This window comes from Prosthecochloris marina, assembly GCF_003182595.1.
Lineage (GTDB): Bacteria > Bacteroidota > Chlorobiia > Chlorobiales > Chlorobiaceae > Prosthecochloris > Prosthecochloris marina.
This window is the reverse complement of the sequence record NZ_PDNZ01000009.1, coordinates 1-57671: the sequence shown is the minus strand read 5'-3', so window position 1 is coordinate 57671 and position 57671 is coordinate 1. Positions and strand designations below refer to the sequence as shown.

The window sequence follows — 57671 nt, the reverse complement described above, 5'->3', positions numbered from 1 at the left end:
TGCATTTTTTCGGCGATTGAAAGTGCTATTGGAAAAATAAGGGCTGCTGCTGCGTTGTTGGTGATGATTTCGGTATAAATGCTGGTTATGAAAAAGATGCTGGCAATAATACCGATGATTCCCCATTGTGATACCGCATTGATCATGTGGGTTGCAAGCAGTTCCGCAACCCCTGAATTTTCAATGCCCTTTCCTATGCCGAAAGCGCAGGCAATGATCAACAGGACATCGAAGTCGATGGCTTTTTGTGCATCTCCTGCGCTGATGATGTTTGTGAAAATCATGATGCCTGCAGTGATTGAGGCGGCAAGCAGCATCGATGAGGTCAGGCCGAATGTGACTGAACCGATCATTGCGAGCATCAGGAGCAGGGCAAGGTTGCCCTGCTTTTTTGGTTTGGAGTACCTGCTGATACTGTTGCTGACCAATGAAAAGTCGGTGGATGCGTACCATTTCTGACTGAAATCCCTTTTTGCGAGAATAAAAAGAGTGTCGTTCGGTTTTAACTCGATATCTCCTACTTTTTTGATGATCCGGTGGCCATTGCGGTGAATGCCTAAAATGACCGCATCATATTTTGTTCTGAAGTTGCACTCTTTGACTGTCTGACCGATAAGTGGCGACGAGTTTGAAAGCACCGCTTCGAAGGTGCCGTGCTTGTCAGAATCAAGGTTTTTGATGTCGTATTCCGAGTCTTCTATGAGGCGCAGGCCCGGGGTGTGCAGGAGATCGTAGATTGTTTCAGGGAGCCCGGTAAAGAACAGCTTGTCTCCCAAAAGTATTCTTTCATCTGGCGATACAGGAGTGATTTCCTTGTTTTCTCTCATGATCTGAAAAAGGAACAGGCCTTTCAGATGACGCAGGTTGGCATCATGTACTGTTTTGCTCAGGTAGGGATAATCCTTTTGCACACTGACCTCTATGACGAACTCGCGTAAGGATTCCGTGAATTGCGATAAGGAGTCTTTTCTTTCCGGCAGGAACCGGTGTCCGATCAAGGCAAAGTATGCGATGGTGACAAGTGCCAGCGGCAGTGCGGCTTTGCTCAGTTCGAAAAAAGAAAAACCGTTCAGACCGTGATCGAGCATCATGCCGTGCACGACAAGGTTTGTACTTGTTCCGATAAGAGTACAGGTTCCTCCGATGATGGTGGCGTAGGAAAGAGGAATGAGGAACTTGGATGCAGAGAGACCGTGTTTTTTACACCAGCGTTTTATGACGGGAAGCAGCGATGCAACCAGCGGGGTGTTGTTGAGAAAGCCTGAAGCGCATGCGATGGGAAGCATGAAGCGAAAATAAATGGTATTGTCGGCTTTTTTCCCGAGTATTTTTTCAATTGAAGAGTCCAGCGCGGTTGAGCTCTGCAAGGCATAAGCAACGATAAACAACGCTCCGACCGCCAGCATTCCCTGATTCGAGAAGCCTGAAAAAGCTTCTTTAAGGGTGATGATGCCGCCGAGATGGAGGGCTAACAAAGTTGTTATGAGGATCAGAGAGGGTTTTTGTATTTCCTTGACCAGCGCGATGGTCATGAAAAGGATAATGGCTGAAGTGTAATAAATGTCAAACATGGGAATGAAGACTTACGGTAACCATCATAAGTTAGTGTCTAAAATCATGTTTTTTTTCGAAAAACAAAAGGTTCTGCACAAAAGACTTTTTGCACGAGAGAGGGTTTGCCGGGATTTTTAGCGGAAATCAGGTTTTATTTTCTTTTTAAAAAAGAGCTTAATGTTTTTTCTGTAGCTCAATATTTTATTGAACATGCTGATTTTACACAAAATTCTTCCTGTATTTTTTCTCCCCTTGGGGTTGGCCATTGTTATTGTCGGTATCGGAGCTCTGCTTAGAAAATGGGCTGTAGTCTGGATTGGGGTGGCTTTGCTCTGGGTATTCAGTATGCCGGTTACGGGCGACTGGTTGATACGGCAAGTAGAGGGCGTTGATCGAAGAGTTGCGGTCAAGTCACTTGAACAGGCCGATGCTGTTGTTGTGCTTGGGGGAATGGTTGAGCAGGTGCCCGGTGTTCATTATGGGGAATGGCGGGATGCAGCTGATCGGTTCGAAGGTGGACTGGAAGTGTTTCTGGCTGGAAAAGCTCCATTGTTGATATTCATGGGTGCCAAAGTACCCTGGACGCCTGAGGCCAGGCCTGAGGGGGAAATTCTGGCGGAACGGGCGATACGGCTTGGAATTTCCGGGGATGCTGTTCGAGTGACAGGGAGGGTTGGGAATACGGCAGATGAAGCTAAAGCTGTAAAAGAGCTGCTTGCCGGGACTGAACGGCCGGAGGTTGTGCTGGTAACGAGCGCATTTCATATGAAGCGTGCCTCAATGCTTTTCAGGAGCACCGGTATGGAGGTGCAACCTTTTCCTGTGGATTTTCGAACGAGCTATTACAGCGAAAAGACGTTGGTTGATTTTCTTCCCAGTGCAGGGGGAATCGAGAATGTGGAAATCGCGATACGGGAGATTTTAGGGTTGTTCTATTACAAAATACGGCTGGATCTATTATTCTTGTCTTCATAATTCGTCAAAATTATTGTAATTAGTGGTTAAGATGTTTGGGTAGTTTTAATTAGATATCTTTGCTATGCATTTAGATAAAGAACTGGCATTGGCGGTGAATGCGGCGATCGAGGCTGGCCGGGTGATCATGGACGTGTATGACTCGGAGGATTTTGAGGTTGAAAAGAAGGGTGACAACTCGCCGCTGACAAAAGCTGACCGGGCAGCGCATGAAGTTATTATGCATGAACTGAAAAGTTCCGGGCTGCCGGTTTTGAGCGAAGAAGGACGATCGATTACCTATGATGAACGGAAAAAATGGAAACGGTTCTGGCTGGTAGACCCTCTTGACGGTACGAAAGAATTTATCTCACGCAATGGCGAGTTTACCGTGAATATCGCCCTGATCGAAGAGGGGGTACCGGTGCTGGGTGCAGTGTATGTTCCTGTTCTGGACGAACTGTTTTACGGGGCAAGTGAGCAAGGGGGGTATTATATCAGCGGTATCAGCAACTGGTTCGGCAGTGGTGCGCAGTTTGAGGAAAGCGCTTATCGTTTGCCTCTGCAAACCGAGGAGCGGGCGTATAGGGTTGTCGGGAGCCGTTCTCACATGAATGAGCTTACAGTGGCATTTATCGACTCGGTAAAAGACGAATACCCAGACCTTGAAATTGTGCAGCGAGGCAGTTCGCTGAAGATTTGCATGGTAGCGGCAGGCGATGCCGATATTTATCCCCGTTTCGGACCGACTATGGAGTGGGATACAGCAGCCGGGCATGCGGTGGCGAAGGCTGCCGGTAAGAGTATGATCGAGGCAGAAAGTGGGAAGGAATTGCGTTACAACAAGGAGGAGTTGCTGAACCCGTATTTTATCGTATGGTAACGGAGCAAAACGCCGCCATGTATGGTTGATCGTGAAGTCCATGGATTTTCGCAGAGAGGAGTGATGTGTCCACGAATTATCACGAATTCATCGGGTTAGTGATTCTTTGAAATCTTATACTGGTATTAACTGTGGGTGCCGCATCGAGTGTGGCATGGCTTCTTACACCCAGTCATCCTCGGGCCTGACCCGGGGATCCACTCCTGCCTTTTGCCTTCTCGCTTATAACTTGCTTTGGCTTGACCCGTGGAGCCATCTTCATTCTTTGTGTTTTTGAGTTACGGAAACCGAATTGATATGGTTTCCTTTTTTCTCTTCGTTCGTGCAAAATCCTGGACTACCGTATATTGGAAAAGGGTTTACATATGAATGCGATACGTTATGGATACTCAGATCAAGCAAATAAAGGATATTTTGGGGAAAAGAGGAGATGTGCTCTGTGCCGTGGTTTTCGGATCGTTTGCAAAAGGTGACGTTCGCTCTGAGAGTGATATAGATATTGCTCTCCTTGCTAACCACAGCCTGGATGTCTCTGAAAGGATGGATTTGATCGGTCAGATTGCGTCGGTCACAGGACGTTCGGTAGATCTTGTGGATTTGTCCAGTGCCGGTGAGCCGTTGCTTGGTGAGATTTTATCCGGGGGAGTGAGAATCCTTGGGGCTGATTCCGTTTTTGCCCGCCTCCTAAGCAAACATGTTTTCAATAACTCCGATTTTGTTCCGTATCAACAGCGAATTTTGCATGAAAGAAGAAAAAAATGGATTGGTTGTTGATCGATCAAAAGCTGGAATCACTGCGAAGAGCTCTTCGCCGGGTCAAGGAGCGTTGTCCTGATGATGTCGAGATTTTATTGATCGACATGGATGCTCAGGATATTGTGACACTGAATCTTACCAGAGCGGTCCAGCTTTGTGTCGATATCGGAGCACATCTCGTAACTGCTACTGAATGTCCTCCTCCGTCTACGATGGGCGGAATTTTTGATGCATTGTTCTCTGCTGGTGTTATCGGCGAGGGCGTGGCAGAACGAATGAAAAAAGCTGTCGGGTTTCGCAATGTAGCCGTGCATGATTACGAGGCGATAAACTGGCACATTGTTTTTACCATAGCGCGTAATCATATCAGTGATTTCGAAGACTACGCACGTGATATTCTTGCCTGGAGAGAAAAATAGCAATACAAAACTGTCCACGAATTAACACGAATTTTTCGGGTTAGTGATTCTTTGCCATCTTATACTGATATTAACTGTGGGTGCCGCATCGAGTGCGGCATGACTCCTTACAACCAGTCATCCTCGGGCTTGACCCGGGGATCCATCTTTTCCTGTTTATCACTATGGATGCCGCATCACGTGCGGCATGACTTCAGAGGGATCGTGCATCGCATCCATGTGAAATCCGAACATCTATTACACAGGGCGTATGATAGGAGTGCTCTCTTTCGGCGCCTGTGAAAGTTTGTTGATAGTTGTGAGGCTGTCTCAGTTTTGATTCTGAGACAGCCTCTTTTTTTATGCAATTGGTGGCTGAGAAAGGGGAATCTGAATGTTGTCGGGAATTATGTCGCCGACGTTGTTTGCAGGTATGATGAATTTGTTGTAATCGGTGTGCTCCGTTTCGTTATGGAGAATTCCCCTGGCGGTACCGGCGGTCATTATTGCAAAGTGGCTGGCCAAGCCTTTGGGCAGGACGAATACTTGTTCTTCCTCGTTTTCCAGAATCTTCCAGCTTTCAGGATCGAGAACAAAGATGCAGCTGACGATAAGCTCGATAAATGGTTGGGCTTCATTTTGGTCTTCCGAGTTTTCTTCTCTATGTACGAAGTTATGATTGAACAGGGTTTTTACCAGCCGTTTCTGTTTATCGACGCCGAAATTGACTCCTGCCTGAACCGTTACCGGTTGGCCGTCGTTAAAAGCATCGGGATGAATGTCCATCTTTTCGGTTTTGATGTTGACAAGTGCGAAGTTTATCCGATGCTGTTTGTTGTTCTCGTCGGTCATTCTTTATTTGATTTGTTTGTTATGATATAATTACCATGCTCGGGTTCAATGTAAGAAAACTATTGCTGAATGAGGAACATGGAGCGGTTAGGTATAAGGGGCATGGTTCAAGGATGGGAGCGGAAGCTGGGAGACGGAGGATAGAAAACAGGAAAATATTCGACAATCGCTAACAATGATATTTTAAATCAGTCATTCATGAACATTCTTGTTACGGGGAGTAACGGACAGCTTGGGTCGGAGCTGCGGGAATTAGCGGATCGTATGGAGAGTATGAGGTTCTTCTTTTATGATCTTCCCGGCCTCGATATTACCGATAATGAAGGTGTTGGGCGGATTTGCCATGAACATGATATAACGGCGGTTGTGAATTGTGCAGCCTATACTGCTGTTGACAGAGCCGAAGAAGATGCAGAAGCGGCATTTCGGGTAAACCGTGACGGGCCGGCTGTACTTGCGAAGGCTGCAAAAGAGCGAGGTGCTTTACTGGTGCATGTTTCGACAGATTATGTGTTCAACGGCGAGTCGTTTTTGCCTTATCGTGAAGAAGACCCGGTGAGTCCGCTTGGCGTCTATGGCAGGTCGAAATGGGAAGGGGAAGAACAGCTCCGTCAGATAGCGCCGTCTTATATGATAGTGCGCACATCCTGGCTGTATTCCTCCCATGGACAAAATTTCGTGAAAACGATGGTACGTCTGGGCAGTGAACGGCGGCAGCTGAACGTTGTTTTCGACCAGGTTGGCACGCCTACCCTGGCTACCGACCTGGCTCATGCCATCGTCTCGATTCTCGGGCGGCATGACAAGGGGCGTACCTATGCAGAAACCTATCATTATTCGAATGAAGGGGTATGCTCATGGTATGATTTTGCGGTGGCTGTCATGAGAGCAAAAGGGTTGTCTTGCCGTGTGCTGCCGGTAGGGAGCGAGGAATATCCGACAAAAGCCAAACGCCCGCACTATAGTGTTCTGCATAAAGGAAAAATCAAGGATCACTGGGAGCTGGAAATTCCCCACTGGCAGGATTCTCTGGAAAAGGTGCTCGCTGAAGGATTTTAGGTGGTGGGTAATAGGATGGTGGGGATTAGGTAATAGTTAATTGGTAATGGGGAAAAGAGTGGGGGGAGGGATGCCGGATCGCCCTGTGTAGTAGACAAAGAGTATTACTCAGGGCGGTGTAACTTTGAGTGATTGCCTGTATGATTTTGTGAGCATAGGAAGCTATCTTCCACTATTCACTATTCACTATTCACTATTCACTATTCACTATTCACTATTCACTATTCACTATTCACTATTCACTATTCACTATTCACTATTCACTATTCACTATTCACTATTCACTATTCACTGATTCATGATAATCCCAGTCATATTGAGTGGCGGTTCGGGAACCCGCCTCTGGCCGTTGTCGCGGGTGCAGTATCCCAAGCAGTTGCTCGCACTTGCAGGAGAAAAGACCATGCTGCAGGAAACCGTTGCGCGGCTTGAAAAAATTGCTGATACAGGGCCTGTGTACTGTGTCTGCAATGAAGATCACCGGTTCATGGTTGCCGAGCAGTTGCGGCAGGTAACCGATGACATGGGCGGCATCATTCTGGAGCCTGTCGGGAGGAATACCGCCCCCGCGGCTGCGGTTGCCGCGTTGCGGGTGCAGGAAGAGTATCCGGGAGCAACCATGCTGTTACTGCCGGCAGATCATGTGATACAGGATACTTGTGCTTTTGTAAAAGCGGTTACACTTGGTAACAAGGCTGCAGAAGAAGGAGTGCTGGTGACTTTCGGTATCGTGCCGGAAGCACCGGAAACCGGTTACGGCTATATCAGAGCCGCCGTACAGGAAGGAAAAGAGTATGGAATGTATCCGGTTGAGAAGTTTGTCGAAAAACCCGATCGTGAAACAGCGGAAAAGTATGTGAAATCGGGAGAATATTACTGGAATAGTGGAATGTTTCTGTTCAAGGCATCGCGGTACCTCGAAGAGATCGAGGCACAGGCGCCGGAAATATATGAAGCCAGCAGGGCAGCCTTGGAAAAAGCAACGGAAGATCTGGATTTTCTGAGGCTCGACAAAGAGGTGTTCGCTGCATGCCCATCGGATTCGATCGATTATGCTGTGATGGAGAAAACAGCTCATGCCGTGGTTGTGCCTCTCGACGCAGGATGGAGTGACGTGGGAGCCTGGTCGGCCCTGTGGAAAGTTAAAGGACAGGATCCATCGGGCAATGTAACGAAAGGTGATGTGCAGCTACTCGACGTAAAAGACAGTTACATCCATGCATCGGGCCGGATTGTAGCAGCAGTGGGCCTGTCGGATCACGTTATCGTGGAAACTCCGGATGCGGTACTGGTAGCCTCTAAAGACCGTGTGCAGGATGTCAAGACAATCGTAGAGCGGCTGAAAAGCGAGGGACGTGATGAGGTGATCACACATGTCAAGGTGAATCGCCCCTGGGGAACGTACGAGACGGTCGATCAGTCGGAGCGTTTTCAGGTAAAGCGGATCGTGGTCAATCCCGGGGCGGCATTGTCGCTGCAGAGGCATTATCACAGAGCCGAGCACTGGGTTGTCGTCAAGGGAACAGCACGAATAACGGTGGGAGAAAAGGAGATCGTTCTGCGGGAAGACGAATCGACCTATATCCCGTTGGGTATCAAGCATCGGCTGGCAAACCCTGGGAAAATACCGCTTGAATTGATCGAAGTGCAGACAGGCAGTTATCTCGGAGAAGATGATATAGAACGCTTCGACGATAAATATGGCAGGAACGCCGTAAAAAAGTGACAGGGGAAAAGTTGTTGCCGAAAAGAATGGACGAACAGGACGCAGGCAGTGGGAAGTTGTGGTCAAAGGTCGATAACGAAGAGAAAACGATTTAAATAAACCCGTATATGAAAGCATCCGATCTTTTTCTTCAATGTCTCGAAGAGGAAGGGGTGAAAGAGATCTATGGTGTCCCGGGTGAGGAAAACGCCGACATCATGATCTCTTTGCTCGATTCTCCCATCGAGTTCGTGGTTTGCCATCATGAACAGGCTGCAGCCTTCATGGCTGATGTTTCTGGACGTTTGACAGGAAAACCGGGTGTGTGTCTTTCCACGCTCGGGCCTGGTGCGACAAACATGGCAACCGGTGTGGCCAATGCAAACATGGATAACAGTCCTGTGGTGGCCATTGCAGCTCAGGCCGGAACAAACAGGCTGCATAAAGAGTCGCATCAGAACATGGATGCGATAAACCTTTACAAGCCGATAACCAAATGGAACCAGTCGGTTTTTCAGACGGATAACATCCCGGAGGTTGTCCATAAAGCATTCAAGCTGGCAGCAACCGAAAAACCCGGTGCCTGCATGGTTGAGCTTCCCGAGGATATTGCGCAGCAAGAGACGCTTGTCAGGCCGTTCAATGCTGCAGAAAAAGCTCGCCGCCCGGCTCCGGATGAAAAGTCGGTCAAACAGGCCGTCGAGCTTCTCGCCAGAGCGAAGAAGCCGATCATTCTTGCCGGTAATGGCTGTGTTCGTACAAGAGCATCGAAACAGCTCAATCGTTTTGTCGACAAAACGGGGATCCATGTTGCCAATACCTTTATGGGCAAGGGGGCGATCTCTGCGCGGCACGAACGTTGCCTGTTCGCTGCCGGACTGGGGCTGAAAGATCATGTCTCCTATGCGTTTTCGAAGGCCGATCTTGTCATTTGCATCGGATATGACATGGTCGAGTGGCATCCCCACTTCTGGAATATCGGCTCGGACAAGAAAATTATCCATATCGACTTCGAGCCGGCTGAAGTTGACCGGCACTACCGTACAGATGTTGAAATAGTGGGAGATCTTGCCGGGAGTCTGTGGGCTTTGACCGAAAGCCTCGGGGAAAGCCATTCATGGGATATAAGAGAGTTCAGGGATGAACGAGCACATATGCTCGAGGAGTTGCAGGAGTTCGGTTCGGATGATGGTTTTCTCATCAAGCCCCAGAAAATTCTGAGCGATCTGAGATCTGTCATGAGAGATGAGGATATCCTTGTCAGCGATGTGGGGGCTCATAAAATGTGGGTTGCGCGGCATTACCCGACCTATCATCCAGGCTCTTGTATTATTTCCAACGGTTTCTGTTCCATGGGCATCGCTCTTCCCGGTGCATTGTCCGCCAAAAGGCTTTATCCGGAAAAGAACGTCGTGGGGCTCTCTGGCGACGGAGGGTTTTTGATGAATGTTCAGGAGCTTGCAACAGCGGTCCAGTACGATATTCCGGCGACGATTCTTGTCTGGGAGGATGGAGGATACGGCTTGATAAAATGGAAACAGATGAACCGGTTCGGAAAATATTCCCACACTGATTTCAGGAACCCCGACCTGGTCAGAATGGCCGAATCGTTCGGTTGCAACGCCGTTCGGGTCGAGTCAGCACGCGATTTGATTCCTGCTTTGCAGTCAGGTTTCCTGGAAAAAAAGAAACCGACGGTTATTGTCGTTCCGGTCGATTACGGGGAAAACATGAAGTTGACGGAAAAACTGGGCAGAATCATCAGTCACTGATGTTTTCTATTGAGTTTTGCAGATTCTGACAGCCACACCGGCAGTTCGGCAATTGATTCGATGACTGCATCGGGTTTGATGCTGCCTTCGAGGTCTTCCGGCCGGAACTTTCCGGTGCGGACAAGCATCCCTTGTAATCCGGCCTGTTGCGCTCCCTCTACGTCACCGACGATATCATCACCGATCATGATGGCGTCGTTACCCTGGTGTTCAAGCAGTTCAAGTCCCGCTTCGAAAAACTCTTTTGAAGGTTTGCCGAGTACAACTGCCTTGCAGCCTGCTGCATATTCCAGGGCTTTGACAAACGGTGCCACGTCGAGATGAAACCCGTCTGTGCTCCGCCAGTAGCGGGTCATCCCGAGAGCGATGAGCCTGGGGCTTGGCTTTGCCATGAGAAGCCGAAATGCCCGGTTGAGCACAGGGAATGTCCACTGTTCTCCCAAGTCACCGATCACCACCGATGAAGCTCCGGTCTCGGAACAGGGGTCGAGTTCTTCCAGACAGTCGAACTCCACTTTTGTGGCTGGCGGGACAAAGAGGGCTGTGGGACCGGGAGCATGGGTTTCGAGCCATTTCGATGCGGCTACCGGTGGAGTGAGAATAGCTTTTTCGTCTGTATCGATGCTGAAACGTGCAAGCTTTTCAACAAGAGCGCTTCTTGGACGCGAGCTGGTATTGGTGACGAAAAGATAGGGGATATGTTCCATGTCGAGCCATTGAACAGCTTCTGCAGCTCCGGGCACCGCCTTGTCGCCGACGTAGAGAACCCCGTCGAGATCGATTAAAAGAGGGTGTTTTTGCAGGGTCATATCGGCTCTCCATTCAGTTGGATTGTGGTACAGCAACCTTGTCAAGAAGGTTAGTTGCAACTGCGAATTACAGAAGCGCTTACAGGATAAAGCGTTATAGTATTGGTCTTGCTTTTGAAATAGCAGGAGTATTTGTATCTTTTTACCCTGCTTTCGCAAATAGTATAAAACTTATTCTCAGGGCGGGGTGAAAATCCCTACCGGCGGTGTCTCGGCTTAGTGCCGGGGAGCCCGCAAGCGCTCTCCAGATTTTCGGGAGAGGTCAGCAGATTTGGTGAAATGCCAAAGCCGACGGTTACAGTCCGGATGAAAGAGAATAAGAATGCCTACCGCATTCCTGCGCCCTGATTCATGTTATTTACAATTTTTAAACAGTTGTTCCCATGAATCGGATTCTTTTCGAAAAATTTGGAGATCAGTTCGAACGTGTTGACAAGGCGCTCGAGGCCCTGCGTAGAGGCAGTGGTGTTCTCGTTGCCGACGCACTGGACCGGGAAAACGAGGCCGATCTTATTTTTCCTGCCGAATCGGTAACGGTATCACAGATGGCTATGCTTATACGTGAATGCAGCGGTATAGTGTGTCTGTGCATGAGCGGTGAAAAGATCCGTTCACTCGAGCTGTCGATGATGGTGGAAAAAAATACCAGTGGGTTTCAGACAGCGTTTACGGTTTCTATCGAAGCGGCTGAAGGCGTTACGACCGGGGTTTCAGCATCGGATCGCGTGAAGACCGTCAAGGCCGCGATTGCGGATCGTGCAAGGCCGTCGGACCTTAACCGGCCGGGACATATTTTTCCGCTCAAAGCCAGACCGGGCGGAGTCCTCGAGCGCGCAGGTCATACGGAAGCGACAGTCGACCTTATGAAGCTTGCCGGTCTCAAACCATATGGGGTTCTCTGTGAACTCACCAACCGGGACGGTACGATGGCCGATTTGTCGCAAACTGTTGCTTTTGCAGAAGAGCATGGTTTTCCGGTGCTGGGGATTGAAGATATTGTGGCATATAGAAATCAACCATCTTCTTCGGGCAAGGTCGCTTGACCTCGAAGGGAAAAAGGCAAAGGGCAGATGGGTAGAGTAGGTAATGGGGAATAGGGAATGGAGGTGGCCGTTGGCGGCGAGTCATGCCGATCTGTGAAATCCAAACATCTATTTCATGGGGCGGCATCCATGGCGACATTCATTGAAAGATGGATCCCCGGGTCGCGCTTCGCTTGCCCGAGGATGACTGGGAGAGGGGGAGCCATGCTGGAGGATGATTGGGAGAAAGGAGTCATGCCGCACTTGATGCGGCATCCAATTTCCCCGTGAAATCATTATGGAATCAGGGAACCGCAGGGGCGCTCTTTTCGCTGAGAAAATGCTTTTCCCTGAATGCAAGCATCGCCGCGGTGGCGGTTTCGATTACTTCGCTTGTCGTAGCTGCTTTTTCCCTTGCGGCAGAGGTCAGATGTTTGTAACCGTCGGTATTCGGTTTATTGCTTTCGATAGACAACAATGTTCCATCGCAGGCCGGAAGGATGAGTTCCAGCAGATCCTGTGTGATATTGTCGGAGGCAGGGTTGCCGGTATTGTCGGAAGCCGTGATATGTTCACCTGCAAGCAGGAAGAGGTCGAACCGGGCGAATGGCAATCCTGTGGACAATACACTTTCGTCACTGATGTTCAGTACGATTGCTTCAACGTTCCGGTTGATTATGAGCATTTGCCCTGCGGTCCAGGGGTTGACGTTTCCATCCATGACGACTTCGCCGTTTATTCTGACACATTCGGCATTATGACATCCTACACCAATGCCTTGTTTCAGCAGTCGTTTTTCAAGCTCTACTGCCAAAGCATCGGATGAGGGGTCACCAAACACCACGGCAATTGGAATTCGACCGTCACCGGGTATCAGCTTGCGCAGAATCGGAGTGAACAGATCTTTTTCTTCGGTTATGCGGCCTAAATTAGGCTGTCCATTGACCTCACAAATAGCGGCACCGGATTCACGCCATGATGTGGCGATATCCGGTATCAATATATCGACGCCTGCAAGATCAAGGCGTAACGCTTGTGCTGCACGGATTGCAAGATGCTTGTTATCGGGGTGCATCGTATCGAAAACAGCGACCGGAACGCCTCCTGATGCTACGTTGGCCGTACGGCGCAGACGGACGAACTCGCCGGGTGCAGGTATGGAAGATTCATTCAGTCCTGCATGTTTCAGTAATATTAGGGCTTCATTGTTCCACATCATCTTTTTCAACGGGGCATGTTTGCCTTCTCCGCGGAGCGGGTCGGCGTTGAGTTGGTCGAACAGTTCGCGAACGGTGTGTTTGCCGTCTCCGGTAACCCCTCCGGGTACCCGTTCGACCGCTGAGAGAACTTCATCTTGAAATACGGTCACGCGATAATCTTTGCCCTCGAAATGTTTTTCAACCAGAATGTTCTTGGAATATTTTTGTGCGTTTTTAAATGCTGTTATCAATTCCTCATGGTTCTGCAGGTCGGCAGCAACCCCGATGCCGCCATCGCGGTCTATGGGTTTTACCACCACAGGGTATCCAAGATTTTCAGCTATTCTTGCCGCCTTCTCTGCGTTGATGGCTATTTTATTGTCCGGTACCGGAATACCGGCCCGCCGCAATAACATTGAGCCAATCAGCTTGTTCCGGGAAAACGTAGTGGCAATCATCGTTGTTTCTTCGGTCAGGGAGCTGCGCATCCATCGTCCCTGTTTTCCTTCTCCATATTGAAACGTCTGAGAGAGAAGTTCCTGGAATGGAATACCTGCTTTCAGTGCAGCTTGAATGAAAAAAGGTATGTTTCCACCTTTTGGGCTGGTTTTCTGGAGATAAATGATTGCCTGGACAAACTTTTTCAACTGTTTTTGTGCATCTTTTCCCTGAGCGTGGTGCCCCATCAATTCCAGCATAACACGTAGCATATCCAGGAGCGGCTTTACATTGCCGATACCTGTCGGCAGGAAAAATCTTGCATGATCTTGCTCGATGGAAAGAATCCGGCCGTGTTCATAAACAGGCAGGTTGGCGGTTCTTTGAACCGCATGTATGGTATTGAGAAGCCATTCAAGAGACCTGCGAAAATCATTGTCCGATGTGGTAACCGGTGCCTCTACGGAGCGTTCAAGGACAGGCACTGCACGATACAATAGCTGTGTGAGCGCTGCAAGCTGTTCCTCCTCGAGTGCATGACCGGTTACCGAGGCTATAATGACAGGATAATGGCTTCCATAGGCATAGCCGTTGAGAACAACGGTTTTTTCAGCCAGACTCCAGGTGTTATGTTGTGTGGCTGAATCGTTCATGAAACGCCTCCCTGAGGTTGAATGCCGGTTTGCAAACAGTCTGCCAGGTTCAGTCCGGACGAATTTTCGGCCACAGAGGCCCATCGAGTTTCAACGCTACGTTTGTGCCGTTTTTTTGTGTTAAGCCTGTTGACGTGCATCTTTTTGGTTTAATGCGTTTTTTATTACCCTTTATTCCTCTATTTCCAATCCGATCAATTGCCTTGTTTGCTCCGGAGTTGCAAGAGGCCGCTGCATTTGTTCAGCGATATGTGCAACTCTTCCGACAAGCTGTTCATTGGTCGCCAGCGTTTCTTTCCGGTAATCAAAATAAATCGAGTCTTCTATTCCGACCCGTACATGACCTCCTGCGACGATTGCGGCTGTATTCATCGGGAGCTGGAATTGGCCGAGTCCTGTTCCGGCCCAAACTGAATTTTCAGGTAGTGCCTGTGTCAGGAGGGCAAGGCTTGTAATCGTCGCCGGTGCAGTGTTGATATTGCCGAAAAGTAAGTTAAAATACTTCTTTCCTGAAATAAGCCTGTTACGTTCGAGATATTTTGCAAGGTTGATCATCCCGGTATCGAATACCTCCATTTCCGGTTTGATGCCCTGTGCTTTCATGGTCATGGCGAGACGCTCTATCATCTCGATCGAGTTGAGGCTCGGGCCGGTAAAAAAGTTCAGAGATCCGAGTGTCAAACTGGCCATGTCGGGTTTGGCTTGTCCGCTTAGAAACAGAACTTCGGATCGTTGTTCGAACTCTTTCCAGCTTCTGCCGGATGTCGTGACACAACAAACCATTTCCGGCCGTTCTTTTCTGATTGCACCGATGATTTTTTCATAATGTTTGGCATCCGGAGTGGGATCCCCGTTTTCATCCCTGGCATGAAGATGAACAATTCTCGCACCGGCATCGAATACCTTGACGGCATCTTCGATGATTTCGTCGGGATGTATGGGTACGTGAGGGTTACTGAACTTTGTCGGCACCATTCCGGTCAGGCATGCATTGATGATAAGAGGTTCGTAAGTCGATAAGGGATGAGGGTCGTTACGGTCGATATAGGTTTTTCGTCTTGCCTCACGATCGTTTTTCGTCTTCATGTAAGCATCGAGGTCCATCTCGAGCGTTGTCCAGTGATCGACATCGGAAAGGCTGAAATCGCAGACTTTTTTCAAGGATCCGATTTCATGGTAACCGTAGTGCTTTTTATACCAGATTATCGTTTCGATCCGGTCGGCATTTGTTTCAACTGTTTTGACGTCGGCTGCATGCATGGCTTGCAGTCTTGCATCCTGGAGAGCCCGGCCGATGACCATGCCCGAAAATTCCGGCAGGATGCCAAGCAGGGTTGTTTTTCCTTTTTCCGGTGTCAAGACCTTGTAGCCGGCAGCGCCGACGATGTTCCCTGATACCCGCGCTACAAAGAAACATGACAGATCGAGCTCGGCCATTTCAGCGGAAGGAACGTGGTGCATATTCCATGGTTCCATAACGTTGAGGATAGCGTCACGGTCATGAGAAGCGGCTTTTTCAATATGAAATTGCATTATGGATTGAAATTTGAATCGATTGGGAAATCATGTGAAAAACACGTTTCAATGTTGAATTGTTGCTGTCTGAAACGATAAAGCTCTATGTCCCGGGGGTACGTTTTCACTCCTCATACGATGGGAAAAGGGATGTCTTGTTGTCAATATACTCATATTCCTGTGTAGTTGGAACAGGATGGATTTCGGCTTGTATCGCTGTTCCGGTCAATAAGTATGGGTGTACTTGATTGTTTTCCTTGACCGGGTTGAAAGCGGGGATGATTCTTTACAGTGAAAAACAGGGATTGTAAGCTTCAAAAAAACATTGCCGATACGCATTGTCTTTGTTTGACGAAGATGAGAGTTTTCTTGTGTGTCGGTAAGAGCAGAGGTGAAGTTGTACGGGAAGAGATTTTTCCGAGTTTGTTGGTAACTTACAATGGAGTCGTTCGAAATCGAAGGTTGTGTTATGGATGGTTGGAGATGATCTGTTTCTGTTGAACGCCTGTTTTTGGGGCCGAATATCGATTGACCATGGCAAAAAACGAACAATGGAGTACTCGGTTGATGCTCGACCAGAGCGGGAAGGTTGCTATAGTGACCGGTGCCGGGAGCGGGCTGGGTTTTGAGATTGCACGGGCACTTGCCGAAAAAAAAGCAAAGGTTGTGATGGCTGTGCGTGATCCCGCGAAAGGTTCTGTGGCGCTGGAAAAGATCAGGAAAGAAAACTCCCGGGCTGATGTAGAGGTTATGGAACTCGACCTTGCCGGCCTTGCATCGATAAGGCGGTTTACCGAGGAGTTCAAAAAACGGTATTCACGCCTTGACCTGTTGATCAACAATGCCGGTGTCATGGCATGTCCGTATGGGAAAACGGTGGACGGGTTCGAGCTGCAGTTCGGTACGAACCACCTCGGTCACTTTGCCTTGACGGTTTTGCTGATCGATATACTGAAAAAAGTGCCGGGCAGCCGGGTGGTGACGGTAAGCAGTGGTGCTCATTCCTTTGGAATGCTTGATTTTGACGATCTCAACTGGGAAAAACGGAGGTATAACAGATGGCAGGCATATGGTGACAGCAAACTGGCAAACCTTTATTTTACAAAAGAACTGCAGCGGCGCCTCGATGTTGAAGGCACAAGTATGCTTTCGGTCGCGGCGCATCCTGGCTGGGCTGCTACCGAGCTGCAGCGGCATCAGGGGTGGCTTGCGCTCGTGAACAGGTTTTTTGCCCAGTCTCCCGAAATGGGTGCTTTACCCATGCTGTATGCAGCGACCGCTCCCGATGTTCATGGCGGAGAATATTTCGGACCTGACGGCAGAGGGGAGGTACGGGGTTATCCTGTGAGGGTTCGTTCAAGCAAACGTTCCAGGGATATGACGGTTGCAGGCGAACTATGGGAAATATCCGAAAAAATGACAGGAATCAAGTGGTAGGTTATAAGGAGGTTTAATGGATGTAAAACAGATTCTGGAGCGTTTACAATCGCGCTCTTTTTCTCTTGCAGGAGTGACTGTTTCTTTTTTTAGTGCTTTGTTGATTACTGTTGCCGGGTTGGTGGTTCTGCTCTTTCTGTCGATGTACCTGGGATGGTCCGGGCTTGCAGCGGTGATTTTTGCTCTCGCAGGTGCGTGTGCCGGTTTGCTTTGCTTCTTTTTTGATTCTGTCAAGGCGGTTTTCGGAAAGGGAAAGACGGTGAGTCTTGGAATTCTTACGCTCTATCTCCATCTGATGGCTATTCTGGGGTTCGCCGCTCCGGATTTTTTCTCCGAGCTTGGAGTGGGTCGTTGGGTAGCTTTGACGATTGTATTTTTTGCAATGACGTGGGGAGGGAGTTACGCCCTCGTAAGCTATGAGAAATCGTCCAAAATAGTTGCTATCCTCATTGTAGGGGTTACGTTATTCAGTTTCATTCCCGGAAATTCGCTGGTTCGCGGTATCGAATATCTCGGTCAGAACGTGCTCTATACATTCGACATCATCGTCTATGATGCTGCTTCACAACTGAATGATCCTGAAGGAGCGATACGGCAGAAATACCTTGACGAGTATCAGGAAAAAGTCGGCGAGTTGGAAAAAGAATGGAAACGTAAAGAAATTTCAGCCGCTCAGTATGAAGATCGCAGGAGGAGCATTGACCGCGAGTATCGACAGTACATTCAGAAATCCGGGTCGGATGCCTCTCATGATGAAAAAAGTACAGGTGATATACATATTGTCGGTGCACTGGTGACGGACAACGTAACCGGCAGCGGTTTTGCAGGACGGAGTGAATTTTTCACTTCGGGAGAGAGGCCGCTGTATTACTATGTGAAATACAGAGGTGTCGTTGCCCGGGACAGCGCTTTTGCTGTACAATGGTATCGCGACGGCGAGTCTATTCGGGAAAGGAATATTGTTTTGGAGCATGAAGCGGGAGAGATACTGGATTCCTGTCGCTATAACTTCAAACAGGGAATCTACGAGGTCAGGCTTGTTCATCAGCATGAACAAAAAAACAGGGTGACCTTCAGTGTCGTTGACGAGGAAGTGGTGCGGATAGATAATTCTACCGTCGTTCCGGGAGTTGCAAGGCCGGGGGGCATGTTGACAGCCACAGTCGATTACTACCTACGGGGTTCTCACGGTGAACGAAATGTAACGGTCAGGGAAAAACGTATCCTTCAGCATAACGGCCGTCCTGTTATGGAGCCTGTTATCCGTGACGTGTCAAGGCCACCGGGATTTAACAGCAGTACAGCAAAGTTTTTTCTGCCTTACAATGTTCAGCCCGGTAACTATGAAGTGGTTACTGTTGTGAGTAGCGGCCTTGAAAAGGTAAAAACATCTTCTGCATTTTCTGTTTCCGGTCCTGCATTTTCTTCTTCTCCTCCGCCGGTTTCGGCATCTTATCCGTCAGTAAACAGAAGTGGAAAAAAAGAAATGACACTCGAGCAGCTTGACGCTGTTTTGCAGAAAGTGTACAAGAAATGATTGCAGATGCAGGAATCCTTGTCGGCTGATCCCAAAATCGAGCGCCTTTCGGGTACCGTAGAGCGAATCGTTTTTCACAGTGAAGATTCAGGATTCAGCGTTTTGCGAGTCCGGGTAAAAGGCAGCCGTGAACCGGTCACGGTTACGGGGTATGTTGCTGCTGTTTCTTCAGGCGAGTTCGTGGAATGTGTCGGTGAATGGAACAATGACAGGACTTACGGGATGCAGTTCAAGGCTCGTGAACTGGCGGTGGTTGCTCCGGCAACGACGGAAGGAATTGAAAAATACCTTGCTTCGGGAATGGTGAAAGGGGTAGGACAGCATTTCGCAAAGGTGCTTGTCGATGCGTTCGGGGAAAAGGTTTTTTCGGTTATCGAAAACGATCCGGAGAAATTGTGCACTCTGCCGGGAATCGGTGCAAAACGCAAGGAGATGATTGTCGAGGCGTGGCAGGAACAAAAAGCGGTCAGAGACATCATGGTTTTTCTGCAGTCTCACGGGGTTGGGACGGCAAGAGCGGTGAGAATCTACAAAACATACGGTGACAAGGCAATCACGACCGTTACCGGGAATCCCTATCGCCTGGTACTCGACATTCAGGGGATCGGTTTCAAAACTGCAGACACCATCGCATCGAAGTTGGGAACACCTCCCGACTCGCCTTTACGAGCACGCGCCGGTATTCGTCATGTGTTACAGGAAATATCGGGTGAAGGTCATTGTGCGATGACAAAAGAGCGGCTCATCGAGAAGTCGGTTGAGCTTCTGGGTGTTTCCGGTCAGGTTGTTGAAGAGGCTGTAAAGGAAGAAATAGTGGGCGGTGGACTTGTCCGGGATGAGATAAACGGTGTTCCGTGTATTTACCTCGCCCCACTCTACAGGGCGGAAAACAGTGTTGCCGTATCGGTTCGAAGGTTGGGCATGGGCGAGCTGCCCTGGGGCAGTATCGATGCCGTGCAGGCTCTTGATGAGGTGGAAAAACTGACCGGTTTGGCGCTTTCGGCATCGCAGGAAGAAGCGCTGAAGCTCGTGCTTTGCAGCAAGTTTCTTGTGATTACCGGTGGTCCCGGCGTCGGAAAGACGACATTGGTGAACACGATTCTGCAGATCATTCGTGCAAAAGGATTGAACGTTGCGTTATGCGCTCCGACCGGGAGGGCAGCGAAACGGCTTACTGAATCGACAGGTTTCGAAGCGAAAACCATCCATCGTCTCCTCGAGTTCGACCCGCACTCTTTTGATTTCAAGCGTGGCAGGGACAATCCTCTGAATGCCGATCTTATCGTTGTTGACGAATCTTCTATGATCGATGTGTTGCTCATGGGGAAACTCCTTGCCGCCGTACCGGAACGTGCTGCCGTAATTCTGGTGGGTGACGCGGATCAGCTGCCTTCAGTCGGTCCAGGGGCGGTTCTTGGCGATGTCATCTCTTCCGGAGCTGTTCCTGTCGTGAGATTGACCGAGATTTTCCGTCAGGCTTCCGAGTCGGGGATTATCATCAACGCTCACAGAATCAATCGGGGAGAAATGCCGCTCAACCATCATGGTGACGCGCTTACCGATTTCTATTTTGTCCCTGCAGGAGAGCAGGAAGATATTCACGCGAAGTTGCTGGAAGTGGTATTGAAACGTATTCCTCTCAGGTTCGGATTCGATCCTGTCAGGGATATCCAGGTATTGACGCCGATGAACCGCGGGGGACTCGGTACGAACGCTCTCAATGCAGCATTGCAAAAAGAGCTGAACCCCAACAGTGGGAGTGGCGTTGTACGTTTCGGGACCGATTACTCTGAAGGTGACAAGGTTATTCAACTCGTCAATAACTATGATAAAGAGGTATTCAACGGGGATATCGGAGTTATCCGTGCAGTTGATAAAGAGGAAAACATCGTCGTTGTCGATTTCGATAAACGGCAGGTCGAGTATGAGTTCGGTGAACTTGACGAGCTGGCGCTGGCTTATGCGACCACCATTCATAAAAGCCAGGGATCGGAGTATAGTGCGGTGGTTATTCCTCTGGCGATGCAGCATTATATGCTTCTTCAGCGTAACCTTCTTTACACGGCGGTCACGCGCGGCAAGAAGCTTGTCATGATCATCGGACAACCCAGGGCGCTCGCGGCAGCAGTAAGCAACAGTGAAGCGAAGGGAAGGCTTACCAACCTTGCAGAAAAGATCCGTAAAGAACGTTAGTTGCACTCATCGTTATTGACGTTTCTACAGGTTTCTTCGGGGAACTCGATTTCGACAGTTGAGTGAGAGATACCGTATTTGTCGACAAGATTACACATTGTCTCTTTTACCCGGCTGTATTTCTTTGGGGCAAGGTCTGCGTCGACTTCAAGATGAACGGAAAATACGATGTGCCGGCCATCGAGATACCGTTAACAACTATGCCGAATACCGCAAGCAGAGTCATGCTTTGTGCATCCGTTTTTTCAGGAGAAACTATTCTGGGCAAAGCTTCAAGGATGCTATAGAATGAGCTGCCAAACAGAATAACGGTACTGATTATCGCCCTTAACAGGGAGAAGTGCCGGTAACCGTAGGTGTACCTGAAGTTGCCTGTTTCATTTGAACATCTTTCGAAATATCACGCCTGTCCCAGGGCAATGGAATCACCAAGATCGTGTACGGCGTCGGCAAGAATAGCTGTGCTATTGGTCAGGATCCCTCGATTATCTCTATCACGGTGAATCCGAGATTAAGGAAAAAAGCTGTTCCAATGCTTTTTGCCGGGGCGTGATGATGGTGTTGCTCCATGATGCAACGGTCGATGATTGCGGCAATATCGTGTGAAATGTTTGAAACATAATTGGTTATGAAGATTTTCTTTTTAATATTAACACCTTAGGCTGCTTCTGCGTTGCTATAGTGTGGGAAAAATGCCTTCTGTGTTCATTAAATGGTGAAAAGAGTGGATACCTGAAGATGAATGATTGCTGAAAGTCATTGCTCAATTGAAAATTATTAAAAAAGATTATTGCGTGGGAAGAAGAAAGAAGGACCAGAAGACGAAATCGCCGAAAAGAAAAAAGAAAAACATTCCTCATTCACCCGGTGAAAAGCGGGTCAAGCCGAACGACCATATTCTGATCAACGAGTTTCTGGTCAGGAAAGGTGAAGCCTCGATTGCCTCTGAGATCATCAATTTTTTATCGGACCATGAAGGTGAACGGTTCCGTTCCGTCGAACTTGCCAAGACTCTTGGTTACGAAGAGTCCCGACATCTTCCCGGGTTCTGGTATGTGTTGCACAAGTTGCAGGAAGAAGGGGTGCTCGACAAGGATTCGAAACGTTGTTACGGGCTTGCCGGGCAGGAGCTTCCGACGTATGAAGACGTGCTTGTGCAGACCAGGCAATTTCCCCGCCCGGATAAGCAGCATTACAAGGTTGATCAGTTGTATACCGGGGCAATCATAACCCATCCGAATGGATATGGTTTTGTAGAGGTCGAAGGTTACGATGATGATATTTTCATAAAGGCTGAATCTCTCGGTGATGCGATACATGGTGACGAGGTCGAGGTTCTGGTTACCAAAGTTCCCAAAACCTACCAATCTCAGCAAACACCGCACCAGCGATGTGAAGGTCTTGTTACAAAAGTCATCAACCGAGCTCTTCATACGATCGTAGGAACGCTTGTCCGTAAAAACCGAAAATTTGTTCTGATACCCGACCTGAAAAAAATTCTGCCACAGATCAATGTCAGGATCAAGGATTCCGGAGGTGCAGTCGACGGCCAGAAAGTTGTTGCGGGTAATCTCGAGTTTCAGAAAAACGGGGATGTACGTGCCGTTGTTCTTGAAGTTCTTGGAGATGCAGGGGCATCGGAGGTGGAAGTCAGCGCCATAGCGAGGAGTAGAGGAATTGATGAAACCTTCGATGAAGGGTTGCTTCAGTATGTTGAATCTCTGAGTGAAGATATTTCAGACTCCGATATAGAAGGCCGGATAGATATTCGTGATAAAACGGTGTTTACCATCGACCCTGTCGATGCGAAAGATTTCGACGATGCTCTTTCTGTTGAAACACTTTCCAGGGGGCTTTACAGAGTCGGAGTGCATATTGCGGATGTATCGCATTATGTCGAGGAGGACTCTCCTCTTGACCGGGAAGCGCTGAAACGGGCTACTTCGGTTTATCTGGTGGACCGCGTTATTCCCATGCTTCCGTCGAGGCTTTCCGAACAGATTTGCAGTCTTAATCCCGGTGTTGACCGTATGGCGTTTTCCGTTTTCTTCAAAATGAAAGTGAACGGGGAGGTGACGCAGCACGAGTTTGCAAAAACGGTGATCAATTCAAAAAAGCGCTTTACCTATGAAGATGTCCAGGAAGTGCTCAACAATGGCAAGGGAAGATATTTCAGGGAACTGAAACTGCTGGACAAAATCAGCACGAGCCTTCGTGATAAAAGGCTCAGTGAAGGCGGGCTTGAATTTGAAACTGAAGAGGTGCGGTTCAAGCTTGGCAGTAAGGGTGAACCGGTTGAACTGGTAAAGAAAGAGCGGCTCGATAGTCATAGACTGATCGAGGAGTTTATGCTGCTCGCCAACCGCAAAGTTGCCGAATATATCAGCACGAAATTCGCACTGAAAAACAAACCTGGACATCCAGCCATATACAGGGTGCACGGTGCACCGCAGGAAGAAAAGGTCGGCATTCTTGCGAATTTCGTCCGCAAGATCGGCTACAGTCTTCAGCTTAACGGCAAAGGGAAGGGTGGGGTACCGAAGATCAGTTCAAAGGCTCTTCGTGATCTGTTGAAACAGGTACATGGCACCAACGTCGAGTTCATGGTCAATGAACTTGTTTTACGTTCTATGGCCAAGGCCCAGTATACCAGTGCAAATGACGGGCATTTCGGACTTGGTTTCGAGCATTATACTCATTTTACCTCTCCGATCAGACGGTATCCGGACCTGGTTGTTCATCGCCTGTTATTTGAATATGAGGCTTATCGTAAAAGCCGCAGAAAAATTCCTTCAAAGCGGCTGACTGATATTTCTGCAAAAATAGAGCAGGTTTGTCAGGTTGCCAACGAGCGGGAAAAGAGCGCTATGGAAGCTGAACGCGAGTCTATCAAGTTGAAGCAGGTTGAGTACATGTCGTCCCATGTAGGAAAAGTGTATTCGGGAATCATTTCAGGTGCAACTGAATTCGGCATTTACGTCAGGCTTGAAGAATTCGCGATAGAAGGTCTGGTGCATATGAAAAATTTAACGGACGATTACTACGAATATGATGAATCGACCTATTCGCTGATCGGTAAACGCAGAAAAAAAAGACTGCAGATCGGCAATCGCACCAAGGTGAAGATTTTGAAAGTGGACATGCAGCGCAGGACGATCGATCTGCAGCTGGCGTAGGGTCAAGCTATCCACTTGGCTGTTTTTTTCCCGTCCGCTTATTGATGACTCACGATTCGAGCATCGTTCCCCCTCAAGAAAGGTAATGGGGTTGTAGGTAATCGGTAATGGCGGGAAGTCATGCCGCACTTGATGCGGCGTCCATGGTGAAAAACAAGGACGCTCATGGATCCCCGGGTCGCGCTTCGCTTGCCCGAGGATGACGGAGGAAAGAGGTGTCATGCCGCACTTGATGTGGCATCCATGGTGATTCACGCTTAAAGGACGGATCCCCGGGCCATGCTCCGCTTGATCGAGGATGAAAAAAAGATATCATGCTACCCCATGAATTACGTTTCACTTATCGTCAAGATCCAGGCATTTGATGACCGTGTCGTGCAGGAGGGGGCGGAACCTGCGGATTTTGGTGTTTTCCGATGTGGGATGAACCCGGTTGGTGAGTGTTATGACAGCAAGCTCTTTTTCCGGATCTATCCATATACTGGTGCCGGTAAACCCAAGGTGTCCGTATGTGCTGGTGGAAAAATATTGGCCGGACGAGGATCGCCCGTTCAGGGAGCGAAGGTCCCAGCCAAGAGCTCGTGAACCCTGGTTTCTTCGGGTAAAGTGTTTCAAGGTCGAGGGTGAGAAAAAAACGCTGTCGTTGTAACTCCCTTCCTGCATGAGCATCTGCACAAAAACGAGAAGGTCTTCGGTTGTTGAGAACAGCCCTGCATGTCCGGCAACTCCTCCAAGAAGGGCGGCGTTGTGGTCGTGTACGAGAGGTCTCGTTTCGGTGAGAGACCAAAGAGCGTCTTTTTCCGTTGGTGCTATTTCTGAATGAAGTGACTCGGGAGGATTGAACAATGTCGACTGCATGCCGAGAGGCTTGGAAAAACGTGTGCTGAAGTTTTCCTCGAGCGAATTACCTGTTATCCGCTCGATGACTTTACCGAGGGTGATAAAGCCGAGATCGCTGTATGTTGTCTTTGTGCCTGTCTGTGTTCGGAGCGGTTCATTGTAGATGGATGCCGTAGCTTCATCGGCCGTTCGGCAGGTTTTGATCAGGAATCTGTGGGCAATGAGTCCGGAATTGTGCAGGAGCAGGTTTTTGATAGTGACATTTTCCTTACCATTTCGTGCGAACTCGGGAATATAACGTGATACAGGTGCATCTATGTCCAGCGAATCCCTTTCGCTGAGTTGCATGATGATGCTCGTGGTGACTATCGGTTTGGTCAGAGATGCTATGTCGAAGATGGTTGATGTATCGACAGGAGGTGAATTTTTGCCATATGTCATCCTGCCGAACGCTTCGTGAAAAACCACATTATCCCTGTATATGACGGCGATGCTCGCAGCAGGAAAAACATTGTCGGCAATCGATTGTTCCACCAGAGTCTCGACCGGTTTGAACCTGTTGTTGGCGCTTGCCGTTGTTTGGAGTGAGGTTACAAACAGAACAGCGGCCAGAAAAATATGCAGCCTCTTATGTGGTTTCATAGCTCAACCGGTAAGCTCCTCTGTGTAAAGGGTTAGAACAATGAGAAGCGAACGTAGCGCTTCGGGTTTTCCTTCAGGTCGATGAGCAGTGAGTCGAGATCGGCAAGGCTTTCATTGAGGTTGGAATAAAGCGCCGGATTTGAATGAAGCTGCCCGATGGTGCCTTCCTCGCTGTTGAGTTTCTGCATAAGTGAATCCGTTCTTGCAGCAACCTGTTTGATGTTGATGATTGTGTCTTCGGTTTCGGAGGCGAAATTCTTATCGTTGATGAGTTTGGGAAGCAATCCTTTACCATTTTGTAATTCACGTGTGAATACAGTGAGTTCTGCCGATACTGTTTTCAGGTTCTCCATTGTTTTTTCAAGGTCACCCGCCATTTTTTCCGAACCAAGCAATTTGGCCAGAGGCCCTTTCCCGTTATTGATATTGTCGAGCAATGTATTGATCTGGCCTATTGCTTCCCCGGCGGTAGCGGTAAGGTTGTCCAGGCCAGTTTCACTTTCGTCGAGCGTGATGAAATCACCTTCTTCGACCGGTTTTCCTGTGCCGGTTGTGATATCGACATATTTATCCCCGAGAATTCCGAGCGAAATAATGCGGGCCTTGGAATCTTTTGTGACAATGGGGGCGAATTCTTCCTCCAGGCGCATTTCAACAAGAACATACAGCGAGTCGTTACGGTTGAGGAAGTCCATTTTCGATACAACACCGATTTTTTTGCCCGAAACCGATACAAAGTTGTTTTCCTTCAGGCTGCCGACGTTTTGTGCCATCATTTGTACCTTCGTGACGCTTTTGAAAAGACTCGAGTTCTTTCCGACAACGAGGCCGATATAGGCAGCAAGACCAAGGCCGATTACAAAGAAAATACCGGTTTTAAGGTCGCTCCATTTCAGTGTATTAGGGTTTCTCATTACAAACGGTTATTGAAAATTATTGTTCGAGTATCTTGTCCGAGAGGATCGATTGTATGAACGGATGTGTCGAATCGTGCAGTTTTTCCGTGTCGTCATCAAAAATGATTTCGCCCTTGTAGAGAACGGCGACATTGTCTGCAACCTGAAAAACATCATCGATAATATGAGTGACGATAACAGCACCAAGGTTGTTTTTTTGCCTCAGGGAGCTGATCAGGCCGAGAATTTTTTTTGAACTGACCGGATCGAGTCCTGCCGTCGGTTCATCAAACAATATCATGGCGGGATTGAAAATAAGCGCTCTACCGATGGCAACCCTTTTTTTCATTCCACCGCTCAGGTTTTCCGGCAGGGCGTCTTCGTACCCTTCGAGTCCTGCAAAAGCAATCTGCTCCTGAACTCTCTGCTCAGTTTCTTGTTCCGACAACTTAAGGTTTTCACGTAAAAAGAATCCCATGTTTTCACTGATTGTCATCGAATCGAAAAGGGCATTTCCCTGGAAAACAATTCCCATCTTACGCCGGATAGGATACATTTTGGATTCTTTAAGCAGCGTGATATCGACACCGTCAATCAGAATCCTGCCTGAATTCGGTTTGATCAAGCCTAAAATGAGTTTCAGAATGGTGCTTTTTCCTACCCCGCTCGGGCCGAGAACCGCTTTGATCTTGTTATCCTCGATGGTCAGGGAAACCTTGTTGAGTATTTCCCGGTTTCCGTATCGTAATGTCACATCCTGCAGTTCTATCATGAAATCAGGTGGCTCGGCTCTGTTATATCATGCCTGTTCATATGCTACATGTTTTCGAGTACCAGTTTCGAAACATAAAAATTTGCAACAAGGATCAAACCCGATGAAACAACGATGCCTTTGATTGTCGATCTGCCTACACCGGCAGTTCCTCCCTGTGCGATAAAACCGTTGAAACTGCTGACAAGGGTAATGATGATCGCGAAAACAGGGGCTTTGAGGAAGCCGACCACGAAGTCCTTGAGTACAAGCCTTGGAAAAACCGCATTCCAGAAAATACCCGGATCTATTTTATGATAATGTTCCGCCAAAAGTGCTGCGCTGTAGAGGCCGGCGAAGTCCGCGATTGCGGTCAGTGGAATGAAGACGATGAGAGCGGCGGTCAGACGCGGCATGACAAGCTTGGCTACGGGATCGGTGCCGAAAGCACGAAGAGCATCGATCTGCTCGGATATCTTCATTGCACCCAGTTCAGCCCCGTTGCGTGAGCCGTATCTCGCCGAAAGCATAAGACCCATGATAAGAGGGCCGAGTTCACGTATGACCGAAAGTGCGGTCGAGCGCCCGAGCATTGTTTTCGCCCCAAAATCTTCAAGGAGGTTACCGACTTCTACCGCAAGCAGAGCGCCGATTGATATGGAACTGACAAGGACAATCGGCAGTGAATCGGTGCCTGCAATGGTTGCCTGGTCGAGAAAATCACGCCAGTAGCGTTTTATTTTTGGAATGGTTGCAAAAGCTCTTACCGAAAAAAGAAAAAATTCCTGCATGGTCAGGAAAAACTCTTTTATCGAGAGATTGATGTTGGATAAAAACGTTCCGATAACTGATCGCGTCATAGTGGTACTAAACGGTAACAATCCTGCTTTTCATTTTCGTTACCCATTCATAAGGTATCGTTATCTGTCCAAAAAGGTCTTTTTCCTGGTCCTTAAGACCATGGTAGTCGGAACCGCCAGAAAAGAGCAGAAAATACTCGTTTGCTATTTCCCTGTAGTAATTTTCCTTGTAGGTATCATGAGACGGATGAATGATTTCGATTCCGTCGAGTCCGAAATTGATCAGATGCCGGAGAATTTCATCCGGGATGTTTTGCCCCGGGTGAGCGAGAAACGATAATCCTGCAGCCTCATTGATAAGCCTGATGACCTCGGCAGGGGGAGTTTCAATGCTTTTTACATAGGCTGGACTATGAGATCCCAGATATTTGCTGAAAGCTTCGCTGAAGCTTTTCACGAAACCACCGTCCTGCAGAACTGCTGCAATGTGCGGACGACCGACACTGCCGTTCTGAGCCTTCAAAATGATCTGCTCGATCTCGATCTTGACACCCATTTCTGCAAGCTTGCCAACCATACGTTCCGCGCGTTCGGTCCGGAGCTGTTTGCAATGATCCAGATAACTCTTGAGTGCCGAGTTTTTATAATCGAAAAAATAACCCAGGATATGAATATCATGACCCTGGTATGTAGAGCTCATTTCTACACCGGTAATAAGCTCTATGCCGTATTCGCTGGCTAATGGCTTTGCTTTGTCAATTCCTAAAACAGAATCATGGTCAGTGATACTTATGGCCTTTAATCCGGTTTTTTTCGCTTTTTCGACAATTTCTTCCGGTGTAAAGACGCCGTCTGAACATTTTGTGTGTATATGTAAATCTGCTTTTTCAAAGCCATTATGCCCTACACCCGACAAGCTGTATGGCATGGCCTAAAAGTGTTTGTTGTATTATTAGTTACTATACCTATATATAAAAAATTTTTCCGCTATTGGATGATACAAAAGAGAATTATTTTTTGCCCCTAATAGTTGCTGATGTGGTGACGGGTAATTGGAAGAAAGAGAGGCGAAGCTGTGCCGGGTGAGGTCTATTGTAATTGATCCACGAATGAGCACGAATTTTCACGAATTGAAGAGTATCGGTTATTTGTTTTTTCAACTTCGGTCGAAAAAACAAATAACCGAACATTGAGTGGTTGTATATACAAGAAGTAGTATCGTTAATCTGAAGAATCATTGCCTTATCGGTTTCTCTTTCTTTTTGAAATTCGTGCTCATTCGTGGACAACCCTTTTTTTATTCTACGGCTGGATGTAGCCGGCAGTGATCAAGCCGAGTATCCCGACACCGAGAGCGATACGGTAGAAGATAAAGAGAGATGTCGTGTGTTTCTTCAGGTAGCTGATAAGAAAGGCGATAGAGGCGTAACCTACAATACCGGCAAAGAATGTCGCCGCTACAAGATTGATGAGTTCGCTGCTCGAAGCCATGAGAGAGTCCCATGTTTCATACAACTGATAGATCCCGGCTGCGAAAACCGCCGGAAGTGAAAGCAGAAAAGAAAATCTGGCCGCTGTTTCGCGAGAAAGGTTCATGAACAGGCCTCCGGTAATCGTGACGCCTGAACGTGAAGAGCCGGGAATCAATGCAATACTCTGAGCGAAGCCTACCAGCAAGGCTTCTTTCCAGCCTATTTCCTGCATGGTTTTTGGTTGCAGCCCTTTTTTTGCACGGCGCTTCATCAACCATTCCGCAAGAATCAGCATGATTGCCAACACAATGAGCGCTGTACTGATCCAGTAGAGAGAGCGAAGGCTTGTTTCTATTTCGGTTTTAAAAAACAGGCCGAAGACCACTATAGGGATCGTTCCTGCACCTATCATCCAGGCCATTTTGGAATCCTGTGTCTCGAATGGCTTTCCTTTACGTAGCCCGGCGATGAAAGCTTTGGAAATGTTGATGATATCACGGTAAAAGTAAGCAAGGACAGCAGCGAGCGTTCCGATCTGAACTATTGCGGAGAACGGGGCTCCCGGGTCCTGCCAACCTACAAGAGCCGGGACGATACGAAGGTGAGCCGTGCTGCTGATCGGGAGGAACTCCGTGAGCCCTTGAACAATACCGAGAATGATGGCTTCAAAAAGGCTCATGATATATCAGATCATTGAGAGTTAAGGGGTTTTGTTGAGAAGCAGGCGTAACTCTTCAATAGCTTTTTTTACGGCACGGGACCGGTGACTCAACCTGTTTTTTTCTTCGGTACTCATTTGCGCAAAAGTTGCCTGCGCTGAATTTACCCAAAAGATCGGATCATATCCAAACCCGTTGTTGCCGGTCTTTTCTTTAACGATCTTTCCTTCAACGGAACCTTCTACCGTTTTTTCAAAGAGCAACGGGGCATGGTTTTTCGGTATACGGCCTTTGAGCGCTATGACTGTCCTGAACAGGGCTTTTCTATCAGTTATGCTTTCCATCATCTTGAGAAGATGGTTGACATTATCGTCGTAGGTTGGCGGTTTTCCTCCTGGCATGGGAGCGAAACGTGCGGAATACACTCCAGGAGCACCGTTCAGACCGGAGACTTCCAGACCGGTGTCGTCAGCAACGGTGACAAGAAACGGAAATCGACTCGAAAGCAGGTTGAAAACGGCATCGGTTTTAAGCCTTGCATTACCTTCGAGGGTTTCTTCCGTTTCCTCGATCTCGATATCTACCTGAAGATCGGTAAGGGAATAAACCGTGATTTCAGGAACGATGTTTTCCAGAAGAGGTTTGATCTCTCTGACCTTGTCGCGATTGTTCGTGGCAAGGACAACTGCTATTGTAGTATTTGTTGGCTCGTTCATTTTTCATTGTAGTTCTATTGTAACTCGACACTGATCATTCGTTGCTTTTCCTGCTCTTTTTTGCATGTTCCGCAGTTGTATAAGCAACACCTTGACAGAGGTTCCTTATGCATCGATAAGGCGCAGCATCTCCTTTACCGCAGCTTCCATTCCAGTCAGTGAAGCGCGTGCGATGAGGGCATGCCCGATGCTGACCTCTTCAATTTCCTTGATTGCTTTGAATGGTGTAATGTTGTAATAATTCAAGCCATGGCCTGCGACAACGCGAAGGCCGGACTCGCGAGCGAATGTTGCTGCGGTTGTTATCCGGTGGATTTCAGCTTCGAGTTCGCGGCTCGTTTTTTTCAGGGAGTAAGGTCCTGTATGCAGTTCAACCAGATCCGCTCCTGCTTTTGCAGCGAGCCGGACCGCTTCCTTTTCAGGCTCGATGAACAAACTTACCTCGATACCGGCGTCCTGAACCGGTTTGATGAATTCAACCATTTTTTCATAGTGACCCGTGATGTCAAAACCTCCTTCAGTGGTCAGCTCCTGACGTTTTTCCGGCACCAGTGTGATCAGTTCGGGTTTTGTCTTAATGGCGATCTGTTGCATTTCTTCGGTCATTGCCATCTCGAGATCGAGCTTGGTTGTGACAGCTTCCCGCAGTCTTTCAAGGTCTCGGTCCTTTATATGGCGCCGATCTTCGCGCAGATGACAGACGATGCCCGATGCACCGGCGAGCTCTGCGATAACAGCTGCCGTCACCGGATCGGGTTGCTGTTCGTTCCGCGCATTGCGCAGTGTTGCGATATGGTCGATATTGACTGCTAATTGCATAGTTGTGTTATCCTCATGATTCTATTTCTGTTCGTGAATTGTTAAGTCCACAAGCCCTGCTTTTTCAGGACATCACTATTCGATATGCAGCGCACCGTTCGCCTCCTGCTTATGCCGCTCTCGACAATTTATTGAGGTATTGAGGTGCCCTTTTTTCATACCTATATACATTTTGTCGCGTTAATACAATAAAAAGAGGAAAAAAAGTTGTTTTACACGGTAGGAGGGATAGACGTCGGAAGGAGTGCCGCAAGTTTCCGGTAGGGAGGTGATTTTGCATTGTCATACAGTTTTTTTGAAAAGTCAGGTATCCATTTTTGAATGTGGCTGTGGATAAATGAATGATATGCCTTGTTCGCATTTGTTCGGGTTGCGTCAAGGGTCGCTGCCGAAGCGAGGAACGCCAGAAATTCGACCTCGGTCGAGATATGATCCACGAGGTCGAGGTCGGCGGTCATGCCCCATTCCTGATAAAGACGATCGACTTTTCTGCTGTTCGACCCGAGCATCGTGCCTTCCCGGAAAACCGATTCGTAGGGGGGGCACGGAGTGTTAGGGTAACCGGAGATAAAGAGTCTGGTGTATTCGCCCTGGAGCTGCTCGCTGTTTTCCTGCTCGAACAGACGCAAAAGTGACTTGAATCCGGTTTTTTCCTTTTCCGCGGTTATTTCCTGAAGTTGTGTCTGAAGGTTCGGCAGGAAGGCCCTGTTAGGATAGGCGAAACACTGGCTCAGAAAGCGCAGTATACGTGCCTTGTTTTCAATGGTGATTTCCACTTTTGGCGTTTACTTTTTTGATTTTTGCTACCATGGATACTGGAATACCCCGGCGTGAAGCACGTAGTATCTGAGGAGAAAACCGCCGGCCAGCACCAGGCAGCCGGCGGTAACCATAAGAGACGCAGAGCCTCTGGTATGGCGGGCGAAGAAGATGCTGTATGTTTCTATCAGTAATGGGATAATGAGCCCGAAGCCCAGAAAACCGATGACAAACATAGGGGTTTCGAAAAGAATCGCAGCGGATTCCCTCGCTCCGGTCGGTAAAAAGAATGCGAAGTTGAAGTAGGCTCCGAGAATGATAAGTTCGGTGACTATCAGGGCGGCGTCGAGTTGCTCAAGCTTGCGGACAATGGTCGATGAGCCTTCTTCTCTGGAAAAGGTGAAAAGCAGGAGCAAAAATGCCGCTCCGGTTGAAAATGCGGAGATAACGAACAACAGCGGCAATGCAGGGGTGTTCCAGAATGAAATGGCCGGTGCCGAAGAGATGAGGAGCCCGGTGTAGATTGCCACCAGGAATCCGGCAGTGGCTCCTCCGAGCGCTGCCATTTGGTTGTAGCGTTCCAGCAGAGTGAGAATCGGAGCAGGGATTTTGTTAACCAGGGGCTCGAACCAGGGCCAGCTCTTCAAAAGCGGGATGACATAAGCAGTTGCTGCAAGAAAGTAAAGGTTGATGAACACGACACCCCAGAAAATCCATGAACGGGGATTGGTCAAGGCATAGACCGCTTTGAGTGGCTGAAGCATGTCAGCCAAAAGAAAGAGGGTGCCGATGATCATAAAACCAATGGCGGCAACAACCGCGGCTGAAATGATTTTCCGGTCGCAGCGCTCAAACATGTGCAGCATCGCTCCGATCGCAACCGTCGCTCCGCCAAGTCCTCCGAGAAAAAGGTACATGGCAATCTGCCAGTGCCAAACATCCTGATGTACAAAAGACATGAGCCTTCAATCTTCGATTTTGTAATGAGCTACAGGATCGAGTTCGACTATCTTCACCATACGAACTACGAACTACGAACTACGAACTACGAACTACGAACTACGAACTACGAACTACGAACTACGAACTACGAACTACACCCTTAGGACGGGATGTAGAATACCTTGGGTGATGTCCCGAGTTCCGGACGAAGCGGTTTGGCTTTTCCGGTTTTTGAAAGCTTGTGAACCTCACTTTCCGGATCATCGAGGTCTCCGAACACTCTTGCATTTGTAGGGCAGGTACCTGCACATCCGGGAGTCAGTCCCTCGAGAACGCGATGTTCGCAAAAACTGCATTTATCAACATGTGGTACCCGGTGTGAAAGGTCATCGTCATAAAGCTCTGCCGCTGTTTTTACATCCTCGCGGTCATAGGGGTAACGGGCGTCATACGGGCAGGCAATCGAACAGGCATAACATCCCATGCAACGGTCGTAGTTGATCCTGATGATACCCTCTTCTGTTCGGTAGGTCGCTCCGGAAGGACAGGCTGAAAGGCAGGGGGTGTTGTCACAATGCATGCATAGTCTCGGCAGCAGCTCCCTGTGAACGTTCGGATAGAGGCCGTGTTCGATATCTTCGACATGAGTGCGGAATTTTCCGTTCCAGTAAGGGGTTTGGTTTTCCATCGAACATGCCGCCATACAAGCCTGGCAGCCGACGCACAGGCGCATGTCCATTACCATTCCATAACGTGCCATGAGCTATGCGAGCTTTTTTGGTTTTAGCGGCCTTATCCGTACCGTAAATTCCTGCGACATGAATGATGCTGCAAGGGGTTCTATGCTGTAGGGCATCAGTTCGTTAAGTGCAGTGCCTTTTTCTGCAGCTATGTTGAGTTTCGGGTTTTTGCTTCCGTAGGAAGACGGTAGAAAAACCGTATCGGGACGGATCATTTCCGTGACGAACAACCTGGCTCTGGTTTTTTTGTTGTGCCTCAGGTTTTCAATCTCGACAACCTCTCCTTCATCCAGACCGAGTTTTTCAGCCTTTCTCTTGTTGATCCACAGTCCGACAAAACTGTTTTCCTTGGGTTTCGTCACGGCAGCAAGAAGTGCATTGTTATTGTTTGTAGAAGCGTGAGACACAACCGGAATTTTACCATAGGTAAAGTAAAACTCATCCGGATCGAGAGGCGCTTTTTTTGTTTCGTCCGAAACGGAAAGGGGGATGTAATCCAGAAAGGGATTCCACAATGGGTGAGACCCTGCAGTACGGGAGAATGATGCAAGGATCGGACTGTACAGTTCAAGCCGGCCGGACAAAGTCGGAAGCGGGATTTTGTGCGGCATTGCTGCTTCTTCGAGCAGTTTGTCGGCGTTTTTAAGTATGATCAGTCCTTTTTTCCGGATGGTTTGTTCTACTTCGCGTCCGGTTAGTTTTCTGCCGGTAACCTGTTCAGAAAGATTACCCAAAGCAGCGTACGCGGTTTTGAGAAATGCTTCGTTATATGGCTTTCCTTCTGCTTTCGCTGCAGCGATCTCTTTTTTCAGCAATGTTTCATCGAGGCCGGCATATTCGGCAATTCCCTCTATGTATGCCTCCAGTTTGCCCATCCGGTCGGTTATTTCACAGAAAATGTCTGCCGCGTCACGTGTATTGTAGAGGGGTTCGACGGCGCGAAGGCGGGTTGCAAATCCAAGGTTGGTATCGGGTCCGAGAGGGTAGAGCAAGGGTTCATTTCGTTCCAGATAGGTATGATTCGGCAGGATCACGTCTGCAAACGCTGTCGTGTCGGATGGAAGTACGTCAACCGTGACAACCAGATCGACGTTACTGCTGGAAAGGATTTCTTCCCAGCGTTCGGCAGGAAAGTAGTGTCGAAGCGGATTGGCTGCGTTCATGAAAAAAGCCTTGATCCGGTAAGGCTCTCCGTTCCACGTCATCTCGCCTCTTACGGCTTCGAGCATTCCGCTGTCGGCCATTGCAGGAAGGAATGCCGAGGGCTTACCCTGTTTTTGCTGTTCATGCGCCCAGGCAAACGAAAGGGCAGGCTTGCCGTGAGACCAGGATGCCGGATTGGCAAAGATATCGATGAGTCCACCGGCGAATCCCATGCCGGGCAACATGACAGGAGGCACATCATGAGGGGGCTCTTCAGGAGTATGCTGTTTCGAATGCCAGGCGTTTTCAGCTTTGTGGCGGTATTCGCCGTTCATCAGCCATCCACCTTTGCTGTCGATACCGCCGACAAGCGTTTGAATGATCGCCTGCATGCGGCGTTGCGAGATGACGTGGTGATAACGGGCGCCCATCCAGCCCGGGTCGACCAGAGCAGGGCGCGCTTCGGCAAATTCCTCTGCGATGCGTTCAATAGTCGCCGAGGGAACATCCGTGATGTTCGATGCCCACTCGGGTGTGAACCGTTTGGTTTTTTCAATGAAAATGTCAAAAACCGTTGTTACGGGTTTGCCGTTCCAAAGGGTATCTTCAGGTACTCTCAGAGCGGGAACAATAGGCTTTTTGTTCGTTGTCGTCTGATTTGTGTTGGTATAAGCCGGGACGGGAACAACTGTTCTGCTTATTTCATCATAGACGTAATAACGACCGGGTTTCCCGTCGTTTCCCGTATCGGTAGCCAGTTCGATGGTACCGTTTTTGTCCTTGAATGTGAGGAATGGAGCGTTCGTATGACTGGCAAGAAATTCACCATCGAAAAGCTCTTTGCGAAGCATGGTGTGGATCATGGCCAGAAAAAAGGCGTGATCGGTCCCTGGTTTGATGGCAATCCATTCATCTGCTTTGGAAGCAAGCTCGCTTTGCCGTGGGTCGAGGCAGACTACTTTTGCTCCGTTTTTCCGGGCTTTGCCGAACCGTACGGCTCGAGCAGTCGAAATGGCGGCAACGGAGGCGTTGTTTTGACTGAAGAGAATGTAGCGGGCGTTTTCGAAATCAGCCAGGATCTCATCATGTACATTGAAATTACCGGTTACCAGGTCGGTTCCAAGATGCCCGGCTGTGACGCAGTGCTGCATCGGTGAGGCTATGATGTTCGGGATTTGAAGTGTCTTGACGAACGGAAGGCTGAAGTGCATGTAGGAAACACAGGCGGTCCATCCTCCAACCATTGCGATTTCCCACGGATTGACTTTTTGGAAACGGGAGGCGATATAGTCGTAGGCCTCTTCCCATGTGGCGACACGGAAATTCCAGTCCCCCCTTTTGCTTCCTTCAACCCTGATCAGTGGTTCCTTGATACGATCGGGATCGTAGAGCTGTCGAAGCCCTGCCTGACCGCGCGCACAGATCTTGCCCCGATTGAGCGGACTGTTCGGGTTCCCCTCGATTTTTACTGCACGTTTCCGTCCGTTGACAGTTTTTACGGCGATGTTGATGTTGCAAAAAGAAGAGCAGAAATTGCAAATACTCGGAATCCATACAACTTCTCCAGAAGAGGATTGGGCATGAACACCAGCTGTTTGCTGGCCGGAATCCCATATTGGTCGCAGGATGGCCATGCCGCCCAGAACGCCTGTTGCCTTAAGGAACTGGCGTCTCGTTATTTTTTTTTTCATACCTGGATTGTGATGGTTGTGAATTGTCGTGCAGCTATGGCACAGCCATCGAAGAAACAAGTTATCACAATTGTTAGTTAAATGTCAAATATTGCATACGTAGAATGAGTTTCTGTTGCATGAAAAAAATTCGGTTTTGGGGTTTTTTGTCGCTAAAAAGTATGTTTTGAATAAAATTTTTGTTGACGGAAAGAAAAATGAGCAGGGTATAACAGGGAACGGTATGCGAAAATCACGAGGAGCTTCCATTGAGTTTTCCATGATTTGGGAGAGTGAATATGCTGTTCACAACGAACGTCGTTTTATTACCAGGGTTAATTTCTGGCGGGATCTTTTTCCTGGTAGAATGGGAGAGGCGGCCGAGGCTCTTCTTCCGGGTGAGCGTTGCAGAGAGAGCTTTGCTGCCGGTCGACTGGTTTTACCGTTTACAACGGATGGAATCGTTCGGTTCAAAGAAAAGTGCTTTGAAAGTCAGCAGGGATACCACTCACTTTTGCCAAGGATCGGACGGTTTTATCCACAGGGAATTGCCTGGACGGCTTTCGGTTGTTTTCGCGGCAACATGAACCCGTTCCGCATCATCGGAATTGAGAATGATACGGTAATTGCCGATACCAACCATCCTCTTGCTCTTTATCCCGTTACTTTGGAGGCAACATGTGTCGAGAGAAGAGCTGCGTTCGAAGAGCGCGGGGGGATGTGCCATGATATTTCGGAAACGGTTACATCCGATGGTCCTGGAATGCAAGTGCCTTATCCAGGAATCAAAACGAATTTTTATTCGGTGTATCCGTTCAGGAGACAGAACGAAAATGAAGACGTTTTTTTTTACGGTGTTCCGAGATTCGTCAATCATCTTGATGAAACAGCGTCAAACCTCATCGGTGGAATCTATTCGAAAGCACTTGTTTCCGGTTCAAAGGTGCTCGACCTGATGAGCAGTTGGGTATCCCATCTGCCTGATGAACTTGAACAATGTGAGGTTGTCGGGCTCGGCATGAATGAGGAGGAACTTGCTGCGAATAAAAAGTTGTATGGGTATGTTGTTCATGATCTGAACGAAAGTCCGTTACTGCCGTTTACGGATGACGAGTTTGATGCCGTTATCTGTACGGCGTCGGTAGAATACCTGGTCAGACCGCTTGAAGTCTTTAAGGAAATCGGCCGGGTTGTAAGGCAGGGAGGATTGTGTATCATAACATTTTCAGACCGGTGGTTCCCCGGCAAGCAGATTTTGCCCTGGTCCGGGCTGCATGGATTTGAGCGGCTGGGTCTTGTCCTCGATTATTTTCACAAATCATGTCTTTTTGAGAACCTCCACACCGAGACAGTGCGAGGCTATCTCCGGTCGTCCGATGATCGGCAAAGAGATAAAACAGCGTTTTCCGATCCTGTTTTTGCTGTTTGGGGAAGCGTGAAAGAGAAAGAAGCATTGTAAATAGAGAAACAATGGGGTGTTATGTGCCTATGTCTCCAAAAAGAAGGGTTGAATGCAAAAAATCGTTGACGATTTAAGTTGTTGACCTGCTTTAATCAATAAGAAAAGTATATGCTATGGTGCGTTTTATAGAGCTGATACGGAATTGTCTGTCCGATGTCCGGGAAATCATGCCCTGGGATCTGGTTGAACGCATGAAGGATAATCCGGACCTTCTTGTAGTCGATGTTCGTGAACCATATGAGTTTGATGCGATGCATATTCCGGGTTCCATAAATATTCCGAGAGGTATTTTGGAATCCGCCTGTGAGTGGGATTACGAAGAAACCGAACCCGAACTGGTAAATGCCCGGAATCGGGAAGTTGTCATTGTCTGCCGTTCGGGGCACCGCAGTGTCCTTGCGGCTCATTCGATGCAGGTGCTCGGGTACGAAGATGTGGTTTCTCTCCGCACAGGATTGAGAGGATGGAACGATTATGAAGAACCTCTGGAAAACAGTGAAGGAAAGGCTGTCGAAGAGGATGAAGCCGACAGTTATTTTACAGCGACATTACGCCCCGATCAGATAGATCCGGCGAGAAGAGAGCGTTAGATACCGAGACTGGGAGGGGGTAAAGTAAAAATCCCGTACGCAAAAAACTGTTTGTTTCTTGTGTCGAGTAGGACGAGGGTTTTTCTTTTCTTATCTTCGTCTGGGTCTTTGAAAACCTTTGGAGCCCAGAAAGATCAGATGAAAAGCATAAATCCCCAAAAGAAGGATCTGAAATGAGCGCCAATGGCAAGCAGGAGCCCTTGCGATCACAAGAGCGAGTAGATACCGAAATTCCAACCAAGGAGCATATTGTCGAGGCAGAGCGCTGCGGTTTTCAGTGTCACGCCAAGGCAGCCAAGGTTCGTTTCGATGAGTTGTTTCCTGGTATTATCGCTTCGGTTACCGTTGCAGCCGCGGCAACGTTTCTTTCCGAACACTACGGAGCCCCGACCATGCTGTTCGCCCTTTTGCTCGGCATGGCTTTCCGGTTTTTGTCCGAGGGAGGGCAAGCTATTGCCGGTATTCAGTTTGCATCCAAAACCATTCTGAGAATCGGGGTTGCACTTCTTGGTATGCGGATAACCCTTGAACAGATTTTATCTCTTGGTGCCGGGCCAATGGCTGTAGTGGTTGTGTCTGTCATGCTGACGATACTCTTTGGGCTCGGTCTTTCAAAAATCATGGGACGAGGAAAACGGTTCGGTGTGCTGACGGGAGGAAGTGTCGGTATCTGCGGGGCATCGGCTGCGCTTGCTATTTCGGCAATCCTTCCAAAAGATGAATACAGCGAACGCAATACTATTTTTACCGTGATCAGCGTGACCGCTCTCAGTACGGTTGCAATGATTTTCTATCCCGTCGTTGTCGAACAGTTCGGCCTCGATCATGATGCGGCCGGTATTTTCCTTGGCGGAACCATTCACGATGTTGCTCAGGTAGTCGGCGCAGGCTATTCCGTTTCCGATAAAACCGGAGATACGGCTACCTTTATCAAGCTTCTGCGTGTTGCCATGTTGGTGCCTGCGGTTTTTACTCTTTCCTTGATTTTTCATACGCGCAACAAGGAAGAAGGAAATGCTGCCGGTGGTGTCTTTTTACCGCCGTTCATCATTTTTTTCATTCTACTGGTCGGGGTCAACAGTGCCGGTGTGACTCCCGAACCCATTCGTCAGTTCGTTGTAGATACATCGCGCTGGTGTCTGGTTACCGCTATAGCGGCTCTCGGTATGAAGACATCTCTCAAAGCTCTTTTTGATGTGGGCTGGAAGCCGGTTTCGATAATTGTTGCCGAAACGTTGTTTCTTGCTGCATTGGTTTTAGGGGCCATCTACTGGATGTCGTAATACCGGATATCAAAGCAAGTTACTCTTTCTCCCCCCTTTTATTCTTCATTTGGGATGGCTTCAATGCGGCATGTTACCGGCTTGTTGTCGGGGAATCGAAGCTCCTGAAATTACTCCAATAGTATCGAGACTGCCGTAACGAAAAACAGGGTGTTTTTTGAGCGATACCGTTGTTTTTTCTTGACTATAGTTATGTAATTATGTAGCTTTATGTTTTATAAAATCCCCCGTTTTTCGAATTTCTGAGCCTTGATATTCGCATAGTCGGGAAACAAACTTCGGTAGTTACGTAATTTTCAAGAAGGAGAAGCCATGAGTGAAATCGCAACCAATATGGAGCTTGACTGCAAGGGAATGAACTGTCCTTTGCCGATTCTTAAAACCAAGAAAGCTGTGGATAGCTTGCAAAGCGGTGACGTTTTGAAAATGATGGCAACCGATCCCGGCTCCGTTAACGATATGGCTTCATGGTCCAAGCGTACAGGAAACGAGGTGATCGAGCACGTCGAAGAAGGTGATATCCATACCTTTTATATCAAGAAAAAATAGTTTGACGTCAGAGTGATGGATGTCTTCTGATCGTACAGTCTGCAATATACCGCCGGGCAGATGCCTGCGCGTACATTGCAGGAGAGGCGTTTATTGTTTTTTGGCAGAGTTGAAATAATGTGGCTCAGCCTTTTTACTGAGTTTATGAAATGAGTTGCCGTGAAAGCAGTGAGTATACCTCGGTTGATGATATCAGCCCCCCATAAAAGCTCGGGCAAGACGCTGGTGAGCCTTGGAGTCATGTACAATCTTGTGCAAGAGGGTTTTAGCGTGAACAGTTTCAAAAAAGGCCCTGACTACATCGATCCGATGTGGCACAGGTTGGTTACGGGAAGTCAGTGCCGAAATCTCGACCCGTTTTTGATGGGTGCCGGAAACTGTCTTGACTCGTTTATCAGCAACAGCGATGAAAAGAGTTTTTCGCTGATAGAGGGCAACCACGGCCTCCATGACGGCATGGACGTTGATGGGGCTGACAGCAGCGCAGGATTGGCGGAACTGCTCGAGACTCCGGTTGTACTGGTTGTTGACAGCCAAAAAATGAACCGTGGAGCAGCTGCGATTGTCAAGGGGATGCAATCGATGCCTCCAAAGGCTTGTATAAAGGGCGTCATTCTCAACCGGTTGCAAGGGGCGCGACAGGAAGAAAAACAAAGAAGTGCTATCGAGCGGTTTTGTGGTGTGCCGGTTTTGGGTGCAATCCCTAAAGATGATGCTCTGGCTATTACAGAAAGACAGCTGGGGCTGACAACGATTGATGAAACTGCCGATGCGGAAACTATTATCCGAAATGTTGGTGAAAAGATTGCCAGTTGTTGTGATTTGCAGGCTATACGATCTCTTTTTTCTCAGGCTCCGCCTCTGAAAACATCACAGGTAAAAGCCGAAAGAAAAGCTATTGCATCCGTATCGATAGGTGTCTTCATGGATCCTGCTTTCTGTTTTTACTATCCTGAAAATCTTGAAGCTTTAGCGAAAAACGGAGCTGAATTGGTCTTTATCAATGCGTTGGAAGATGCTTCGCTGCCTGATGTGGACGGTCTTTATCTCGGTGGTGGATTTCCAGAATCTTTTCTCCGAGAACTCAGTGGCAATCGCAGTCTTTTAAGAGATGTAAGGGAAGCTGCCCGATCTGGCATTCCTCTTTATGCGGAATGCGGTGGGTTGATCTATCTTTGCAGTGCCGCTCATTATGAGGGTGAGACATATCCTCTTGCAAATGTTTTTCCTTTTGAAATGGGGTTTCAAAACAAGCCCGTCGGGCACGGGTATCTCGATATGAAGAGTGTTTGCGATAGTCCCTGGTTTGCCAAAGGTGAAAGGATCAGAGCTCATGAGTTTCATTACTCGAAGCCGTTCGACTCAAGTGAAATCGATGCTTATCAGTTCGAGGTACTACGGGGATTCGGAGTGACAGGCAAACGTGACGGTGTGCTGAGGGGGAATCTGTTTGCTTCCTTTGCACACCTTCATGCCGTCGCAAACCCGGGCTGGGCGAGAAGATTTGTCGCTTTGGCTTCTGACTACAAGGTAAAAGGAAGGTGCGCAGTTTGATAATTCATGATTTATGGATTGCCTCATGCAAAAAAAAAACAAATGAAAAAAGTGTGAGTATTGATAATTATATGCCTATATAGTTTATCTATGATTTTTTTTTGTTGTTGTGAGGGTTTTATGCAGTAATTATTGCGTTTGATGTATTTGAGGTGTATTTTGTGTTATTTTTCTTTTGCTTTTACTAATTCAAATGAATAAAGGAGTTGAATTATGGGGATTGAGGTAAATGGTTTGGCTATCGAGACAGATGATGACGGTTATCTTGTGAATCTTGAAGATTGGTCTAAAGATGTGGCGGGCAAGCTTGCTGAAGCTGAGGATATTGAGATGGCAGAGGAGCATTGGAGCGTAGTCAACTTTCTCAGGGATTACTACGACGATTATCAGATAGCTCCGGCAGTTAAAGTGCTTACCAAGGCTATCGCCAAAGAGCGAGGTTTGGATAAAAAAGCTGCTTCGGAATTCCTTTATGGTCTTTTCCCGAGCGGGCCGGCTCTGCAGGCATGTAAAATAGCAGGGTTGCCGAAACCAACTGGTTGTGTTTAAGGGGCAGAACCTCTGTTTCCCTTCCAATTTTTTGTGAATCAAAGGAGGATCATTATGGGTGATGCTACAGGTGCCGGCTCGAACGGGTCGGATAATGGGAAGTTTTTGAACCCCACACCGATGCTGGACGAGCTTGAAAGCGGTCCCTGGCCAAGTTTTGTGACCGGTCTCAAGGAGCTTGCCGAAAGGACAAAAAAGCCGATGCTACGCGGCGTAATGGATCAGCTGGAATATTCTTACCAGACCAGGATGGGATATTGGAAAGGTGGGCTCGTTACCGTGAAAGGATATGGCGCAGGGATTATTACACGATATTCGATGATAAGGGATAAGCTGCCTGAAGCATCGGAGTTTCATACAATGCGTATCCAGGCTCCCCCGGGATTGCATTACAAAACGGATACGTTGAGGGAACTGTGCGATATTTGGGAAAAGCACGGAACCGGCCTGATAGCCTTGCATGGGCAGACCGGAGATATCATGCTGCAAGGTATCGAGGCTGACAAAGTTCAAGAGTGTTTTGACGAACTCAACCAGAATGGTTGGGATCTTGGCGGTGCGGGAGCCGGAATGCGTACCGGAGTTTCCTGTGCCGGTCCCGCTCGCTGTGAGCAGGCTTGTTACGATACCCTCGAAATGCACGAGAGAGTCATGAAACATTTTGTGGGTGCGGTCCATCGCCCTGAGTGGAACTACAAATTCAAACTTAAGTTTTCTGGGTGTCCCAACGACTGTACGAATTCAATCATGCGCTCCGACATAGCTGTGATAGGGATGTGGAAAGATTCGATCCAGATGGATGCCGATGAGGTGAAAGCATGGGTTGAAACGAATGGAATGGAAAAACTGGTCAATGAGGTTGTTAACCTCTGTCCTACAAGGGCTATTTCTCTCAAGGATGGCGGAATAGAGATAGACAACAGCAACTGTGTTCACTGCATGCATTGTCTGAATGTGATGCCGAAAGCGCTTTCTCCGGGCAAGGAGCGCGGCGTGGCTCTCCTGATGGGCGGAAAGAGTACGCTCAAAGTCGGTTTCAATGCCGGGTCCATGATTGTGCCGTTCAGGAAAATGGAAAACGAAGAGGATATCGAGGAGTTTATCGATCTGGCCGATGAGATTATCGACTGGTGGGATGATAATGGTCTTGACCACGAACGACTTGGTGAAACTATCGAACGCGTCGGTATGAAGCAGTTTCTCGACGGTGTCGGTTTGGAACCGAGTATCGACATGGTGACGAAGCCGCGTGACAATCCGTACTTCAAGACGAAATATTAGGATTAACAATCTTCCAGTTGAGATAAAAACAATTTGAGGGGAATTTAATATGAGCAGTCCTGAAAGAACATGGAAAACAGTTGAGTCGGGCCCTTATCCTTACAAGGAGGGTCTGCACCCGGTTGTGAAAAAAAACTACGGGAAATGGAAATATCATGAGTATCCCCGACCTGGGGTGTTGAAACACGTTGCCGAAAGCGGTGATGTGCTCTATACCGTGCGCGGAGGAACTCCCCGCCAGGATTCGGTTGATTTTATAAGGGTACTTTGCGATGTGGCCGATACCTATGCCGATGGATACCTACGGTTCACCACTCGAAACAACGTGGAATTTCTAACCCCGGATGAGGAAAAGGTTCAGCCGCTTATCGATGAACTCGAAAGCAGGGGAATTCCTGTCGGCGGTACCGGCAAGACCATTTCCCCGATTGCCCATACCCAAGGGTGGTTGCATTGTGATATTCCTGCAACTGACGCATCGGGTGTCGTCAAGGCACTGATGGATGAACTTATCGACGGTTTCAGAGGCATGGATTTCCCGAATAAGGTCAAGATCGTTACCCAGTGCTGTGAGCTGAACTGCGGTGGCCAGGGGGATATCGCGATTATCGTGAAACATACCCGTCCGCCCCGGATCAACCATGAAAATCTGAGTGAAATTTGCGAGCTGCCGAAAGTTGTCGCCCGTTGTCCGGTTGCTGCAATCCGTCCTACGGTTGTTAACGGCAAGAAATCGCTGGTGATCGATGAGGAAAAATGCATGTACTGCGGCGCCTGTTTCGGGGCGTGCCCTTCCATGGAGATTAATCACCCTGAATACTCCAAATTTGCTATTTGGGTTGCCGGAAAAAACAGCAACGCCAGATCAAAACCTGCTTTGATGAGCCTTGTGGCTCATGGTTTGCCGAACAATCCTCCCCGCTGGCCTGAGGTGGGTGCTGTTGTCAAGCAGATACTCGATGCCTATCGTAAGGGAGGGCGTCCATGGGAGAGACTGGGAGAATGGGTTGAAAGAATCGGTTGGAAACAGTTCTTCGAAGAGACCGGCCTCATCTTTGACGAGGATATGATCGATAACTACAGACATGCGAGAACAACATTCAATCAGTCCGCTCACGTACGGTTCTGATAAAAGGCAAGGAGTAGAACAATGAGTCAACTTGATCCCAAGGAGTCCAACCCGGTCCTTGATTTCGCTCTTAATTACGAGTATCCACCATATAAAGAGCAAGTTGGGGCGGATAAGGTAGTTGCTTTCGGTGATGCCAGTCACAAATGTCCGATATATGTCGAGTGGCGGCCACCCTGTAACGATGCATGCCCGGCGGGAAACGATATCCGCGCGTGGCTTACGACGGTGCAGCAGATAGAAACCAAAAAGCTGAACAAGGAAGAGGTATACCGGAAGGTCTGGCACGAGGTAAGCAAAACTCAGCCGTTACCCGCAGTATGTGGTCGCGTATGTCCCAATCCGTGTGAAGGCGGCTGCAACCGGAACGAGAAGGATGGTTCGGTAAGTATCAACGCCTTCGAGCGCTGGATAGGTGATTATGCCATACAACACGGTTTTGAGCATGAAAAGCTGACCGATGAAGTAAGGCCTGAGCGAATCGCAGTTGTCGGTTCAGGTCCTGCAGGTTTGAGCTGTGCGTTTCAGCTCGCCCGCCGTGGCTATAATGTCACTGTTTTCGAAGCGTTTGAGGAAACAGGGGGAATGCTTCGATACGGAATACCTCCATACAGGTTGCCCCGTCACGTTATTGATGCCGAAGTGGGGGCAATTGAGCGAATGGGGGTTGAAATCAGATGTAATACGGTTATAGGCAAGGATATCAGCCTTGATGAAATCAGGAAAAAATACGATGCGGTTTACCTCGCTATCGGTGCTCATAAAGGCATTCGGCTCGGTCTGGATGGTGAAGATGCTGAGAATGTCTATACCGGTGCGGAGTTTCTCAACCGTGTCCATTCGGGCGAAAAAATCGATGTCGGTGATCAGGTTGTTGTGATCGGTGGTGGTGATACCGCCATCGATGCTGCACGTGTATCGTTGAGGCTGGGTGCCGGAAAGGTAACGATTCTTTATCGACGTACCCGTAACGAGATGCCTGCAATTGACCCTGAAATCGAGGAGGCGCTTGAAGAGAATATCGACATTCAGTTTCTGACCGCTCCGATCGGTATTGTTACCGAAAACAACCGTGCAGTTGCTGTGAAGTGTCAGCGAATGGAACTTGGTGAACCTGACAAGAGTGGTCGAAGAAGACCGGTGCCGATCGAAGGTTCTGAGTTCGAAGTGCCTTGTACCACGCTCATCCCATCCATTAGCCAGGAACCGGAATGGCTGGATGCCGAGCGTTATATCAGCGGCAGGGACTGGCTGAAGCCTAAAAAAGACTGGTCACTCGAAGACGGTGTATTTGCCGGAGGAGATGCGGTAAACCTCGGCCTTGTCTGTGGTGCTATCGGTGATGGAAGACGGGCTGCTGAAAGCATTCACGCCAAATTCACCGGAGAGTTTCCGCCGGTTGAGGAGCGAAGAGTCATCAAAACTTCCGACATGAATCTCGAGTATTACGAGGGTGCAGAGAGGAGTGAAAGGACGCATCTTCCCCCTGACGTTCGCGTCAAGGATGGTCTCGAGACCGAAATCGACCAGGGGATCACCGAAGAACAGTTTGTCCATGAGGCAATGCGATGCATGAGTTGCGGGCTTTGTTTCGACTGTAAACAATGCGTTTCCTTCTGTCCGCATGAAACAATCCAGCGTTTCAAGGATAATCCCGTCGGTGAGGTGATGTATACCAAATATTCAGAGTGTGAGGGTTGCCACCTTTGTCATCTGATCTGCCCTTGCGGGTATATTCAGATGGGTGGTGCCGAGGGTCTTTAATGAAACGATGGACATCTCTATTTATTGAAGTTGAAGCGCAGAATAAATAGAGATGCCCTTAAAAGATGGAGGTATAGAGGTTTATGTTTGAAGATATGGTCCCTCGGGTGGAGGAGGCGGTCGAACTCTCCAGAAAGTGGGCTGAAAACGGCTGGAAAATGAAATTCGGTCCGAAAAATGTCGAGGTCGTTTCTCTGAAAGAGGCAGAGGCACTTCCGGTCTCGTTTATCTACCGTGAAGAAGCGGTAAATTACTGGCATCAGGTCCACCTTATGGGTAACGATGCTGCCGATTCAGGCGAAAAGGCGGTCGAATCGTTGAAAGTCGGTGATATCGATGCTGCTGAAAAGGCCCTCTATCTCTCCTCTTATATAGAGAGGCCTTATGAGAACTATACCACAGCCTGGAAATCTCTCTATGAAACGTTCAAAGGAAAAATGGCGGAGTGTGCTTGAGCACGTGCCTGTACTTTATTTAATAACCTGAACTAACAGTATCTACAGTGAATATTGGGATTTTGCTTAAGGAAGGGCCTTATAACCATCAGGCTTCCGATACTGCTTTCAAGTTTGCGGAGGCAGCTATCAAAAAAGGGCACAAGGTTGATGCCGTATTCCTCTACAACGATGGTGTGACCAATGTTACAAAACATATGGATCCCCCCCAGGACGACAGGGATATTGCAAGACGCTGGAATGAGCTCGGTAAGGAGCACGGCGTTGAAGTGCTGGCATGTATCGCTGCGTCCAAGCGCAGAGGAATCAATGACGATGTCATTATAGAAGGTGCGGAAATTACCGGTCTCGGAACGTTGACCGATATCGCCATCCGCAATGACAGATTGGTAACTTTTGGAGACTAAACGGTATTCTCTATAAACATGGAAGACGTTAAAAAAATTATGCACGTGATGCGCCGGGCGCCTCACGGTTCAATTTATACCTATGAAGGTCTGGAAATGATTCTGATTATGGCAGCCTATGAGCAGGATCTTTCCGTTGCGTTTATCGGTGACGGTATCTATGCGCTGAAGAAAGATCAGGATACCGGAGGAATCGGAACAAAAGGCTTTGCCAAAACATTCATGGCCCTTGACGGATATGATGTTGAAAAGCTCTATGTCGATAAGGAATCGCTGGAGGAACGCGGATTGACCGAAGACGATCTGCTCGTGGATGTCGAGGTTCTTACATCCGGGGAAATCGGCAGGCTCATGAATGAGCAGGATGTCATCGTTCCTCATTAAGCTTTACTGTTTCTGCAGCAAAAAATTTACCAAAGTATGTTACATACCATCAACAAGTCTCCATTTGAAAACAATGCAATGGAGACATGCATCAGATTTCTCCAGCCGGGAGATCCTTTACTTTTTATCGAAGACGGCGTCTATGCCGTCCAGGGAGGGAACAGATTCTCCGGACTGCTTGAAAACACCATGAAAAACAATCCGGTCTACGTGCTACAACCTGATCTTGCTGCCCGGGGAATCTCTGCAGTGGTCGAAGGGGTGGCGCAAATCGATTATGACGGGTTTGTCGAGCTTGTTGAAGATCATCAGGTCAACAGCTGGCTCTGATTTTTTCTGTATGTCATGAATAAAGAATACATCAGGTTGATACGCAAAAACAGATCGCTCGTACTTGAGCGCTGGCGGCAAAGCGTTCTTGCTTTTTTCCCGCAAAAAATGCATTCGGCAACCCCTTTGGCGGAGGCTCTTTCTGAAGTACTGGCTGAAATCTTGGATGCTTTGGGAGAGTCACCCGAAAGAGTCGGTGAAACAGTGAACAGGATATCACGAATCCTTGCCGTTCAGAATTTTCCACCGTCAAAGGCGATGTCTCTTTTTTTTGAGCTGAAATCGATACTGCGGGAAATGGCACCCGGAAATGAAAAAAAGAAGCATTGGGAGGAGTTTCAGGCCAGTATCGAGCACCTCACGCTTCAAGCGTTCGATAGTTACATGGTGCATCGTGAAAAAATTTATCAGCTGAAAGTCGAAGAAAGCAAACGTCAGACGTTTATGATGTCAAGGAGGGCCAAAGCATGAGAAAAGCTGTAATGCCTCTGATAATGGTTGTACTTTTAGCGTTTGTCCCTTACGTAGCGGTGCAGTTTGCCGGACTTGGTTTTCTGTTCGGTGTGATCATACCCTATGTTGCAATTGTGGTCTTTATCGGCGGTTTTATCTACCGTGTGGTTGACTGGGCAAGAAGCCCCGTTCCTTTCAGAATCCCGACGACCTGCGGGCAGGAAAAATCTCTTGACTGGATCAAGCCGAACCGGCTCGAGAGCCCATCCAATTTCTGGGAGGCGGCAGGAAGAGTGTTATCGGAGGTACTTTTTTTCCGTTCTCTTTTCAGAAACACCAAGGCTGAGATGCACAACGGCCCGAAACTTGCCTACGGTTCGAGTAAGTGGTTATGGCTTGCCGGACTTGCTTTTCACTGGTCGATGCTTATTGTCGTGATCCGTCATTACCGTTTTTTTATTGCAAAGGTTCCAGGTTTTGTACAGCTTCTCGAAGATGTTGACGGTTTCCTGGATGTAACGCTTCCTGCATTATATGTTACGGATGTCGTTCTTCTTGCTGCCGTGACATTTCTGGTGATTCGACGGTTTCAGGATGTTAAAGTACGTCTGATATCGCTGCCGACCGATTATTTCCCGCTGTTCATGATTTTGGCGATAGCTCTGGTAGGGGTTCTCATGCGCTACATTGTCAAAGTCGATGTGATGTCGGTGAAAGACCTGATGGTCAATCTTGTCCACTTCAATCTCGCTCTTCCTGAAGGAATCGGTGCACTTTTCTATGTTCATCTTTTCCTTGTATGCGTTCTTGCCATGTATTTTCCATTCAGCAAGTTGATGCACATGGGCGGGATTTTCATGAGTCCGACACGTAATCTCGCTAACAACAGTCGTGAAAAAAGGCATGTGAATCCCTGGAATCCCGATATGAAGTTCAGGACCTATGCCGAATACGAAGATGAGTTCCGTGAAAAGATGAAAAAAGCGAACCTGCCGGTTGAAAAGAAATAACTATGCCGAAATTTGCTCCAAAACAATCGGAACTGAAAAAGGAGTTCGAGGAAAAACCAAGCCTCCTCAAAGGCGATTATCCTGACAAGGAGTTGTTCGATACGCCTGTAGAGTTCCGAGATGGAAACTGGTGTTATCCTGCCAAACCTGAAATTGTCGAGGATCTTGGATTCGCAAACCCAAGAAAGTGGTCGCCGACAGACGACGACTGGAAATTACCTGACGGGTGGGAAAAAACCATCAAGGATGGCATGAAAGATCGCCTTGAACGGTTCCGTTCTTTCAAGCTTTTTCTGGATACCTGCGTACGTTGCGGGGCTTGTGCCGACAAGTGTCATTTTTTCCTGGGTACAGGAGATCCCAAGAATATGCCGGTTGCACGAGCCGAACTTATCCGTTCCGTGTATCGAAATGATTTTCCCCTTGCTGAAAAAATCCTCAAGGGTTTTTCCGGGGCGAGAAAGCTGACGCCCGAGGTTATCAAGGAGTGGCATATGTACTTCCACCAGTGTACCGAGTGCCGCCGCTGTTCCGTTTTCTGTCCGTTCGGTATCGATACTGCAGAGATCACGATGATGGGCAGGGAACTGCTGCACCTTATCGGGGTTAACAATAACTGGATTCTTGAGCCGGTATCGAACTGCAACCGAACCGGGAACCATCTGGGGATCGAACCGCACACATTTGTGCAGAATATCGAGTCGCTTGCCGAAGACATTGAAGATCTCACCGGGGTTACCGTTAATCCGACATTCAACCGTAAGGGAGCTGAAGTGTTGTTCATAACACCTTCCGGTGATGTGTTTGCCGAACCGGGCGTCTATACAATGATGGGTTATATGATGCTTTTCGAGCACATCGGTCTGGATTACACCATCAGCACTTACGCTTCGGAAGGGGGGAATTTTGGGTTTTTCACCTCTAACGAGATGGCAAAGAAGCTCAATGCCAAAATGTACCATGAGGCTAAACGATTGGGTGTCAAATGGATACTTGGCGGTGAATGCGGTCATATGTGGAGAGTCGTGCATCAGTATATGGATACCATGAACGGTCCGGCAGATTTTCTCGAACAACCGGTTTCACCCTTAACCGGAACGAAATTCACCAACGCGGCATCTACAAAAATGGTCCATATTGTCGAGTTTACCGCGGATCTCATCAAACACGGTAAACTGAAACTCGATCCCAAGCGTAACGATCATCTGCGAACGACGTTCCATGATTCCTGTAACATTGCCAGGGGGATGGGGATGTTCGAAGAACCGAGGTATGTACTGAATAATGTATGCAACACCTTTCATGAGATGCCGGAAAACACCATTCGTGAGCAGACCTTCTGCTGCGGTTCGGGTAGTGGTATCAATACCGAAGAGTATATGGATATTCGTTTAAGAGGTGGCTTTCCCAGAGCCAATGCAGTCAGGCATGTCAAGGAGAAACACGATGTGGACTCCCTTGTTACTATCTGTGCTATCGATCGCGCTACGCTTCCTGCCCTTATGAATTACTGGAATCCCGGAGTTTCAGTCTACGGACTTCACGAGTTGGTCGGAAACGCTCTTGTTATGGAGGGTGAAAACAAAAGAACCGAGGACATGAGGGAAGACCCAATGGCCGGATTCGAAGACGAGGAGGAAGATGAAGATTAGGGAACGTATACTTGTCTTTGGGGGGTTGGCGCTGTTTTTCTTTGCGGTAACCTATGCATTCTGGCAGGAAGGCGAAGCAAAAAAAATTTCGACACCGGTTGCGAAAGGTCCCGGTGAACACTGTGTCGAGTCAAGAGAATACATGCGTGAGAACCACATGCTTCTGTTGAACGAGTGGCGTCATTCGGCGGTGCGTGAGGGTGAACGCATTCATGTAACTCCTGACGGCAGAGAGTTTGAAAAAAGCCTGAATACTTGCTTTCAATGTCATGGCAGCAGGGGATTTTGTATAAACTGTCACACCTACGCTGGCGCAAAACCGAACTGCTATGGATGTCATCATGAAATGTAGAAAACAATGTGATGAACGAGAATAGAAGAGAGTTTATCAAGAAAACCGGTTTAGGTGTCCTCGCTGGTCTGGGGGTTGCTTCCGGTATATTTCCGAAGTCTTCTTTTGAAACGGCGGTTGCATCGACAACTCATGAGGATTCTACTTCCGGAAAGCGCTGGGGAATGGTTATCGATACACGAAAGTGTAAGGATGGGTGTACAAAATGTATCGATGCATGCCACGAGGTGCACAATGTACCTGATTTCGATAACATCAAGGATGAAATAAAGTGGATATGGAAAAGCCCCTACGGGAATGTTTTTCCTGGTGAGAGCGAGCAGTTTGTCAGTAAAGAAACCATGGAACGGTCATATCTGGCTCTTTGCAACCACTGTGATAACCCTCCTTGCGTAAGAGCGTGCCCGACAAAGGCGACATTCAAACGTGATTGGGACGGTATTGTCGCGATGGATTATCATCGTTGCATCGGCTGCCGTTTCTGTATGGCCGCCTGCCCTTACGGAGCAAGAAGCTTCAACTGGAGAGACCCAAGGCCTGCTATACAAAAAAGAAGCCAGGCATATCCCACCAGGGAAAGGGGGGTTGTCGAGAAATGTAATTTCTGTTCCGAACGGCTTGCACAGGGGCTACAACCTGCCTGTGTTGCAGAGTGTTCGGAAGGCGCATTGACATTCGGTGATCTGAATGATCCGGAGTCAGAAGTCAGAATGTTGCTCGAAAAGAATCACTCATTGCAACGGAGGGCCGAGCTGGGTACCAGACCGTCCGTTTTCTACATCATATAATGATTCCTCATGATAGAGAAAGCACTTAACGGAGACCGTAATTATTGGAGCTGGATCGTGCTCCTGCTTGTTATTATTTCGGCGGGCGTTTATTTCTACATCAATCAGCTGACTACCGGTCTTACCCTCACGGGGATGGGCAGGGATGTCAGCTGGGGTGTCTACATTGCACAGTTCACGTTTTTTGTCGGTGTGGCTGCATCTGCAGTGATGGTTGTTTTACCCTATTATCTGCACGATTATAAGGCTTTCGGCAAGATTGTCATCGTCGGTGAGTTTCTCGCGGTTGCAGCAACGATAATGTGTGTCTTGTTTATACTCGTCGACCTCGGCAGACCCGACAGGGTACTTAATGTTATGCTCTATCCGACGCCGAACTCGATGCTTTTCTGGGACGCTACGGTTTTAAGCGGCTATTTGCTGCTGAATATCATCAGCGGCTGGACGGTCCTCGGTGCGGAGAGAAAAGGTGTGCCTCCTCCAAAGTGGGTCAAGCCCGTCATTTATCTTTCCATTCCCTGGGCGGTCAGTATCCATACTGTGACTGCGTTTTTGTATGCAGGTTTACCAGGCAGGCATCTGTGGCTGACTGCTGTACTTGCTCCCCGTTTCCTTGCTTCGGCATTTGCGGCTGGTCCTGCAATTTTGATTCTGGTCTCTTTTGTTCTCAAAAAAACAACCGGATTCGATGCAGGCAAACAAGCGATAAACAAGCTTGCAGTGATTGTGACCTATGCGACGATTATCAATTTCTTCCTTTTGGGGATGGAGTTTTTTACAGCGTTCTACAGCAATATACCTAGCCACATGCACAGCCTTCAGTATCTGTTTTTCGGTCTTCATGGTAAAGGTCAGCTTGTTCCCTGGATGTGGGTTTCCATGATTGTCGGTTTGGGCTCTTTGGTTGTGCTGCTGATTCCGAAACTCAGAACATCTTCCAAATGGTTGATAATGGCGTGCATCGGAATAACGGTTTCAATATGGATCGACAAGGGTGTTGGCTTGATTATCGGAGGTTTTGTTCCCTCACCGCTCGAGGAGATTGTCGGGTATATGCCGACTTTGGGTGAAGTGTCCATAACTCTCGGGATTTGGGCAATCGGAATACTTCTGTTAACCGTACTGTTGAAGGTCGCTGTTGCGGTGAAAACTCAGGATTGAGAGGCCGATTGAAAAATCCGCAGCTTTTTTCACGCAATCCTGAACACCTTGCAACTATCTCCGAATAAATCAGTTATGATGAAAGTTTTTTTACCGCTGAACATAAGGATCGATGATAAGAAGATCCTTTTTATCGGAGGCGGAAACATTGCCTTGCACAAGATTCAGACTATAGAAAGATATACACGGAACATTACCATTGTCGCTCCGGAGATTCATGATGCACTGAGAGGAAAAGGTTTCGAGCTTGTTTGCAAGGAGTATGAAGAAACCGATCTCGATGGCTTTTTTCTTGTCTATGCCGCAACAAACAGTATCGAGGTCAATCGCAGGATAAAATCTGATGCTGCAGCAAGGGGTATCATGGTCAATGTCGTCGATAATCGGGAACTTTCGGACTTTATCTCACCGGCAATTTTCAAGGAAAATGAAATGACCATTGCCGTTTCGTCTAACGGTCAGGATGTAAAAAAAGCTGTTGCATGGCGGAACCAGATAAGGGAGATGCTAAAGGAAGGGAGAATGCGGTAAGAAAAAACATGTGGTTTGGGGGGACATCTGTTTCACGGGACGGCATGACGTACAAGAAATAAAACTTTGCAAAAGTTACTTGTTATTACAAAGGGTGGTGTGGAAGAACGATAGGTTTTTGATGAGGATGCGAATAACAGGTGATATTATAACGATTGAGAGTAATGAAAGATAATGCAGGATACGTCTATATCATAGGTGCAGGTCCGGGAGATCCCGAGCTGCTGACGGTTAAAGCAGAAAGGGTACTGCACGAAGTCGATGTGATTCTTTACGACAATCTTGTGAGCAGTGAGCTGGTTGGGCAGTTTGATGCCCTGAAAATATATACCGGGAAAAGAAAGGACAAACATCATTTTGCGCAGGATGCAATAAACCAGGAGATCGTGTTTCATGCGAAACTGGGCAGGAAAGTTGCCCGGTTAAAAGGAGGTGATCCGTATGTTTTCGGCAGGGGAGGAGAAGAAATTGCCTTTTTGCGGAAACATGGTATCGAGTATGAAATAATTCCCGGCATTACGGCTGCTCATGGTGCAAGTGCATATACCGAGATCCCTTTGACCATACGGCACGTATCATCGTCCGTAGCCTTCTGTACGGGCCATCCCCTGGACAAGATACATGTTCCTGACGCGGACACCATTGTTTATTACATGGTGGCGTCGTCTGCCAGTGATGTTGCAGAGGCCCTCATTGGAAAAGGAAAAGAAGAAAAAACAAAGGTCGCCATCGTTCAGAACGCGACGCGGTATAACCAGAAAATATTTGCAGGGACGCTCGGTGAATTGAGAGACAAAGACAAAAAGGTTGTCTCACCAGCTCTGCTTATTCTCGGAGAAAACATTACCGAGTTTATCGATGATTACTGGTTCGGAAAAAAGAAGAGAGTACTGATAGCCGGGAAAGGAGTCAATAGATATGAAAACGACGAGTACGTTGTGGTTCGTTATTCCTGCAATGATTTCAAGCATAACGAACAGGAACACGTAAAAGAAAAGGTTGAGGATATAAGCGAAGAACTCATGTTACTTTTTCCTGACAAATATGCGGTACGTTACTTTTTCAACTATCTCTTTGAACAGGATCTCAATATTGGTGATTTTGTAAACACCGTTTTTTGCCCGGTTGGTACGGCTGCTTCGGCAGAACTCCTGAAACATGGAGTTCTGCCGGACTTGTGTCTCGACGCCGGAACCTCTGAGGAGATTGTCGTGGAAATGAAAAGCCTCGGGATCACCGATGAGAATATTGTGATCCCCTGCTCGGGTTTTATCGATGATTATCTTGTCGATGAGCTTACATCTCTGAAAAACAGTGTGATATTTCTCGATGTTTCCGTTCAACCTTCATCCACCCCGGATGAAAGGATAGAGCTTGATTGTATTGATGAAATCTACTTTTCTTCACCGGAATGTGTTCGGCTCTTTAAAACAATGTACACGGAGATACCTGAAAAGATAACGGTACGGACAGCCGATTCGAAAACGGATGTCGAATACATGACTCTTTTCGACGCATCCTTGGTGTGATGGCATAAAAAAGTGTCTTTATCTGGTTTTTTTTCGGAATAAACAGTTGTTAAGTTCCGGTATTTTCCAAATAAACTATATATTTATTCATCTATTCGGTGTTGCAGTGGAATGGTTCGGAAGTATCCTCTTCATCACACCCAAATTTTCAATAAACGTCTTTCATGTTTTCAACAACCAGCAGTAAGTTTTTTTGGCCGTTCATGCTGTTTTTGTCAGTATCGCTTGTTGTATTACCGCAGGTTGTTCTTGGCGCTGAAGCTGTTCCTTCCGAGAGTATAGCTTGGTGGGTCTGGGTGCTCCTTCTCTTTATTTTTTCTTTTTTTCTTGGAATTGTGGCCATTGTGGCTGGTGTTGGCGGCGGGGTGCTTTATGTGCCGATTGTCAGCAGCCTTTTTCCCTTCCATCTTGATTTTGTTCGGGGTGCCGGTTTGATGGTTGCCCTTGCAGGGGCTCTTTCTGCAGGGGCGCCTCTTTTGAAAAAAGGGCTTGCTAATTTGAAACTTGCCCTTTCCATGGCCCTGATCGGTTCTGTGAGTTCCATTTTCGGTGCCCTTGTCGGTCTTGCATTGCCTGCTCACATTGTTCAGCTTGCTCTCGGGAGTACGATTGTTTTTATAGCCATCGTTATGCTGCGGGCCAGGAAATCCGAGTTCCCGGAAGTTACAGCATCTGACAAGCTGTCACAGGTTCTGCATATTCAGGGGATTTACTATGAGGAGTCGTTGAAGAAAGATATCGATTGGAAGATTCACCGTACCCCTATCGGGCTGGTGTTGTTCGTCGTTATCGGTTTTATGGCCGGAATGTTCGGGCTTGGTGCCGGCTGGGCGAATGTTCCTGTTTTCAATCTCGTGCTAGGAGCCCCTTTGAAAGTATCGGTGGCAACCAGTGTCTTTGTGCTTTCCATCAATGATACTGCTGCTGCATGGGTGTACCTCCACAAAGGTGCCGTTTTGCCTCTGATCGCCGTTCCTTCAATAGCCGGAATGATGCTTGGGACAAAAATAGGAGCCAAACTGTTAACCAGGGTAAGGACGAAATCGGTAAGGGTCATTGTTATAACGTTACTGTTACTCGCTGGTGCACGTGCGATATTCAAGGGATTTGGAATATGAACAACAATCATGCACATCCGAATAATGCCCAGCTTGTTTATGCCCGTGTACTGCACTGGGTTTCAACTCTGGGAATCGTTTTTGTTGTATCTGGTTTTGCGGTTTATGTTTTTGAGCTTCTGCCTCATTCAGTCTCTATCGATGATATTGCCCGGAACTGGCATCTCAGTGCTGCGGAACTGAATCGTCAGTTTCACTTGCCCACAGGTTGGGCGTGGGTTTCCGATATCCTTAAAGGAGATGTGCTGAGCTTTGCATCGATAGCGTATCTCGCCGCAGCAACAATAGTGTGTCTTGTCGCAGTAACAGGTGTGTTTTTCGATGAGAAAAACGTCATCTATTCAGTCATTTCCATTCTACAAATTCTCGTCCTGGTTTTTGCGGCAAGTGGTATTATCGGGTCAGGTCACTGACATTTCTAACGGTTGTATATTTTTTTCATGTTGTTTTGAACAGGTTTTTCAGAACAGTAACAAAGCATAATCACAATGGCGGAAACAGCGAAAAAAGTAGCACTGATAGCATCCCGAGGGACACTGGACTGGGCATATCCCCCGTTTATCCTGGGCTCGGCGGCTG

General features: G+C 48.2%; 53 protein-coding genes, 1 pseudogene and 1 riboswitch (1 of these 55 running past the window's edge). Of the genes and pseudogenes, 36 read left to right on the top strand and 18 right to left on the bottom strand.

From position 1 onward, the window contains the following. On the bottom strand, positions 1–1571 hold the 5' portion of the coding sequence (locus CR164_RS11635) for an SLC13 family permease (RefSeq protein WP_110024168.1). 208 nt of this gene lie to the left of the window's left edge; 1571 of the gene's 1779 nt are visible here — the first part of the coding sequence; its start codon is at positions 1569–1571; its stop codon lies off the left edge, out of view. A 193-nt stretch (positions 1572–1764) separates the two neighbouring features. On the opposite strand from CR164_RS11635, the gene CR164_RS11630 reads away from it, so the two are divergent. The 4 genes from CR164_RS11630 (at position 1765) to hepT (ending at position 4566) form a co-directional block, all read left to right on the top strand. Next, entirely contained in the window at positions 1765–2529 is a 765-nt protein-coding gene (locus CR164_RS11630; protein ID WP_110024205.1) for a YdcF family protein, read from the top strand. Positions 2530–2593: 64 nt separating this feature from the next. Continuing rightward, on the top strand, positions 2594–3391 hold the full coding sequence (cysQ, locus tag CR164_RS11625) for a 3'(2'),5'-bisphosphate nucleotidase CysQ (protein WP_110024167.1): 798 nt from the start codon (positions 2594–2596) through the stop codon (positions 3389–3391). Positions 3392–3772: 381 nt separating this feature from the next. Next, entirely contained in the window at positions 3773–4165 is a 393-nt protein-coding gene (gene mntA / locus CR164_RS11620) for a type VII toxin-antitoxin system MntA family adenylyltransferase antitoxin (protein ID WP_239994546.1), read from the top strand. Next, positions 4150–4566, top strand: coding sequence for a type VII toxin-antitoxin system HepT family RNase toxin (gene hepT, locus CR164_RS11615; RefSeq protein ID WP_110024165.1), 417 nt, complete (start codon positions 4150–4152; stop codon positions 4564–4566). Before mntA ends, hepT begins: the two co-directional genes overlap by 16 nt. Positions 4567–4905: 339 nt before the next feature. Here hepT and CR164_RS11610 read toward each other — a convergent pair whose 3' ends face one another. Then, on the bottom strand, positions 4906–5397 hold the full coding sequence (locus tag CR164_RS11610; protein WP_110024164.1) for a hypothetical protein: 492 nt from the start codon (positions 5395–5397) through the stop codon (positions 4906–4908). 198 nt (positions 5398–5595) lie between these two features. Between CR164_RS11610 and rfbD the strand changes: the two genes are divergently transcribed. The 3 genes from rfbD to CR164_RS11595 all read left to right on the top strand — a co-directional run bounded on the left by rfbD (position 5596) and on the right by CR164_RS11595 (position 9933). Continuing rightward, entirely contained in the window at positions 5596–6456 is an 861-nt protein-coding gene (gene rfbD, locus CR164_RS11605) for a dTDP-4-dehydrorhamnose reductase (RefSeq protein WP_110024163.1), read from the top strand. A 298-nt stretch (positions 6457–6754) separates the two neighbouring features. Beyond that, on the top strand, positions 6755–8182 hold the full coding sequence (locus tag CR164_RS11600; protein ID WP_110024162.1) for a mannose-1-phosphate guanylyltransferase/mannose-6-phosphate isomerase: 1428 nt from the start codon (positions 6755–6757) through the stop codon (positions 8180–8182). Positions 8183–8289: 107 nt separating this feature from the next. Then, positions 8290–9933 (top strand): acetolactate synthase large subunit, encoded by a 1644-nt coding sequence (locus CR164_RS11595; RefSeq protein WP_110024161.1) that lies wholly within the window; start codon positions 8290–8292, stop codon positions 9931–9933. Here the strand turns inward: CR164_RS11595 and CR164_RS11590 are convergent. Next, positions 9927–10742: a TIGR01458 family HAD-type hydrolase gene (locus CR164_RS11590; RefSeq protein WP_110024160.1), complete on the bottom strand. Its 816-nt coding sequence runs from the start codon at positions 10740–10742 to the stop codon at positions 9927–9929. The genes CR164_RS11595 and CR164_RS11590 overlap by 7 nt on opposite strands. A gap of 169 nt (positions 10743–10911) precedes the next feature. After that, positions 10912–11064, top strand: a riboswitch (FMN riboswitch). A 61-nt stretch (positions 11065–11125) separates the two neighbouring features. Between CR164_RS11590 and ribB the strand changes: the two genes are divergently transcribed. Beyond that, positions 11126–11785: a 3,4-dihydroxy-2-butanone-4-phosphate synthase gene (ribB, locus tag CR164_RS11585; RefSeq protein WP_110024159.1), complete on the top strand. Its 660-nt coding sequence runs from the start codon at positions 11126–11128 to the stop codon at positions 11783–11785. Positions 11786–12068: 283 nt separating this feature from the next. Here the strand turns inward: ribB and CR164_RS11580 are convergent, their stop codons facing one another. Continuing rightward, positions 12069–14054: an ATP-binding protein gene (locus tag CR164_RS11580; RefSeq protein ID WP_161953527.1), complete on the bottom strand. Its 1986-nt coding sequence runs from the start codon at positions 14052–14054 to the stop codon at positions 12069–12071. Positions 14055–14225: 171 nt separating this feature from the next. Further along, positions 14226–15587: a GNAT family N-acetyltransferase gene (locus CR164_RS11575; RefSeq protein WP_110024157.1), complete on the bottom strand. Its 1362-nt coding sequence runs from the start codon at positions 15585–15587 to the stop codon at positions 14226–14228. Positions 15588–16103: 516 nt separating this feature from the next. On the opposite strand from CR164_RS11575, the gene CR164_RS11570 reads away from it, so the two are divergent. Genes CR164_RS11570 through recD2 form a run of 3 tightly spaced genes read left to right on the top strand, consistent with a single transcriptional unit; the run spans position 16104 to position 20736 of the window. Continuing rightward, positions 16104–17006 (top strand): SDR family NAD(P)-dependent oxidoreductase, encoded by a 903-nt coding sequence (locus CR164_RS11570; protein ID WP_110024156.1) that lies wholly within the window; start codon positions 16104–16106, stop codon positions 17004–17006. A 16-nt stretch (positions 17007–17022) separates the two neighbouring features. Then, on the top strand, positions 17023–18543 hold the full coding sequence (locus tag CR164_RS11565; RefSeq protein ID WP_110024155.1) for a hypothetical protein: 1521 nt from the start codon (positions 17023–17025) through the stop codon (positions 18541–18543). 6 nt (positions 18544–18549) lie between these two features. After that, positions 18550–20736: an SF1B family DNA helicase RecD2 gene (gene recD2 / locus CR164_RS11560; protein WP_110024154.1), complete on the top strand. Its 2187-nt coding sequence runs from the start codon at positions 18550–18552 to the stop codon at positions 20734–20736. A gap of 106 nt (positions 20737–20842) precedes the next feature. Here the strand turns inward: recD2 and CR164_RS13255 are convergent, their stop codons facing one another. Further along, positions 20843–21070, bottom strand: coding sequence for a hypothetical protein (locus CR164_RS13255; RefSeq protein WP_239994550.1), 228 nt, complete (start codon positions 21068–21070; stop codon positions 20843–20845). Between the two features lie 460 nt (positions 21071–21530). Here CR164_RS13255 and rnr point away from each other — a divergent pair, with 460 nt between their 5' ends. Beyond that, positions 21531–23912 carry a ribonuclease R gene (gene rnr, locus CR164_RS11550; RefSeq protein WP_110024153.1) on the top strand — a complete coding sequence of 794 codons (2382 nt, stop codon included), beginning with the start codon at positions 21531–21533 and terminating at the stop codon, positions 23910–23912. Positions 23913–24248: 336 nt separating this feature from the next. Here the strand turns inward: rnr and CR164_RS11545 are convergent, their stop codons facing one another. The 12 genes from CR164_RS11545 to CR164_RS11485 all read right to left on the bottom strand — a co-directional run bounded on the left by CR164_RS11545 (position 24249) and on the right by CR164_RS11485 (position 36782). After that, on the bottom strand, positions 24249–25394 hold the full coding sequence (locus CR164_RS11545) for a serine hydrolase domain-containing protein (protein ID WP_110024152.1): 1146 nt from the start codon (positions 25392–25394) through the stop codon (positions 24249–24251). Positions 25395–25426: 32 nt separating this feature from the next. Next, positions 25427–26308 (bottom strand): MlaD family protein, encoded by an 882-nt coding sequence (locus CR164_RS11540; protein ID WP_110024151.1) that lies wholly within the window; start codon positions 26306–26308, stop codon positions 25427–25429. Between the two features lie 19 nt (positions 26309–26327). After that, on the bottom strand, positions 26328–27062 hold the full coding sequence (locus CR164_RS11535; RefSeq protein WP_110024150.1) for an ABC transporter ATP-binding protein: 735 nt from the start codon (positions 27060–27062) through the stop codon (positions 26328–26330). Positions 27063–27106: 44 nt separating this feature from the next. After that, the gene (locus CR164_RS11530) at positions 27107–27901 is read right to left on the bottom strand and encodes an MlaE family ABC transporter permease (RefSeq protein ID WP_110024149.1); all 795 of its coding nucleotides are present in this window, start codon (positions 27899–27901) and stop codon (positions 27107–27109) included. 7 nt (positions 27902–27908) lie between these two features. Then, positions 27909–28769, bottom strand: coding sequence for a PHP domain-containing protein (locus tag CR164_RS11525; protein WP_110024148.1), 861 nt, complete (start codon positions 28767–28769; stop codon positions 27909–27911). A 374-nt stretch (positions 28770–29143) separates the two neighbouring features. Beyond that, positions 29144–29992, bottom strand: coding sequence for an undecaprenyl-diphosphatase UppP (gene uppP, locus CR164_RS11515; RefSeq protein ID WP_110024146.1), 849 nt, complete (start codon positions 29990–29992; stop codon positions 29144–29146). Between the two features lie 21 nt (positions 29993–30013). Then, on the bottom strand, positions 30014–30688 hold the full coding sequence (gene rdgB / locus CR164_RS11510; protein WP_110024145.1) for an RdgB/HAM1 family non-canonical purine NTP pyrophosphatase: 675 nt from the start codon (positions 30686–30688) through the stop codon (positions 30014–30016). Between the two features lie 105 nt (positions 30689–30793). After that, positions 30794–31507 carry a pyridoxine 5'-phosphate synthase gene (locus tag CR164_RS11505; protein WP_110024144.1) on the bottom strand — a complete coding sequence of 238 codons (714 nt, stop codon included), beginning with the start codon at positions 31505–31507 and terminating at the stop codon, positions 30794–30796. Between the two features lie 212 nt (positions 31508–31719). After that, positions 31720–32283, bottom strand: coding sequence for a TorD/DmsD family molecular chaperone (locus CR164_RS11500; RefSeq protein ID WP_204901810.1), 564 nt, complete (start codon positions 32281–32283; stop codon positions 31720–31722). 27 nt (positions 32284–32310) lie between these two features. Further along, positions 32311–33225, bottom strand: coding sequence for an NrfD/PsrC family molybdoenzyme membrane anchor subunit (gene nrfD, locus CR164_RS11495; protein WP_110024143.1), 915 nt, complete (start codon positions 33223–33225; stop codon positions 32311–32313). A 143-nt stretch (positions 33226–33368) separates the two neighbouring features. Then, the gene (locus CR164_RS11490) at positions 33369–33968 is read right to left on the bottom strand and encodes a 4Fe-4S dicluster domain-containing protein (protein ID WP_110024142.1); all 600 of its coding nucleotides are present in this window, start codon (positions 33966–33968) and stop codon (positions 33369–33371) included. Between the two features lie 3 nt (positions 33969–33971). Further along, positions 33972–36782, bottom strand: a complete 2811-nt coding sequence (locus tag CR164_RS11485) for a molybdopterin-dependent oxidoreductase (RefSeq protein ID WP_110024141.1) — start codon at positions 36780–36782, stop codon at positions 33972–33974. A gap of 223 nt (positions 36783–37005) precedes the next feature. Between CR164_RS11485 and CR164_RS11480 the strand changes: the two genes are divergently transcribed. From CR164_RS11480 to CR164_RS13250, 24 genes and pseudogenes are all read left to right on the top strand, one after another. After that, positions 37006–38220, top strand: a complete 1215-nt coding sequence (locus CR164_RS11480) for a class I SAM-dependent methyltransferase (protein WP_110024203.1) — start codon at positions 37006–37008, stop codon at positions 38218–38220. Between the two features lie 116 nt (positions 38221–38336). After that, the gene (locus tag CR164_RS11475; protein ID WP_110024140.1) at positions 38337–38813 is read left to right on the top strand and encodes a rhodanese-like domain-containing protein; all 477 of its coding nucleotides are present in this window, start codon (positions 38337–38339) and stop codon (positions 38811–38813) included. A 173-nt stretch (positions 38814–38986) separates the two neighbouring features. Beyond that, positions 38987–40096 carry a YeiH family protein gene (locus CR164_RS11470; RefSeq protein WP_110024139.1) on the top strand — a complete coding sequence of 370 codons (1110 nt, stop codon included), beginning with the start codon at positions 38987–38989 and terminating at the stop codon, positions 40094–40096. Positions 40097–40408: 312 nt separating this feature from the next. After that, complete coding sequence (locus CR164_RS11465) at positions 40409–40645, top strand: sulfurtransferase TusA family protein (RefSeq protein WP_110024138.1); 237 nt, start codon at positions 40409–40411, stop codon at positions 40643–40645. Between the two features lie 186 nt (positions 40646–40831). Then, positions 40832–42199 (top strand): cobyrinic acid a,c-diamide synthase CobB, encoded by a 1368-nt coding sequence (locus CR164_RS11460; protein WP_110024137.1) that lies wholly within the window; start codon positions 40832–40834, stop codon positions 42197–42199. 213 nt (positions 42200–42412) lie between these two features. Continuing rightward, positions 42413–42748 carry a TusE/DsrC/DsvC family sulfur relay protein gene (locus CR164_RS11455; protein ID WP_110024136.1) on the top strand — a complete coding sequence of 112 codons (336 nt, stop codon included), beginning with the start codon at positions 42413–42415 and terminating at the stop codon, positions 42746–42748. A 54-nt stretch (positions 42749–42802) separates the two neighbouring features. After that, positions 42803–44029 (top strand): dissimilatory-type sulfite reductase subunit alpha, encoded by a 1227-nt coding sequence (dsrA, locus tag CR164_RS11450; protein WP_110024135.1) that lies wholly within the window; start codon positions 42803–42805, stop codon positions 44027–44029. Positions 44030–44078: 49 nt separating this feature from the next. After that, positions 44079–45158: a dissimilatory-type sulfite reductase subunit beta gene (gene dsrB / locus CR164_RS11445; protein WP_110024134.1), complete on the top strand. Its 1080-nt coding sequence runs from the start codon at positions 44079–44081 to the stop codon at positions 45156–45158. A gap of 21 nt (positions 45159–45179) precedes the next feature. Next, positions 45180–46922, top strand: a complete 1743-nt coding sequence (locus CR164_RS11440) for an NAD(P)-binding protein (protein WP_110024133.1) — start codon at positions 45180–45182, stop codon at positions 46920–46922. 83 nt (positions 46923–47005) lie between these two features. Next, positions 47006–47377 carry a hypothetical protein gene (locus CR164_RS11435; protein ID WP_110024132.1) on the top strand — a complete coding sequence of 124 codons (372 nt, stop codon included), beginning with the start codon at positions 47006–47008 and terminating at the stop codon, positions 47375–47377. A 47-nt stretch (positions 47378–47424) separates the two neighbouring features. Then, positions 47425–47784, top strand: a complete 360-nt coding sequence (gene tusD / locus CR164_RS11430; protein ID WP_110024131.1) for a sulfurtransferase complex subunit TusD — start codon at positions 47425–47427, stop codon at positions 47782–47784. An 18-nt stretch (positions 47785–47802) separates the two neighbouring features. Then, entirely contained in the window at positions 47803–48168 is a 366-nt protein-coding gene (tusC, locus tag CR164_RS11425; RefSeq protein ID WP_110024130.1) for a sulfurtransferase complex subunit TusC, read from the top strand. A gap of 36 nt (positions 48169–48204) precedes the next feature. Beyond that, complete coding sequence (gene tusB, locus CR164_RS11420) at positions 48205–48498, top strand: sulfurtransferase complex subunit TusB (protein ID WP_110024129.1); 294 nt, start codon at positions 48205–48207, stop codon at positions 48496–48498. 15 nt (positions 48499–48513) lie between these two features. After that, positions 48514–48969, top strand: coding sequence for an RsbRD N-terminal domain-containing protein (locus tag CR164_RS11415; RefSeq protein ID WP_110024128.1), 456 nt, complete (start codon positions 48514–48516; stop codon positions 48967–48969). Further along, positions 48966–49961, top strand: a complete 996-nt coding sequence (dsrM, locus tag CR164_RS11410) for a sulfate reduction electron transfer complex DsrMKJOP subunit DsrM (protein ID WP_110024127.1) — start codon at positions 48966–48968, stop codon at positions 49959–49961. Before CR164_RS11415 ends, dsrM begins: the two co-directional genes overlap by 4 nt. A gap of 2 nt (positions 49962–49963) precedes the next feature. Then, the gene (gene dsrK, locus CR164_RS11405; RefSeq protein WP_110024126.1) at positions 49964–51613 is read left to right on the top strand and encodes a sulfate reduction electron transfer complex DsrMKJOP subunit DsrK; all 1650 of its coding nucleotides are present in this window, start codon (positions 49964–49966) and stop codon (positions 51611–51613) included. After that, on the top strand, positions 51603–51965 hold the full coding sequence (gene dsrJ / locus CR164_RS11400; protein ID WP_167392947.1) for a sulfate reduction electron transfer complex DsrMKJOP subunit DsrJ: 363 nt from the start codon (positions 51603–51605) through the stop codon (positions 51963–51965). The genes dsrK and dsrJ overlap by 11 nt, the downstream gene beginning before the upstream one ends. A gap of 11 nt (positions 51966–51976) precedes the next feature. Continuing rightward, complete coding sequence (gene dsrO / locus CR164_RS11395; RefSeq protein WP_110024125.1) at positions 51977–52753, top strand: sulfate reduction electron transfer complex DsrMKJOP subunit DsrO; 777 nt, start codon at positions 51977–51979, stop codon at positions 52751–52753. Positions 52754–52762: 9 nt separating this feature from the next. Beyond that, complete coding sequence (gene dsrP / locus CR164_RS11390; protein WP_110024124.1) at positions 52763–53914, top strand: sulfate reduction electron transfer complex DsrMKJOP subunit DsrP; 1152 nt, start codon at positions 52763–52765, stop codon at positions 53912–53914. Between the two features lie 78 nt (positions 53915–53992). Further along, a complete protein-coding gene (locus tag CR164_RS11385) occupies positions 53993–54445 on the top strand; it encodes a precorrin-2 dehydrogenase/sirohydrochlorin ferrochelatase family protein (protein WP_110024201.1) in 453 nt (150 codons plus the stop codon). A gap of 164 nt (positions 54446–54609) precedes the next feature. Beyond that, positions 54610–55974 carry a uroporphyrinogen-III C-methyltransferase gene (cobA, locus tag CR164_RS11380; RefSeq protein ID WP_110024123.1) on the top strand — a complete coding sequence of 455 codons (1365 nt, stop codon included), beginning with the start codon at positions 54610–54612 and terminating at the stop codon, positions 55972–55974. Between the two features lie 164 nt (positions 55975–56138). Further along, complete coding sequence (locus tag CR164_RS11375; protein WP_161953526.1) at positions 56139–57092, top strand: sulfite exporter TauE/SafE family protein; 954 nt, start codon at positions 56139–56141, stop codon at positions 57090–57092. Next, entirely contained in the window at positions 57089–57505 is a 417-nt protein-coding gene (locus CR164_RS11370; RefSeq protein ID WP_110024122.1) for a DUF1634 domain-containing protein, read from the top strand. Before CR164_RS11375 ends, CR164_RS11370 begins: the two co-directional genes overlap by 4 nt. Positions 57506–57580: 75 nt before the next feature. Continuing rightward, positions 57581–57671 (top strand): annotated as a pseudogene (locus CR164_RS13250) (DsrE/DsrF/DrsH-like family protein); the annotation flags it as partial.

Coding starts and splice junctions, on each gene's coding strand:
- CR164_RS11630 (WP_110024205.1), top strand. CDS start 1,765: ATGCTGATTTTACACAAAATTCTTCCTGTATTTTTTCTCCCCTTGGGG.
- cysQ (WP_110024167.1), top strand. CDS start 2,594: ATGCATTTAGATAAAGAACTGGCATTGGCGGTGAATGCGGCGATCGAG.
- mntA (WP_239994546.1), top strand. CDS start 3,773: ATGGATACTCAGATCAAGCAAATAAAGGATATTTTGGGGAAAAGAGGA.
- hepT (WP_110024165.1), top strand. CDS start 4,150: ATGGATTGGTTGTTGATCGATCAAAAGCTGGAATCACTGCGAAGAGCT.
- CR164_RS11610 (WP_110024164.1), bottom strand. CDS start 5,397: ATGACCGACGAGAACAACAAACAGCATCGGATAAACTTCGCACTTGTC.
- rfbD (WP_110024163.1), top strand. CDS start 5,596: ATGAACATTCTTGTTACGGGGAGTAACGGACAGCTTGGGTCGGAGCTG.
- CR164_RS11600 (WP_110024162.1), top strand. CDS start 6,755: ATGATAATCCCAGTCATATTGAGTGGCGGTTCGGGAACCCGCCTCTGG.
- CR164_RS11595 (WP_110024161.1), top strand. CDS start 8,290: ATGAAAGCATCCGATCTTTTTCTTCAATGTCTCGAAGAGGAAGGGGTG.
- CR164_RS11590 (WP_110024160.1), bottom strand. CDS start 10,742: ATGACCCTGCAAAAACACCCTCTTTTAATCGATCTCGACGGGGTTCTC.
- ribB (WP_110024159.1), top strand. CDS start 11,126: ATGAATCGGATTCTTTTCGAAAAATTTGGAGATCAGTTCGAACGTGTT.
- CR164_RS11580 (WP_161953527.1), bottom strand. CDS start 14,054: ATGAACGATTCAGCCACACAACATAACACCTGGAGTCTGGCTGAAAAA.
- CR164_RS11575 (WP_110024157.1), bottom strand. CDS start 15,587: ATGCAATTTCATATTGAAAAAGCCGCTTCTCATGACCGTGACGCTATC.
- CR164_RS11570 (WP_110024156.1), top strand. CDS start 16,104: ATGGCAAAAAACGAACAATGGAGTACTCGGTTGATGCTCGACCAGAGC.
- CR164_RS11565 (WP_110024155.1), top strand. CDS start 17,023: ATGGATGTAAAACAGATTCTGGAGCGTTTACAATCGCGCTCTTTTTCT.
- recD2 (WP_110024154.1), top strand. CDS start 18,550: ATGCAGGAATCCTTGTCGGCTGATCCCAAAATCGAGCGCCTTTCGGGT.
- CR164_RS11545 (WP_110024152.1), bottom strand. CDS start 25,394: ATGAAACCACATAAGAGGCTGCATATTTTTCTGGCCGCTGTTCTGTTT.
- CR164_RS11540 (WP_110024151.1), bottom strand. CDS start 26,308: ATGAGAAACCCTAATACACTGAAATGGAGCGACCTTAAAACCGGTATT.
- CR164_RS11535 (WP_110024150.1), bottom strand. CDS start 27,062: ATGATAGAACTGCAGGATGTGACATTACGATACGGAAACCGGGAAATA.
- CR164_RS11530 (WP_110024149.1), bottom strand. CDS start 27,901: ATGACGCGATCAGTTATCGGAACGTTTTTATCCAACATCAATCTCTCG.
- CR164_RS11525 (WP_110024148.1), bottom strand. CDS start 28,769: ATGCCATACAGCTTGTCGGGTGTAGGGCATAATGGCTTTGAAAAAGCA.
- uppP (WP_110024146.1), bottom strand. CDS start 29,992: ATGAGCCTTTTTGAAGCCATCATTCTCGGTATTGTTCAAGGGCTCACG.
- rdgB (WP_110024145.1), bottom strand. CDS start 30,688: ATGAACGAGCCAACAAATACTACAATAGCAGTTGTCCTTGCCACGAAC.
- CR164_RS11505 (WP_110024144.1), bottom strand. CDS start 31,507: ATGCAATTAGCAGTCAATATCGACCATATCGCAACACTGCGCAATGCG.
- nrfD (WP_110024143.1), bottom strand. CDS start 33,225: ATGTCTTTTGTACATCAGGATGTTTGGCACTGGCAGATTGCCATGTAC.
- CR164_RS11490 (WP_110024142.1), bottom strand. CDS start 33,968: ATGGCACGTTATGGAATGGTAATGGACATGCGCCTGTGCGTCGGCTGC.
- CR164_RS11485 (WP_110024141.1), bottom strand. CDS start 36,782: ATGAAAAAAAAAATAACGAGACGCCAGTTCCTTAAGGCAACAGGCGTT.
- CR164_RS11480 (WP_110024203.1), top strand. CDS start 37,006: ATGCGAAAATCACGAGGAGCTTCCATTGAGTTTTCCATGATTTGGGAG.
- CR164_RS11475 (WP_110024140.1), top strand. CDS start 38,337: ATGGTGCGTTTTATAGAGCTGATACGGAATTGTCTGTCCGATGTCCGG.
- CR164_RS11470 (WP_110024139.1), top strand. CDS start 38,987: ATGAGCGCCAATGGCAAGCAGGAGCCCTTGCGATCACAAGAGCGAGTA.
- CR164_RS11465 (WP_110024138.1), top strand. CDS start 40,409: ATGAGTGAAATCGCAACCAATATGGAGCTTGACTGCAAGGGAATGAAC.
- CR164_RS11460 (WP_110024137.1), top strand. CDS start 40,832: ATGATATCAGCCCCCCATAAAAGCTCGGGCAAGACGCTGGTGAGCCTT.
- CR164_RS11455 (WP_110024136.1), top strand. CDS start 42,413: ATGGGGATTGAGGTAAATGGTTTGGCTATCGAGACAGATGATGACGGT.
- dsrA (WP_110024135.1), top strand. CDS start 42,803: ATGGGTGATGCTACAGGTGCCGGCTCGAACGGGTCGGATAATGGGAAG.
- dsrB (WP_110024134.1), top strand. CDS start 44,079: ATGAGCAGTCCTGAAAGAACATGGAAAACAGTTGAGTCGGGCCCTTAT.
- CR164_RS11440 (WP_110024133.1), top strand. CDS start 45,180: ATGAGTCAACTTGATCCCAAGGAGTCCAACCCGGTCCTTGATTTCGCT.
- CR164_RS11435 (WP_110024132.1), top strand. CDS start 47,006: ATGTTTGAAGATATGGTCCCTCGGGTGGAGGAGGCGGTCGAACTCTCC.
- tusC (WP_110024130.1), top strand. CDS start 47,803: ATGGAAGACGTTAAAAAAATTATGCACGTGATGCGCCGGGCGCCTCAC.
- tusB (WP_110024129.1), top strand. CDS start 48,205: ATGTTACATACCATCAACAAGTCTCCATTTGAAAACAATGCAATGGAG.
- CR164_RS11415 (WP_110024128.1), top strand. CDS start 48,514: ATGAATAAAGAATACATCAGGTTGATACGCAAAAACAGATCGCTCGTA.
- dsrM (WP_110024127.1), top strand. CDS start 48,966: ATGAGAAAAGCTGTAATGCCTCTGATAATGGTTGTACTTTTAGCGTTT.
- dsrK (WP_110024126.1), top strand. CDS start 49,964: ATGCCGAAATTTGCTCCAAAACAATCGGAACTGAAAAAGGAGTTCGAG.
- dsrJ (WP_167392947.1), top strand. CDS start 51,603: ATGAAGATTAGGGAACGTATACTTGTCTTTGGGGGGTTGGCGCTGTTT.
- dsrO (WP_110024125.1), top strand. CDS start 51,977: ATGAACGAGAATAGAAGAGAGTTTATCAAGAAAACCGGTTTAGGTGTC.
- dsrP (WP_110024124.1), top strand. CDS start 52,763: ATGATAGAGAAAGCACTTAACGGAGACCGTAATTATTGGAGCTGGATC.
- CR164_RS11385 (WP_110024201.1), top strand. CDS start 53,993: ATGAAAGTTTTTTTACCGCTGAACATAAGGATCGATGATAAGAAGATC.
- cobA (WP_110024123.1), top strand. CDS start 54,610: ATGAAAGATAATGCAGGATACGTCTATATCATAGGTGCAGGTCCGGGA.
- CR164_RS11375 (WP_161953526.1), top strand. CDS start 56,139: ATGTTTTCAACAACCAGCAGTAAGTTTTTTTGGCCGTTCATGCTGTTT.
- CR164_RS11370 (WP_110024122.1), top strand. CDS start 57,089: ATGAACAACAATCATGCACATCCGAATAATGCCCAGCTTGTTTATGCC.